This is a genomic window from Mesorhizobium sp. M0626, from assembly GCF_040320665.1.
Lineage (GTDB): Bacteria > Pseudomonadota > Alphaproteobacteria > Rhizobiales > Rhizobiaceae > Mesorhizobium.
This window is the reverse complement of sequence record NZ_JAMYQD010000009.1, coordinates 170,775-226,819: the sequence shown is the minus strand read 5'-3', so window position 1 is coordinate 226,819 and position 56,045 is coordinate 170,775. Positions and strand designations below refer to the sequence as shown.

At 63.2% G+C, this 56,045-nt stretch carries 58 protein-coding genes and 1 pseudogene (2 of these 59 cut by a window edge); 31 read left to right on the top strand and 28 right to left on the bottom strand.

Features of this window, described 5'->3' with window-relative positions; all coding sequences use genetic code 11:
- Together NKI37_RS13715 and NKI37_RS13710 are read right to left on the bottom strand one after the other, a co-directional pair.
- On the bottom strand, nt 1-291 hold the start of the coding sequence (locus tag NKI37_RS13715) for a sensor histidine kinase (protein WP_023672307.1). It extends 1,491 nt beyond the left edge of the window; the window shows 291 of its 1,782 coding nt (coding positions 1-291); the start codon lies at nt 289-291; its stop codon lies off the left edge, out of view.
- Between the two features lie 84 nt (nt 292-375).
- Complete coding sequence (locus NKI37_RS13710) at nt 376-1,077, bottom strand: response regulator transcription factor (protein WP_010912942.1); 702 nt, start codon at nt 1,075-1,077, stop codon at nt 376-378.
- Between the two features lie 346 nt (nt 1,078-1,423).
- Between NKI37_RS13710 and NKI37_RS13705 the strand changes: the two genes are divergently transcribed.
- The 3 genes from NKI37_RS13705 (at nt 1,424) to NKI37_RS13695 (ending at nt 4,341) form a co-directional block, all read left to right on the top strand.
- Nucleotides 1,424-3,034, top strand: coding sequence for a phosphoenolpyruvate carboxykinase (locus NKI37_RS13705; protein ID WP_023672308.1), 1,611 nt, complete (start codon nt 1,424-1,426; stop codon nt 3,032-3,034).
- A gap of 86 nt (nt 3,035-3,120) precedes the next feature.
- Nucleotides 3,121-3,555, top strand: coding sequence for an alternative ribosome rescue aminoacyl-tRNA hydrolase ArfB (arfB, locus tag NKI37_RS13700; RefSeq protein ID WP_023672309.1), 435 nt, complete (start codon nt 3,121-3,123; stop codon nt 3,553-3,555).
- A 153-nt stretch (nt 3,556-3,708) separates the two neighbouring features.
- Nucleotides 3,709-4,341 carry an alpha-ketoglutarate-dependent dioxygenase AlkB family protein gene (locus tag NKI37_RS13695; RefSeq protein ID WP_352789314.1) on the top strand — a complete coding sequence of 211 codons (633 nt, stop codon included), beginning with the start codon at nt 3,709-3,711 and terminating at the stop codon, nt 4,339-4,341.
- Here NKI37_RS13695 and NKI37_RS13690 read toward each other — a convergent pair.
- The 12 genes from NKI37_RS13690 to hisB form a co-directional block, all read right to left on the bottom strand.
- Complete coding sequence (locus tag NKI37_RS13690) at nt 4,304-5,878, bottom strand: hypothetical protein (protein ID WP_352789311.1); 1,575 nt, start codon at nt 5,876-5,878, stop codon at nt 4,304-4,306. The two genes, NKI37_RS13695 and NKI37_RS13690, sit on opposite strands and share 38 nt — an antisense overlap.
- On the bottom strand, nt 5,875-6,324 hold the full coding sequence (locus NKI37_RS13685; RefSeq protein ID WP_352789325.1) for a GtrA family protein: 450 nt from the start codon (nt 6,322-6,324) through the stop codon (nt 5,875-5,877). The genes NKI37_RS13690 and NKI37_RS13685 overlap by 4 nt, the downstream gene beginning before the upstream one ends.
- A 2-nt stretch (nt 6,325-6,326) precedes the next feature.
- Nucleotides 6,327-7,364: a glycosyltransferase family 2 protein gene (locus NKI37_RS13680; protein WP_352669697.1), complete on the bottom strand. Its 1,038-nt coding sequence runs from the start codon at nt 7,362-7,364 to the stop codon at nt 6,327-6,329.
- Between the two features lie 72 nt (nt 7,365-7,436).
- On the bottom strand, nt 7,437-8,396 hold the full coding sequence (gene coaA / locus NKI37_RS13675) for a type I pantothenate kinase (RefSeq protein WP_023672313.1): 960 nt from the start codon (nt 8,394-8,396) through the stop codon (nt 7,437-7,439).
- Between the two features lie 132 nt (nt 8,397-8,528).
- Entirely contained in the window at nt 8,529-8,852 is a 324-nt protein-coding gene (locus NKI37_RS13670; protein ID WP_023681408.1) for a phosphoribosyl-ATP diphosphatase, read from the bottom strand.
- An 8-nt stretch (nt 8,853-8,860) separates the two neighbouring features.
- Nucleotides 8,861-9,667 (bottom strand): imidazole glycerol phosphate synthase subunit HisF, encoded by an 807-nt coding sequence (hisF, locus tag NKI37_RS13665; protein WP_023687423.1) that lies wholly within the window; start codon nt 9,665-9,667, stop codon nt 8,861-8,863.
- Nucleotides 9,664-10,500 (bottom strand): arginase family protein, encoded by an 837-nt coding sequence (locus tag NKI37_RS13660; protein WP_352789310.1) that lies wholly within the window; start codon nt 10,498-10,500, stop codon nt 9,664-9,666. The genes hisF and NKI37_RS13660 overlap by 4 nt, the downstream gene beginning before the upstream one ends.
- Nucleotides 10,497-11,243 (bottom strand): 1-(5-phosphoribosyl)-5-[(5-phosphoribosylamino)methylideneamino]imidazole-4-carboxamide isomerase, encoded by a 747-nt coding sequence (gene hisA, locus NKI37_RS13655; RefSeq protein ID WP_023672317.1) that lies wholly within the window; start codon nt 11,241-11,243, stop codon nt 10,497-10,499. Before hisA ends, NKI37_RS13660 begins: the two co-directional genes overlap by 4 nt.
- Nucleotides 11,244-11,246: 3 nt before the next feature.
- Nucleotides 11,247-11,537 (bottom strand): DUF1330 domain-containing protein, encoded by a 291-nt coding sequence (locus NKI37_RS13650; protein WP_352789308.1) that lies wholly within the window; start codon nt 11,535-11,537, stop codon nt 11,247-11,249.
- 1 nt (nt 11,538) lies between these two features.
- A complete protein-coding gene (gene hisH, locus NKI37_RS13645; protein ID WP_023672319.1) occupies nt 11,539-12,189 on the bottom strand; it encodes an imidazole glycerol phosphate synthase subunit HisH in 651 nt (216 codons plus the stop codon).
- Nucleotide 12,190: 1 nt separating this feature from the next.
- Nucleotides 12,191-12,667, bottom strand: a complete 477-nt coding sequence (locus NKI37_RS13640) for a DUF2628 domain-containing protein (protein WP_352789305.1) — start codon at nt 12,665-12,667, stop codon at nt 12,191-12,193.
- Nucleotides 12,668-12,671: 4 nt separating this feature from the next.
- Entirely contained in the window at nt 12,672-13,271 is a 600-nt protein-coding gene (gene hisB, locus NKI37_RS13635; protein WP_023727853.1) for an imidazoleglycerol-phosphate dehydratase HisB, read from the bottom strand.
- 237 nt (nt 13,272-13,508) lie between these two features.
- On the opposite strand from hisB, the gene hslV reads away from it, so the two are divergent.
- The 5 genes from hslV (at nt 13,509) to NKI37_RS13610 (ending at nt 17,732) form a co-directional block, all read left to right on the top strand.
- On the top strand, nt 13,509-14,060 hold the full coding sequence (hslV, locus tag NKI37_RS13630; protein WP_023672322.1) for an ATP-dependent protease subunit HslV: 552 nt from the start codon (nt 13,509-13,511) through the stop codon (nt 14,058-14,060).
- Nucleotides 14,050-14,577 (top strand): GNAT family N-acetyltransferase, encoded by a 528-nt coding sequence (locus tag NKI37_RS13625; RefSeq protein ID WP_023727852.1) that lies wholly within the window; start codon nt 14,050-14,052, stop codon nt 14,575-14,577. Before hslV ends, NKI37_RS13625 begins: the two co-directional genes overlap by 11 nt.
- Nucleotides 14,578-14,581: 4 nt before the next feature.
- Entirely contained in the window at nt 14,582-15,184 is a 603-nt protein-coding gene (locus NKI37_RS13620; protein ID WP_023727851.1) for a DUF2585 domain-containing protein, read from the top strand.
- Nucleotide 15,185: 1 nt separating this feature from the next.
- Nucleotides 15,186-16,499: an ATP-dependent protease ATPase subunit HslU gene (gene hslU, locus NKI37_RS13615; protein ID WP_023672325.1), complete on the top strand. Its 1,314-nt coding sequence runs from the start codon at nt 15,186-15,188 to the stop codon at nt 16,497-16,499.
- Nucleotides 16,500-16,775: 276 nt separating this feature from the next.
- Nucleotides 16,776-17,732, top strand: a complete 957-nt coding sequence (locus NKI37_RS13610) for a DUF1402 family protein (RefSeq protein ID WP_352443589.1) — start codon at nt 16,776-16,778, stop codon at nt 17,730-17,732.
- A 127-nt stretch (nt 17,733-17,859) separates the two neighbouring features.
- On the opposite strand, the gene NKI37_RS13605 is transcribed toward NKI37_RS13610, so the two are convergent.
- From NKI37_RS13605 to NKI37_RS13595, 3 genes are all read right to left on the bottom strand, one after another.
- Nucleotides 17,860-19,077 (bottom strand): NAD(P)/FAD-dependent oxidoreductase, encoded by a 1,218-nt coding sequence (locus NKI37_RS13605; RefSeq protein ID WP_352625050.1) that lies wholly within the window; start codon nt 19,075-19,077, stop codon nt 17,860-17,862.
- 16 nt (nt 19,078-19,093) lie between these two features.
- The gene (locus NKI37_RS13600; RefSeq protein WP_023672328.1) at nt 19,094-19,408 is read right to left on the bottom strand and encodes a MocE family 2Fe-2S type ferredoxin; all 315 of its coding nucleotides are present in this window, start codon (nt 19,406-19,408) and stop codon (nt 19,094-19,096) included.
- 85 nt (nt 19,409-19,493) lie between these two features.
- On the bottom strand, nt 19,494-20,597 hold the full coding sequence (locus NKI37_RS13595) for a fatty acid desaturase family protein (protein ID WP_031209636.1): 1,104 nt from the start codon (nt 20,595-20,597) through the stop codon (nt 19,494-19,496).
- 174 nt (nt 20,598-20,771) lie between these two features.
- On the opposite strand from NKI37_RS13595, the gene NKI37_RS13590 reads away from it, so the two are divergent.
- The 11 genes and pseudogenes from NKI37_RS13590 (at nt 20,772) to NKI37_RS13540 (ending at nt 30,319) form a co-directional block, all read left to right on the top strand.
- A complete protein-coding gene (locus NKI37_RS13590; protein WP_023828813.1) occupies nt 20,772-21,803 on the top strand; it encodes a LacI family DNA-binding transcriptional regulator in 1,032 nt (343 codons plus the stop codon).
- A 372-nt stretch (nt 21,804-22,175) separates the two neighbouring features.
- Nucleotides 22,176-23,117 carry a sugar ABC transporter substrate-binding protein gene (locus NKI37_RS13585; RefSeq protein WP_023684065.1) on the top strand — a complete coding sequence of 314 codons (942 nt, stop codon included), beginning with the start codon at nt 22,176-22,178 and terminating at the stop codon, nt 23,115-23,117.
- A gap of 161 nt (nt 23,118-23,278) precedes the next feature.
- The gene (locus NKI37_RS13580) at nt 23,279-24,355 is read left to right on the top strand and encodes an ABC transporter permease (protein WP_023687413.1); all 1,077 of its coding nucleotides are present in this window, start codon (nt 23,279-23,281) and stop codon (nt 24,353-24,355) included.
- A gap of 2 nt (nt 24,356-24,357) precedes the next feature.
- Entirely contained in the window at nt 24,358-25,140 is a 783-nt protein-coding gene (locus tag NKI37_RS13575; RefSeq protein WP_027049093.1) for an ATP-binding cassette domain-containing protein, read from the top strand.
- A gap of 113 nt (nt 25,141-25,253) precedes the next feature.
- Entirely contained in the window at nt 25,254-26,249 is a 996-nt protein-coding gene (gene iolG / locus NKI37_RS13570; RefSeq protein WP_352638885.1) for an inositol 2-dehydrogenase, read from the top strand.
- 30 nt (nt 26,250-26,279) lie between these two features.
- Entirely contained in the window at nt 26,280-27,074 is a 795-nt protein-coding gene (locus NKI37_RS13565) for an SDR family oxidoreductase (RefSeq protein ID WP_023728857.1), read from the top strand.
- 72 nt (nt 27,075-27,146) lie between these two features.
- On the top strand, nt 27,147-27,410 hold the full coding sequence (locus tag NKI37_RS13560) for a type II toxin-antitoxin system Phd/YefM family antitoxin (protein ID WP_023702090.1): 264 nt from the start codon (nt 27,147-27,149) through the stop codon (nt 27,408-27,410).
- Nucleotides 27,407-27,827 (top strand): annotated as a pseudogene (locus NKI37_RS13555) (type II toxin-antitoxin system VapC family toxin). The gene NKI37_RS13560 and the pseudogene NKI37_RS13555 overlap by 4 nt, the downstream one beginning before the upstream one ends.
- 472 nt (nt 27,828-28,299) lie before the next feature.
- Nucleotides 28,300-29,391, top strand: coding sequence for a 3-deoxy-7-phosphoheptulonate synthase (locus tag NKI37_RS13550; RefSeq protein ID WP_023695981.1), 1,092 nt, complete (start codon nt 28,300-28,302; stop codon nt 29,389-29,391).
- Nucleotides 29,392-29,466: 75 nt separating this feature from the next.
- Entirely contained in the window at nt 29,467-29,826 is a 360-nt protein-coding gene (locus NKI37_RS13545; RefSeq protein ID WP_023672338.1) for an ArsR/SmtB family transcription factor, read from the top strand.
- On the top strand, nt 29,804-30,319 hold the full coding sequence (locus NKI37_RS13540) for an SRPBCC domain-containing protein (protein WP_023702091.1): 516 nt from the start codon (nt 29,804-29,806) through the stop codon (nt 30,317-30,319). Before NKI37_RS13545 ends, NKI37_RS13540 begins: the two co-directional genes overlap by 23 nt.
- Before the next feature lie 115 nt (nt 30,320-30,434).
- Here NKI37_RS13540 and NKI37_RS13535 read toward each other — a convergent pair whose 3' ends face one another.
- Entirely contained in the window at nt 30,435-31,070 is a 636-nt protein-coding gene (locus tag NKI37_RS13535; RefSeq protein ID WP_023672340.1) for a LysE family translocator, read from the bottom strand.
- 127 nt (nt 31,071-31,197) lie between these two features.
- Here NKI37_RS13535 and NKI37_RS13530 point away from each other — a divergent pair, with 127 nt between their 5' ends.
- Complete coding sequence (locus tag NKI37_RS13530) at nt 31,198-31,896, top strand: helix-turn-helix transcriptional regulator (RefSeq protein WP_352443581.1); 699 nt, start codon at nt 31,198-31,200, stop codon at nt 31,894-31,896.
- A gap of 11 nt (nt 31,897-31,907) precedes the next feature.
- Here the strand turns inward: NKI37_RS13530 and NKI37_RS13525 are convergent, their stop codons facing one another.
- Entirely contained in the window at nt 31,908-33,017 is a 1,110-nt protein-coding gene (locus NKI37_RS13525) for a Gfo/Idh/MocA family protein (RefSeq protein ID WP_023814498.1), read from the bottom strand.
- Nucleotides 33,018-33,334: 317 nt separating this feature from the next.
- Between NKI37_RS13525 and NKI37_RS13520 the strand changes: the two genes are divergently transcribed.
- From NKI37_RS13520 to phnN, 9 genes are all read left to right on the top strand, one after another.
- A complete protein-coding gene (locus NKI37_RS13520; protein WP_023823976.1) occupies nt 33,335-34,180 on the top strand; it encodes a MurR/RpiR family transcriptional regulator in 846 nt (281 codons plus the stop codon).
- A 153-nt stretch (nt 34,181-34,333) separates the two neighbouring features.
- Nucleotides 34,334-36,268 carry a bifunctional 5-dehydro-2-deoxygluconokinase/5-dehydro-2-deoxyphosphogluconate aldolase gene (locus tag NKI37_RS13515; RefSeq protein ID WP_352789299.1) on the top strand — a complete coding sequence of 645 codons (1,935 nt, stop codon included), beginning with the start codon at nt 34,334-34,336 and terminating at the stop codon, nt 36,266-36,268.
- A 33-nt stretch (nt 36,269-36,301) separates the two neighbouring features.
- Entirely contained in the window at nt 36,302-38,152 is a 1,851-nt protein-coding gene (gene iolD / locus NKI37_RS13510; protein ID WP_352789297.1) for a 3D-(3,5/4)-trihydroxycyclohexane-1,2-dione acylhydrolase (decyclizing), read from the top strand.
- A 144-nt stretch (nt 38,153-38,296) separates the two neighbouring features.
- Entirely contained in the window at nt 38,297-39,214 is a 918-nt protein-coding gene (gene iolE, locus NKI37_RS13505) for a myo-inosose-2 dehydratase (RefSeq protein WP_352789294.1), read from the top strand.
- Between the two features lie 9 nt (nt 39,215-39,223).
- Nucleotides 39,224-39,472, top strand: coding sequence for a hypothetical protein (locus NKI37_RS13500; RefSeq protein WP_023672345.1), 249 nt, complete (start codon nt 39,224-39,226; stop codon nt 39,470-39,472).
- Nucleotides 39,473-39,653: 181 nt separating this feature from the next.
- Entirely contained in the window at nt 39,654-40,466 is an 813-nt protein-coding gene (iolB, locus tag NKI37_RS13495; protein ID WP_023684054.1) for a 5-deoxy-glucuronate isomerase, read from the top strand.
- Between the two features lie 154 nt (nt 40,467-40,620).
- On the top strand, nt 40,621-41,328 hold the full coding sequence (locus NKI37_RS13490) for a DUF1045 domain-containing protein (protein WP_352794466.1): 708 nt from the start codon (nt 40,621-40,623) through the stop codon (nt 41,326-41,328).
- 34 nt (nt 41,329-41,362) lie between these two features.
- Nucleotides 41,363-42,517: an alpha-D-ribose 1-methylphosphonate 5-triphosphate diphosphatase gene (locus NKI37_RS13485; RefSeq protein ID WP_023752312.1), complete on the top strand. Its 1,155-nt coding sequence runs from the start codon at nt 41,363-41,365 to the stop codon at nt 42,515-42,517.
- A complete protein-coding gene (phnN, locus tag NKI37_RS13480) occupies nt 42,514-43,143 on the top strand; it encodes a phosphonate metabolism protein/1,5-bisphosphokinase (PRPP-forming) PhnN (protein ID WP_023752311.1) in 630 nt (209 codons plus the stop codon). Before NKI37_RS13485 ends, phnN begins: the two co-directional genes overlap by 4 nt.
- Nucleotides 43,144-43,145: 2 nt before the next feature.
- Here phnN and NKI37_RS13475 read toward each other — a convergent pair whose 3' ends face one another.
- The 3 genes from NKI37_RS13475 to NKI37_RS13465 form a co-directional block, all read right to left on the bottom strand.
- On the bottom strand, nt 43,146-44,132 hold the full coding sequence (locus NKI37_RS13475) for an ABC transporter permease (RefSeq protein ID WP_023684050.1): 987 nt from the start codon (nt 44,130-44,132) through the stop codon (nt 43,146-43,148).
- 44 nt (nt 44,133-44,176) lie between these two features.
- Complete coding sequence (locus NKI37_RS13470) at nt 44,177-45,715, bottom strand: sugar ABC transporter ATP-binding protein (RefSeq protein ID WP_023752310.1); 1,539 nt, start codon at nt 45,713-45,715, stop codon at nt 44,177-44,179.
- A gap of 122 nt (nt 45,716-45,837) precedes the next feature.
- Entirely contained in the window at nt 45,838-46,800 is a 963-nt protein-coding gene (locus tag NKI37_RS13465; RefSeq protein WP_023684049.1) for a sugar-binding protein, read from the bottom strand.
- A 582-nt stretch (nt 46,801-47,382) separates the two neighbouring features.
- Here NKI37_RS13465 and NKI37_RS13460 point away from each other — a divergent pair.
- Nucleotides 47,383-48,486 (top strand): LacI family DNA-binding transcriptional regulator, encoded by a 1,104-nt coding sequence (locus NKI37_RS13460; protein WP_352560035.1) that lies wholly within the window; start codon nt 47,383-47,385, stop codon nt 48,484-48,486.
- A 2-nt stretch (nt 48,487-48,488) separates the two neighbouring features.
- Entirely contained in the window at nt 48,489-48,887 is a 399-nt protein-coding gene (locus tag NKI37_RS13455) for a hypothetical protein (protein WP_352560037.1), read from the top strand.
- A gap of 356 nt (nt 48,888-49,243) precedes the next feature.
- Here the strand turns inward: NKI37_RS13455 and NKI37_RS13450 are convergent, their stop codons facing one another.
- From NKI37_RS13450 to NKI37_RS13425, 6 genes are all read right to left on the bottom strand, one after another.
- Nucleotides 49,244-49,831, bottom strand: a complete 588-nt coding sequence (locus NKI37_RS13450; RefSeq protein ID WP_352794464.1) for a hypothetical protein — start codon at nt 49,829-49,831, stop codon at nt 49,244-49,246.
- A gap of 544 nt (nt 49,832-50,375) precedes the next feature.
- Nucleotides 50,376-51,287, bottom strand: a complete 912-nt coding sequence (locus NKI37_RS13445; RefSeq protein ID WP_023727826.1) for an ABC transporter permease — start codon at nt 51,285-51,287, stop codon at nt 50,376-50,378.
- Nucleotides 51,284-52,384, bottom strand: coding sequence for an ABC transporter permease (locus NKI37_RS13440; protein ID WP_352560039.1), 1,101 nt, complete (start codon nt 52,382-52,384; stop codon nt 51,284-51,286). Before NKI37_RS13440 ends, NKI37_RS13445 begins: the two co-directional genes overlap by 4 nt.
- Entirely contained in the window at nt 52,381-53,904 is a 1,524-nt protein-coding gene (locus NKI37_RS13435) for an ABC transporter ATP-binding protein (RefSeq protein ID WP_352789281.1), read from the bottom strand. The genes NKI37_RS13440 and NKI37_RS13435 overlap by 4 nt, the downstream gene beginning before the upstream one ends.
- Nucleotides 53,905-53,907: 3 nt before the next feature.
- A complete protein-coding gene (locus NKI37_RS13430; RefSeq protein WP_196814915.1) occupies nt 53,908-55,005 on the bottom strand; it encodes a BMP family ABC transporter substrate-binding protein in 1,098 nt (365 codons plus the stop codon).
- Between the two features lie 26 nt (nt 55,006-55,031).
- Nucleotides 55,032-56,045: the 3' portion of an amidohydrolase gene (locus NKI37_RS13425; protein ID WP_352789278.1), read on the bottom strand. The gene runs 366 nt beyond the window's last position; 1,014 of the gene's 1,380 nt are visible here — the last part of the coding sequence; its start codon lies beyond the right edge, outside the window — the gene reads right to left on this strand; its stop codon occupies nt 55,032-55,034.

Sequence of the window (56,045 nt, the reverse complement as noted above, 5' to 3'; positions counted from 1 at the left end):
GACCGTTGCCGACGCGGCAATGGCGCCGGCGATGATCTCGCCCTGCGTCATCAGGCTTTCGACGCGGGCGTCGATCAGCCCGTCGCGGAAGGTGTTGAGATAGAGGATGCCGGTGACCAGCACGGCGAGGCCGGCCAGGTTGAGGAACAGGATGCGCCGGGTCAGGCTGGAAAAGATGTGGTGGCCGAGGAAGCGGCGCATCGGCACCGTCAACCTCGACAGGAATGCGGGCAGAATCCGCGACCGCCTGACAGCGCTCGTTCGTCTGCTCCGCTGTACATCCACTGCCATCGAATAGCAGCTCCCGCCTAGTCTTTGGTTTTATGCATGTCGTCGTCCCAAAAACGCGACCACTTTTGGGCGACATGCATCAACTCAAGCTTCGCGGAACCGGTATCCGACTCCGTAAAGGGTTTCGATCATTTCGAAGTCGTCATCGACGGCCTTGAACTTCTTGCGCAGCCGCTTGATGTGGCTATCGATGGTGCGGTCGTCGACATAGACCTGCTCATCATAGGCCGAATCCATCAGCGCATCACGGCTTTTTACCACGCCGGGGCGCTGCGCCAGCGAGTGCAGGATGAGAAATTCGGTGACCGTCAGCGTCACCGGCTCGCCCTTCCAGGTGCAGGTATGGCGTTCCTGGTCCATGACCAGCTGGCCGCGTTCCAGCGAACGGGCCTGCTGGCTGGGCGCCTTTGCCGCAGCTTCGCGGGCGCTGGCGCGGCGCAGCACGGCGCGCACCCGCTCGACCAGCAGGCGCTGCGAGAACGGTTTGCGGATGAAATCGTCGGCGCCCATCTTGAGGCCGAAAAGCTCATCGATCTCATCGTCCTTCGAGGTCAGGAAGATCACCGGTAGGTCGGACTTCTGCCGCATCCGGCGCAACAGCTCCATGCCGTCCATGCGCGGCATCTTGATGTCGAGGATGGCGAGATTCGGCGGCCGCGCCGCCAGGCCTTCCAGCGCCGACGCACCATCCGTGTAGGTCTCGACGCGATACCCCTCGGACTCGAGGGCGATCGACACCGATGTCAGAATGTTGCGGTCGTCATCGACAAGCGCGATTGTTGCCATTTCAAGCGGCTCCCTCATGAGCTGTCCCTTCTGTCTTAGAGAAGGGGCTTTTGCAGGACAAATTAGGTACAAAATGTGGCACAGGCTCCACCCGCTGTCGCGGACGGCTTGCCGGCGGCCCCATCGGAACCTCTACACGGGTTGGACGAACACTGTGTGCCAATCCTTTGGGCAACCACCGTGATTTTTTGCACATATAAACGATTTAAACAACTTTCAAAATTTTTAAATCGATTAATGATTTGATATCATTCGAGTTTTCTGGTTCTCACCGTCTCAGCCCCTAACGCGGGCTCGCCGGAAACGCGCCGGCAAAGTGCGGCGAATCCAGAAGAAGGGACCCTTGATGTCGGAAGTCGGCAAACGCAATTCTGCTTGCGCGATCGATCGTATCGGCCTGAAAACCACCGGCACGGTGCATTATAATTTTGGTGCGGCCGCCCTTTATGAGGCAGCGATCCGTCGTGGCGAGGCCCGGTTGACCGCCGGCGGCGCGCTGCTTGCCGAGACCGGCCAGCACACTGGCCGCTCGCCCAAGGACAAGTTTGTCGTCCGCGATGGCGCCACCGAGCCCCATGTCTGGTGGGACAACAACAAGGCGATTTCGGCGGGCCAGTTCGAAATGCTGCTCGCCGATTTCCTTGTCCACGCCGCGAATAGCGATCTCTATGTGCAGGACCTCGTCGGCGGCGCCGATGCCGAGCTGAAGCTGCCGACGCGGGTCATCACCGAATTCGCCTGGCACTCGCTGTTCATCCGCAATCTTTTGATCCGCCCGCAGGCCGCCGAGCTCGAGGATTTCGTGCCGGAGATGACGATCATCGACCTGCCGTCCTTCCGCGCCGATCCGGCCCGTCACGGCAGCCGCACCGAAACGGTGATTGCGGTCGATCTCACCCGCAAGATCGTGCTCATCGGCGGCACTTCCTATGCCGGCGAGATGAAGAAGTCGGTGTTCACCATGCTCAACTATCTGCTGCCGGAAAAGGGCGTCATGCCGATGCACTGCTCGGCCAATGAGGGCCCGGGCGGCGACGCAGCGATCTTCTTCGGGCTTTCCGGGACGGGCAAGACGACGCTGTCGGCCGATCCGTCACGTACGCTCATCGGCGACGACGAGCACGGCTGGGGACCGCACGGCATCTTCAACTTCGAAGGCGGCTGCTACGCCAAGACGATCCGGCTGTCGGCCGAGGCCGAGCCGGAGATTTTCGCCACCACGCAGCGTTTCGGCACGGTGCTGGAAAATGTCGTGCTCGACGCCGACCGCGTGCCGGACTTCAACGACGGCCGGCTCACCGAAAACACGCGCTGCGCCTATCCGCTGGATTTCATCCCCAATGCCTCGAAGAGCGGACGGGCCAGCCACCCGAAAAACATCATCATGCTGACCGCCGATGCCTTCGGCATCATGCCGCCGATCGCCCGGCTGACCCCGGCGCAGGCGATGTACCACTTCCTCTCCGGCTACACCGCCAAGGTGGCCGGCACCGAGAAGGGCGTTACCGAGCCGGAAGCGACTTTCTCGACCTGCTTCGGCGCCCCGTTCATGCCGCGCCACCCCAAGGAATACGGCAATCTGCTGCGCGAGCTGATCGCCCGCCACGGCGCCGATTGCTGGCTGGTCAACACCGGCTGGACCGGCGGCGCCTACGGCACCGGCAAGCGCATGCCGATCAAGGCGACGCGCGCCTTGCTGGCCGCAGCGCTTGACGGTTCGTTGAAGGCGTCCGGTTTCCGCACCGACGCCAATTTCGGCTTCGAGGTGCCGGTTGCTGTGCCTGGCGTCGACAGCGCCATTCTCGACCCGCGTTCGACCTGGGCCGACAAGGCAGCCTATGACCGGCAGGCAGCGCGATTGGTCGGCATGTTCGCCGTCAACTTCGAGAAATTCGAGAGCCATGTCGATGCCGTCGTGCTCGGCGCAGCACCCCGCCTGCAGGAAGCTGCGGAATAGTCGAGGCGTCTTCACCGAAGCATCCTTGAAAGGCGCGATCTCGATCGGGCCTTTTCTTTTTTGGTCCGCCGCGCCATGACTGCGGCATGCCTATCGACGACATCATCATATCAGACGAAGCCGTAATCCATCCGGGCGACCTGCACGAGGATTTCATCCGCTCGTCGGGTCCCGGCGGCCAGAACGTCAACAAGGTGGCGACCGCCGTCCAATTGCGCTTCGACGCCGCCAATGCGGCTGGCCTGTCCGAACGCGTGCGCGCGCGCACGATCAAGCTCGCCGGCCAGCGCGCCACCAAGGACGGCGTCATCGTCATCGAGGCCGGCCGCTTCCGCACCCAGGAGCAGAACCGGGCCGATGCCCGGGCAAGGCTGACGGCGCTGGTCGCCAAGGCCGCGGAACCGCCGCCGCCGCCGCGCAAGAAGACCAGGCCGTCGAAAGGCTCGGTGGAGCGGCGGCTGCAAAGCAAGGCAGGGCGCGGCACGATCAAAAAGCTGCGCGGCCGGGTAGAGAACGACTAAGGACCGCGCCGACTGCGTGCATAAAGCGGCCTCCCCTGCCGCAGCCGCAAGGTTTCACCATTGCCACAGAAAGGGAGGCCGACAACGGTGGCTTTCGGGTCGCCGTTTCTGATTGGCGGTGGCATGGTTTCAGTATCAACCGGAGGCGAAGTCATGCTCGTTCTGCCCAAAGGCGTCCGCCACATGCCTGGTTATCTGTCCCGCGCGGCGCAGGAAGCGCTGGTCGAAGAGGTGAGGACCATTGTACAGCGGGCGCCGCTGTACGTGCCGGCGATGCCGCGGACCGGCAAGGAGATGAGCGTGCGCATGACCAATTGCGGCACGCTCGGCTGGGTCACCGACAAGGAGCTGGGCTATCGCTACCAGCCAACGCACCCACTCACCGGAGAGCCATGGCCGCCGATCCCGGACGCGCTGCTGCAATTGTGGCGGGAGGTCGCCGCCTATCCGAATCCGCCGGAGGCCTGCCTGGTCAATTTCTATACGCAGGACGCCAAAATGGGTCTGCACCAGGATCGCGACGAAGCCGATTTCTCGGCCCCAGTGGTCTCGGTGTCACTTGGCGACGATTGCCTGTTCCGGGTCGGCCAAGTGACGGGCAGGGGGGCCACACGCGACGGCGGTACCAAATCGTTCCGCCTGAAAAGCGGCGACGTCGTCGTGCTCGGCGGCGAAGGCCGGCTCTGCTTCCACGGCGTCGACCGCATCTATCCGTGGACCTCGGCGCTGCTGAAAAATGGCGGCCGGATCAATCTGACGCTGCGGCGGGTGACGGAGCCCGGCTAAAGTCGTCGCGAACAAGGACCCTCAACGTATCGTCCTCCGCGATCTGGCGATAGTGTTGCATGAAGCGGACGAAATCCTGCCGGCCGGAAAGCTCGGTCAGCCACAAGATGTCCTCCTTCTGCACAATGACCAGCGATGGCTGGTTGGTTTCGAGTTGGGCAAGCTTGTCATCGATGTAGCGATCGGTGATCCGCTTGTAGTGTTCGGCCCCCGCCTCGTTGCCGCTTTGCGCCTCGACCTTCGCGAAATAGGTAGCAAATCCCCCGAGCCAATCGCTGCAGTACGTCGAGATCCAGCTCCCGCCGACCATTCGCGTCAGCGGATGGCCCGCCGCAATGTCCGAACCTATGAGCGCGACCTTCGGATGGTCTACCGCGGCATTTATCGTCGCGACGAAATCGGCGCTGGGCTTCTGGCTGGGCCAGAAGGGGACAGCATTGGCCAAAATGGTGGCGGCAAGCAAAAGCATCCGCGCCAGCCCCATGCCCGATAGCGATTGCCTCGCCGGGTCAATCTGGATGGCTCTGAGTAGCAACGCCGCCGCTATCAGGCTGATCGCCGGGAATGCATGATAGGGCCAGCCCTTGGCCTGGTAGACGAGAGGCACGGTGGCGGCCAATGACGCCAGGACGAACACCACGATCATCGGCGACAGGGCGAGGCCCGGCCGAAGCGAGCGCAACATGTAGAGAGCGATGAGATAGGCTGGTGCATACTTGACCAACAGCGCTTGCACCACCCGCAGCCGCATATAGGTGTCGGTCAGCACCGGATAGATGGTGTTGAGGAACTCTGGATAAAAGTACAGCACGGCGACGAGATAGGCGACGCAGACCAAGCCGATTACCCAGTATTCGATGCGGAAGAGCGACCAGATCGACCGGCGCTGAAAGGCCACGTACAGCGCCGGAACCAGCACCATCAGCGCATAATAGGGTTTCACCAGCACCAGGACGCTGCCACAAAGGCCGGCCAATGCCGCTATCGACAAGCTCGGCGTGCGCCCTTCCGTCGGCGCGGCGCGCCAAGCCATCAACACCAGCAACGGCAGAAACAGGGCGATGCCCAGATGTTCCCGCTCGCTGAAAGCGTTGCCCGGAAGAATGATCAGCAGTGCCAGAAACAGCGGCAGCATCGAGAACAGCACATGGTTCTCGGCAAAGCCGGCCAATCTAGCGATCCGCGCGGCAATGCCGAGACCCAGCAGGCAGATCGTATAGGCATAGAGATGAATGACGACTTCCGGCGAAATGCCGAGAGCGTGCGCCAAGGCCACGGCCGGCATGAACATCCACGGCGTGAACGGCGGATTGACCTCGAAGAGATCCACATAGAGCCGTGAGCCGGCAAGCACCTTCTCGGACATGGTGATTGCCCAACTGGTGTCGGGTATGACGCCCCAGCGCATCTGCCAGGGCACGGCCGCCACCAGCACGAGCAGGCAGATGACCCTGGTCGGTGGCAGCGTTCGCGAGCTGCCCTGGGCCGAAGTCAGGGCGGATCTCTCGATGAGCGAAGTGCGGATCTCCGTACTCATCGGGCCGCCACGAAGACGAATTTGCGCAGGATAATGAAGTTCAGGATCGGAACCAGGATGGAAGCGATTGCCACTGGCACCAATGGCGGCAGTCCAGCTACGTCGGTAAGGATCATGGCCAGCCCGACCGAGAGCAGAAACCCGATCGCCGTGGCGCAGGCGAAGCGGACGATCTCGAAGCCAATCGAGCCGTCCGACATGAACGTCACGAAGCGATGCCCGCAATAGGAGAACACCGCGCCGGCGCCATAGCCAGCGACCGAGGCGATTGTCGCAGGCCTGCCAAAGCCATGCAGAGCCGAAAGGGCCAAGGTCAGCACGGCGTAGATCAGGGTCGATACGCCGCCGATTGCAGCAAACCGCAGGATTCGCGCCGGCTCCGAACGGCGCATGGCCCATGAACAGAACCGGTAGCCGGGCAAAGGATCGTTGACCGCCTGGCGCACAGTCAACCGAACCGGCGTTCGTGCGTCGCGGGCGGCGTCTTTTTCGACGCCTGGGAATTGCTGATGGCGGCGATCGCTTCCTCGAAGCCGGTCAGCCGGTCGACGACGTAAAGCGGCCGCCGTTTCACCTCGGCATGAATGCCGCCAACATAAAGGCCGATGACGCCGGTCATCAGCAGATTGATGCCTGACAGGAAGGAAATGATCACCACCGTCGATGTCCAGCCATGGACGACGCCGCTGACAAAAAGCCAGGAAAACACCGCGTAGAGCCCAAGCAGGGCGGCGAGGCCGGAAATGGCCAGACCCGCCCACAGCGCCAGCCGCAGCGGCTTGTCGGAAAAGCTGATGATACCGTGCACGGCCAGCCGCACCATCTTCCAGAACGGATATTTGGTTTCGCCTGCTGCCCGCGTCGGCCTCTCGAACGGCACGGCGGTCTGCTTGAAACCCATCCAGCCGAACATGCCGCGCACGAAGCGGTCACGCTCGGGCATGCGTTTGAAAGTCTCGAGCGCCTTGCGGCCGACGAGGCGGAAATCGCCGACATCGCGCGGAATGCTGACGGAGGTCATCTGCTCGAGCGCGCGATAGAACAGATTGGCGCTGACCCGCTTGAACCAGGTTTCGCCCTCGCGCCGGATGCGCCGCGCATAGACGATTTCGTAGCCTTCTTTCCACTTGGCGACGAGATCGAGCACCACCTCCGGCGGGTCCTGCAGGTCGGCATCCATGACGATGACGGCGTCCCCGGCGGCAGCATCCATGCCGGCCGTGATGGCGATCTGGTGGCCGAAATTGCGCGACAGCTCGATCAGCCGGAAGCGGTCGTCCTCGGCAACCATGCCGCGCAGGAAGATGAGGCTGGTGTCGCGGCTGCCATCGTCGATGAAAATCGCTTCGGCACGGCCGTCCAGCGCGTCCAGCAGCATGCGGATCCGCCGCACCAGCAGCGGTAGCACCGCTTCCTCGTTAAAGATCGGAATGACCAGGGAATAGACCGGGGCTTGGCGGCCCCCGGCATCGCTCGCATTGATCACCGCTTGCTCCCGACCCGCTGGAATTGCAGCAAAAACTAGCCGGGATTGCCTAAGGCGCCGTTAACCCAGTCGTCACAGTTTCCTGAGCGCCACTTCCTCGACCAGATGATTGGCGCCCTTGCGCAGGATGAGGTCGGCCCGCGCTCGTGTCGGCACGATGTTCTCGCGCAGGTTTTTCAGGTTGATGTTGGCCCACAAGCCTTCCGCAATGGCACGCGCGGCGTCTTCCGAAAGCTGCGAATAGCGGTGGAAGAAGGAGTCCGGATTGCGGAAGGCCGTCTCGCGCAGGCGCATGAAGCGGGCGATGTACCATTGGTGGATCAGCTTTTCGTCGGCGTCGATATAAATGGCGAAATCGAAGAAATCCGACAGGAACGGCACTATCTTGCCGTCCTTCGGCAATTTGCCGGGTTGCAGAACGTTGATGCCTTCGAAGATCAGAATGTCTGGCCGGTCGATGGTGACGAACTCGCCGGGAATGACGTCATAGGTCAAATGCGAATAGACGGGCGCGCGGACATTGCGCTGCGCCGACTTGATGCCCGAGAGGAAACGCAGCAGCGCACCGACATCGTAGCTGTCGGGAAAGCCCTTGCGCTCCATCAGATTGTCTCGTCGCAACACCTTGTTGGGCAGCAGGAACCCGTCGGTAGTGATGAGATCGACCTTGGGGCTCGACGGCCAGCGCGCCAGAAGCTCCTTCAGCACGCGCGCCGTGGTCGATTTGCCGACCGCAACCGAACCGGCAATGCCGATGATGAACGGTGTCTTGACCACATCCAGCGCGTTGAAGAAGGCCTGGCGCTGGCGAAACAGCAACTGGCTGGCCTCGACATGCGCCGAAAGCAGCCGCGAGAGCGACAGATAGATGCGCTTGACTTCTTCCAGGTCGACCGGATCGTTCAACGAGCGCAGACGGTTGATCTCGTCTTCGCCCAGCGTCATCGGCGTGTCGGCGCGGAAGTTCGACCATTGCTCGGCCGAGAAGAAACGATAGGGGGAATATTTCTCGGTCGGAGCGAGCTGGTCCATCGAGTTTCCTGCCCTCTAGAGCATGATGCCGAAAAGTGTGAAGCGGTTTTCGAGCGACATCATGCTCCCTCTATCAATTGAGAGACGGATTCAGATTTAAGGCCTCGGCCCGAAATCATCCGGCTCTAGCGGTCAGCCTTTCGGCCGGGATGCCTTTTCAGTGACGCCCGAACGGCCGGTGCGGCCCTCAAGCTCCTTCAGCACCTCGCCCAGCGAAACGCCGGCCATGCCAAGCACGACGAGCCAATGATATATGAGATCGGCACTTTCGGAAACGAGGGCTTTCTCGTCGCCCTTGACGGCGGCAATGACGGTCTCGACTGCCTCTTCACCAAGCTTCTGCGCCGCCTTGTCGATGCCTTTGGCGAACAGTTTTGCCGTCCACGAGTCCGGGTCCCCGGAACGGGCGCGTTCGCCAATGATCGTTTCCAGATCGGACAGCGAAAATTCAGCCATGGCGCAGCCTACAGCCTTTGTGGAGTGGATTGAACCGGATAGTCCAGCCGCATCGGCAGCCCGGCCTCGGCCATATGCGCCTTGGCTTCCGTAATCGTGTAAGTGCCGAAATGGAAGATCGAGGCGGCGAGCACGGCGCCGGCATGGCCGTCGCGAATGCCCTCGACCAGATGATCGAGCGTGCCGACGCCGCCCGACGCGATCACCGGCGCGCGCACCGCATCCGCTATCGCGCGGGTCAGCGCAATGTCGTAACCGGCCTTGGTGCCGTCACGGTCCATCGAGGTCAAAAGAATCTCGCCGGCGCCGCGATCGACCATTTTTCGCGCAAACTCGACCGCATCGATGCCGGTCTTTTCACGGCCGCCATGGGTGAAGATCTCCCAGCGGTCGGCTTCATTGGGTGCCGACACCTTCTTGGCGTCGATGGCGACGACAATGCACTGGTTGCCGAACTTGTCGGCGGCTTCCGCGACGAAATCGGGGTTCTTCACCGCCGCAGTGTTGATCGACACCTTGTCGGCGCCGGCCAGCAACAGTTTGCGAATATCGGCCACCTGGCGCACGCCGCCGCCGACGGTCAGCGGCATGAAGCATTGTTCGGCGGTGCGGGCGACGACGTCGAAGATGGTTTCACGGTTGTCGGACGACGCGGTGATATCGAGAAAGCAAAGCTCGTCAGCGCCGGCCGCGTCATAGGCTTTGGCCGCCTCGACCGGATCACCGGCATCGATGAGGTCGACGAAATTGACGCCCTTGACGACGCGGCCGTTCTTGACGTCGAGGCAAGGGATGACTCGGGCCTTCAGCATCAGCCCTTCTCCATCGTCGCCAGCAACTCGCTGAGCAGTTCGCCGACCAGCGGCGGAACCTCGGCCTGCGCATCGAACGCCGGATCGTAGGCGGAAATGGTGATGCCGGAAATCGGCAGCAGGCCGGCCATGCCGCAGACAGCCTGGCGCAGCTGTTTCGGCTCCGGGCCGCCGGGCGTGGTGTAACGGTTGGCCTGCAGCGCCCCGGGGTCGTGCACGTCGAGATCGAGATGCAGGTGCACCCGCTTCGCATCCGGCGCCTTCAGCCTGCCGCACGCCGTGGCCCAGTCCGGGCATTCGGTGCGGATGACCGGCAACGTCTTCAACAGCTCCGTTTCGGCCGGATCGAGATCGCGTGCGTTGACCAGCACGCAGCGCGCCGGATCGATCGGCCTGAAGCCGGGGATGGCCAAGGCCATCGGCTTCCAGCACAGGCCGAGAACCGTGGCCAGCGCCATGCCATCGAGAAAGCCGAAGATGGACGTCTCCGGGGTGTTGAGATCGCCATGCTGGTCGGCCCAGATGATCGCATCGGCATCCTCGCCGGCAACCGCACCGGCCGATGTCAGGCAATTGCCGGCCAGCACGATGGGAAACCGGCCGCGGTCTATGGCGATGCGGACCTCGCCGGAGAGGGCACCGCACACGGCAAAGCCGGTGGCGATCTCGCGCTGCTGTTCGTCGCCAACCCTGCCGATATCGGTGACGACGACGTCATGCCCGGAGAGCGTCAGCGCGTCGACAAGCCCGCCGGCGACGAGTGCATCCGGGCCTCGGCCCATGCCGCCGTGATAGTGGCCACTGTCATAGGATGCCAGGATGATGGAGATTTTCACGGCCGGGTCTCCATCGCCTTGCCCTGCAGCACCGCAAGCGCCTCGGCCGGGTCGATACGCCCGTCATAGAGCGCGCGGCCGGAGATGGCGCCTTCCAGTTTCTTCGCGTCGGGCATGGTCATGCGCACGATGTCGGCGATCGAAGCCAGCCCGCCCGAGGCGATGACCGGGATCGAGACCGCGTCGGCGAGATCGATCGTGGCATCCCAGTTGATGCCGGTCAGAACGCCGTCTCGGTCGATGTCGGTGTAGATGATGGCGGCAACGCCGGCGCCTTCGAATTTCTGCGCCAGTTCGATGACGCCGAGGCTGGAAGCCTCGGCCCAGCCTTCGACCGCCACCTTGCCGCCCTTGGCGTCGATGCCCACGGCGATCTTTCCAGGAAATTCCTTGCAGGCTTCCCGGACCAGGTCGGGATCGCGCACCGCCACCGTGCCGAGGATGACGCGGGCCAGCCCGCGGTCGAGCCAGTCCTCGATCTGCGCCAGCGTGCGGATGCCGCCGCCGAGCTGCACCGGGTTTTTCGTCGCCTTGAGGATGGCGCCGACCGCCGCGCTGTTGACGCTCTGGCCCTTGAAGGCGCCGTTGAGGTCGACGACATGCAGCCATTCAAACCCTTGCTCTTCGAAGGCCTTGGCCTGGGCCGCAGGGTCGTCATTGTAGATGGTCGCGGTCGCCATATCGCCGTGCTTCAGCCGCACGCACTTGCCGTCCTTGAGGTCGATGGCCGGAAACAGGATCACCGTTCAGACCCCTTCCACAATGGCGAAATGCGAGGTCGAATAAGCGCGCCGGAATTTCAGCGCTGCCTGGTATTCGGGAGAATGGAAGCAAGCCAGCGCGACCTCGTAGCTTTCGAACTCGACGATCACATGGCGATTGCCGGATGGCCCTTCCGGGCTTGACGACTGACCGCCTCGCGTCAGGAATTTCGCGCCGTATTTGTCGAACGCCGCTTTGTTGGCGGCGATGTATTTCGGATAGTTTTCCGGATCGGTCACATCGACCATCGCCATCCGGTAGCCCTTCTTGCTCATCTCAAGGCCTCCAGCGCAGGAAGTTGGTGATCAGTGCCAGGCCGAGCGCCTGGCTCTTTTCCGGATGGAATTGCGTGCCGGCAAGGTTACCGCGCGCGACCGCCGCCGTTACCGGGCCGCCATAATCGGCGACGGCCAGCACTTCGTCCGGCCTTGTCGCGTCGAGATGGTAGGAATGAACGAAATAGGCGTGCAGACCCTTAGGCCCGGTCGCAATACCCGAAAACAGCGGGTGCTTGCGCTCCAGATCGATGGTGTTCCAGCCGATTTGCGGGATCTTCAGTGCCGGATCGGCGGGCGTGATCTCCTTGACGTCGCCGGCAATCCAGCCGAAGCCCTTGGTCACGGTCTTTTCCAGGCCGCGCTGCGACATCAGCTGCATGCCGACGCAGATGCCGAGGAACGGCCGCGCCTTGGCGATCGCTACCTCTTCCACCGCTTCCCACATGCCGGCGACGCCGCGCAGGCCCGCCGCGCAATCGGCATAGGCGCCGACGCCGGGCAAAACGATTCGGTCGGCGCTGCGCACCCGCTCGGCGTCGGCGGTTAGCTCAATGGCAGCGGCAATGCCGGCTTCATGCGCGGCGCGCTCGAAGGCCTTGGTGGCCGAGCGCAGATTGCCCGACCCGTAATCGATGATGGCAACCCGCATCTCAGGCTTTTCCCGGCGTATGGCTCAGGCCCAGCGTCAGCCCGGTCTGCGTCGGCCGGGCCAGGCTGGCGTCCGGCACGATGCGCGGCAGCGGCGCCGGCTCGTCGGCAAGCGCCTGGGCGTCCAGTGTCTGGCGGATGTCGGCATCGTCAGGATTGTCGGCTTCGACGACGCCCCATTCATGCCAGCCGCGGCGGCGCAGCGCTGCGATCCGCAGCCCTTGGCCTTCCAGCCCGATATAGAGCGAGACCAGTAAAGACATTGCGGAGCCGGCCCAGTCCAGTCCCAGCCATTGGCCGAGCACCGAGATGAGCCCCATGGCGACGAAGGCGAGCGCCGCCTCGATCCACAGCCTGTGCCAGGCGAGCCACAGCGGCGCCACCAGGAAAGCCAGCCAGGAAAAACCGTCGCGGACCAAAACGGTTGCGTCGGCCGCCTCGGTGCGGCCTGGCGGTTCCATCACGACATAGATGGCCATCAGCCTACCCTTTCAGAGATCCCTTGGTGGAGGGAACCGCTTCCGGCTGGCGCGGGTCGCGCTCCAGTGCGAAACGCAGCGCGCGCGCCACCGCCTTGAAGCAGGTCTCGGCAATATGGTGATTGTTGGCGCCATAATGATTGGTGACATGCAGCGTGATACCGGCATTCTGCGCCAGCGCCTGGAAGAATTCACGCACCAGTTCGGTGTCGAACGTGCCGATCTTGGGCGACGAGAAGGCGACATTCCAGACCAGGAACGGACGGCCCGACACGTCGATCGCGGCCCGCGTCAGCGTCTCGTCCATGGCAAGGTCGACAGAGGCGTAGCGCATGATGCCGCGCCGCTCGCCCAGCGCCTTGGCCAGCGCCTGGCCGATCGCAATGCCGGTGTCCTCGACCGTGTGGTGGTCGTCAATGTGCAGGTCGCCCTTCGCCTTCACCGTCATGTCGATCAGCGAGTGGCGCGACAGCTGGTCCAGCATATGGTCGAAGAAGCCGACGCCGCTCGACATGTCGGATTTTCCGGTGCCGTCGACATGGACCGAGACACTGATCTCGGTTTCCTTGGTCTTGCGGCTGACTTCGGCGGAACGGGACGCCATGACCTTGTCCTTGGCTGAGGGGTTCGAAACTCAAGACGGGGTTCCAAGCTGTCATTTGCTTGAAAACGAAAGCCTTCTAGCAGCATGATCCGGCGATTGCCAGTTGCGATGCGGACAGCCACCGGCCATGGCGGACGCCGTTTGCAATCACCCGCCCCATGCATACATATGGCCGATCGAAATCACTCGTACCGCGCGCCAATCGCCTTATCGGGATCGCGCGAATCGGAGCTAAAAATGTCGAATGAACTGAGCATGCACGCCACGACCATCGTGACGGTGCGCAAGGGCAACAAGGTGGTGATCGCCGGCGACGGCCAGGTCAGCCTTGGCCAGACCATCATGAAAGGCAACGCCAAAAAGGTGCGCCGCATCGGCAAAGGCGGCAATGTCATTGCGGGTTTCGCCGGCGCCACGGCGGATGCTTTCACCCTTCTGGAGCGGCTGGAAGCCAAGCTCGAACAATATCCCGACCAGTTGACGCGCGCCTGCGTCGAGCTCGCCAAGGACTGGCGCACCGACCGTTATCTGCGCCGGCTGGAAGCAATGATGCTGGTGGCCGACAAGTCGGTTTCGCTGGCGCTCACCGGCACCGGCGACGTGCTGGAGCCCGAATTCGGCGTCATGGCCATCGGTTCCGGCGGCAACTATGCGCTGGCCGCTGCCCGCGCGCTGATGGACAGCGACAAGGATGCCGAGGAGATCGCCCGCAAGGCGATGCAGATCGCCTCCGACATTTGCGTCTACACCAACAACAACTTCGTTGTCGAAACGCTCGATGCCGGCTAACCCGCCGGTGCTCTATGATTTTCGACCGGTTACCGAAAAAGACCTGCCGATGATCGCCGGCTGGCTGGCCGAGCCGCATGTCGCCGAATGGTGGGACGATCCGGAGACGGAAATCGCCGAAATCCGGGAGCACATTGACTCTATTTCTGTAGAGCCGCTGATCGTCGAGCTCGACGGCAGGCCGATCGCCTATCTGCAGAGCTACGATCCGCATCTGGAAGAGGACCATCCCTATGCCGACCAGCCGTTCGGCACGCTCGGCATCGACCTGTCGATCGGCGTGCCTGACCTGGTTGGCAAAGGTCATGGCTCGGCGATCGTCAGGCAATTCGTCGAGCAACTGTTCGAGGAAGGCGCGCCGCGCGTCATAATCGATCCGCATCCCGGCAATGGCCGTGCCATCCGCGCCTATGAAAAGGCCGGATTCCGCGTCATTGATCGCAGGCACTCTAGATATGGCGACGCCGTGCTGATGGCTGTCGATGGCAAAGAGAGCGACGTGGAAGAAGGGGAATGAGTTGATGGCGACACCGGGCACTGCCAAAAATTACTCGGCCTACGAAGACAGCTGGCGCATGGGGCTTCTGCTCGTGCTCGCTCTGCTCATCTTCCAGGCCGGTGCGCTTTACGGCATGGGCCGCACGCCGATCTGCACCTGCGGTTACGTCAAACTCTGGCACGGTGTGGTGAACAGTTCGGAGAATTCCCAGCATATTTCCGACTGGTACACCTTCTCGCACATCATCCACGGCTTCCTGTTCTACGCCTTGGCCTGGTTCCTGTTCCCGCGCTCGCCAATCGGTCTGCGCCTGGCTTTCGCCGTCGTCATCGAGAGCGGCTGGGAACTCCTGGAAAACAGCCCGTTCATCATCGAGCGCTACCGCGCCGGCACCATTTCGCTGGATTACTATGGCGATAGCATCATCAATTCGGTGTCCGACACGCTGGCCATGGTGCTGGGGTTTGTGATGGCCAGAAAGCTACCTATATGGGTGGTCGTCGGCCTCGCCCTCATCTTCGAACTGGGTGTCGGCTACCTCATCCGGGACAATCTGACGCTCAACGTGATCATGCTGCTGCATCCGTTCGAGTCCATCAAGCAGTGGCAAAGTGGAATTCAGTGATATGACCACCTTCTCTCCCCGTGAAATCGTTTCGGAACTCGACCGCTTCATCATCGGCCAGAAGGACGCCAAGCGCGCCGTGGCCATTGCCTTGCGCAACCGCTGGCGCCGCCAGCAGCTGGAAGGCCAGATGCGCGAAGAGGTGATGCCGAAGAACATCCTGATGATCGGCCCGACCGGCGTCGGCAAGACCGAGATCTCGCGCCGCCTGGCGCGGCTCGCCGGTGCGCCTTTCGTCAAGGTCGAGGCCACCAAGTTCACCGAAGTCGGCTATGTCGGCCGCGATGTCGAGCAGATCATCCGCGACCTGGTCGAGATCGCCATCGGCCTGGTGCGCGAGAAGATGCGCGAGGACGTGAAGGCGCGCGCGCACCTCAATGCCGAGGAGCGCGTGCTGGAAGCCCTGGTCGGCAAGACGGCGAGCCCGGCGACCCGCGATTCCTTCCGCAAGAAGCTGCGCGACGGCGAGCTCGATGACAAGGAGATCGAGATCGAGGTTGCCGACACCGGCACCGGCGGCATGCCCGGCTTCGAGATCCCCGGCATGCCGGGCGCTAATATCGGCGTGCTCAACATCAACGACATGCTGTCGAAGGCGATGGGTGGCAAGAAGACCAAGGCGCGCAAGACGACGGTCAAGGAGTCCTACGCGCTGTTGGTCAACGACGAGTCCGACAAGCTGCTCGACCAGGACGAGGTGGTGCGCCGGGCGCTCGACGCGACCGAAAATGACGGCATCGTCTTCCTCGACGAGATCGACAAGATCGCCTCGCGCGAAGGCGGCATGGGCGCCGGCGTCTCGCGCGAAGGCGTGCAGCGCGACCTGCTGCCGCTGATCGAAGGCACGACGGTGGCGACCAAATACGGACCGTTGAAGACCGACCACATACTGTTCATCGCCTCGGGCGCCTTCCATGTCTCGAAGCCCTCCGACCTGTTGCCGGAATTGCAGGGCCGCCTGCCGATCCGTGTCGAGTTGCGGGCGCTGGAGAAGGACGATTTCATTCGCATCCTAACCGAGACCGAGGCCAGCCTCATCAAGCAGTATATCGCGCTGATGAAGACCGAAGGCGTCGACCTCACCTTCACCGACGATGCCATCGATTCGCTGGCCGGCATCGCTGTCGACCTCAACGCCAGCGTCGAAAACATCGGAGCGAGACGCCTGCAGACGGTGATGGAGCGCGTGCTAGACGAGATCTCCTACGACGCGCCCGACCGCAACGGCACCAGCGTCGCCATCGATGCCGCCTATGTGGAAAAGCATGTCGGCGACCTCTCGCGAAACACAGATTTGTCGCGATTCATCCTTTAAACGAGGGCGCCGGTTCATCCGGCGCCGGCATTAGAGCGCCGCGCGTCCTTTGGACGCGCAAAGGTCGCTCTAACAGTATTGAATCGACGCATCGGACTTTCCAAAAATCGGTTTCGATTTTTGGGCCGATGCTTAGGCAACAGTTTCCGGCAAACATCATCGTGTGTGGCCGGATGGTATCATGCGGCCACCTTTCGTCTTGCCGGCTGCAAGGGCGCTCTCGACTCGACCGGGAGCTTTACCTAGTTTGCGCGGCAATTCTCTAGGCGGCGGCGCATGAAAAAACTGATCCTTGTCATTCTCGGCTTGACGCTGGCGGCGACGCTGTTCGCGGCTGACGCGGCGACATTGGTGCCGGCGGGCAACCGCAATGTCGTGCAGCCTGACATACCGGGCGCCTCCAGCCGCCGCACCCAGGCCACCAACACCACCTTCCAGGCCAAATACCGCAAGGTCTACGCTCTGTTGCAGAACGACGCCGAATTGCGCGCCAAGATCAGGAAGGCGGCTGCCGCTTACGGCATCAACCCCTTGCACATCGTCGGCGCCATCGTCGGCGAGCACACCTACAATGTCGATGCCTACGACCGGCTGCAGACCTACTACGTCAAGGCGATCTCCTACCTCTCCAGCAAGCTGTCCTTCGCCTATGACGGCGAGGACATCACCGATTTCGTGCAGCGGCCGGAATTCAAGAAGTGCACAATGTCGGACAGCTACGACCTGTGGGAATGCCGCGAGCAGGTGTGGAACCGCTCCTTCCGCGGCAAGACCGTCGGCGGCACCAGCTTTCCCAACGACCGCTTCGGCGCCACCTTCTTCCAGCCCTATTATGCCGGCCAGACCTTTGGCCTCGGCCAGCTCAACCCGCTGACCGCGCTGCAGATGAGCGATCTCGTGCACAAGGTGTCGGGGCTGCCCGAACTCGATGTCGGCGATCCCAATGGGGTCTACAAGACCATCATGGATCCGGATCTGACATTGCCCTATGTGGCGGCGACGATCAGGAAATCGATCGACGCCTACAAAAACATTGCCGGCTTTGACATCTCAGGCAATCCGGGGCTGACCGCCACGCTCTACAATGTCGGCAATCCCGAGCAGCGCGCCTATGCGCTGAAGGTTGAAAACGACAGACGTCGCGCAGCGGGTGAGGCGGTCAAACTGCCCGAGGAGAATTATTACGGCTGGCTGGTCAACGACAAGCTGGACGAGCTGAAGGCGCTGTTTTAGCGGGCTTAGCTCAGCCGTCTACCTCCCCCTTGGTGGGGAGGTCGGACCGCAGGTCCGGGTGGGGGCCGGTGCCGCACCCCCGCCCCGCTGCTTCGCAGCGACCCTCCCACAAGGGGAAGGGTAAAACTTACGCTGCCAGCAACGACTTCAGCTTCACATCCGGCGACCCCAACGCCTCCGGCGCCGGCCTAGCCCGCTTGGCGATCAGCATCTCGGCCAGCCTGATGTCGCGCGCCACGGCATTGCCCGTACCGAGGCCGCTCGCCGCCACCAGCCTGCCATCCTCGGCCAGATGAAACAGAATAAAAGCACCGTCGCCGAGATCGCGGCGGACCGTGCTTTTGCCCTCGTCCGAAAGGCCGGCGATCTGCAGCGACAAACCATACTGATCCGACCAGAACCATGGCACCGCGGCATGCGCTTCGCGGGCGCCCAACATGTTCTTCGCGGCCAGCGCACCCTGTTCCTGCGCATTGCGCCAGGCTTCCAGCCGCACCCGCCGGCCAGCATAGACAGCGAGCGGAAACGAGCAGCAATCGCCGGCGGCGAAGATGTCGGGATCGATTGTTTGGAGTTCGCCATTGACGGCGATGCCGTTATCGACGGTCAGGCCCGCTTCCGCGGCAAGCCCGGTCACCGGCACGGCGCCGATGCCGATGACGGTGAGATCGGCGACGATGTCCTGCCCATCGGCGAGCATGATGTGCACCTCAGCGCCGTCGTCGGCGATATCAGCGATGCCCTGACCGGTGAGCACGGTGACGCCTTCGGCCTCATGCGCCTGATGGATGATTTCAGCGATCTCCGCCGGCACGCCACGCATGAGGATGCGCGGCTGCGCCTCAATGACCGTGACGCTGGCCCCGAGCTTGCGCGCCGAAGCGGCGAGCTCCAGGCCGATAAAGCCACCACCAATGATGGCGATGCGGTTTGCCGGGCTGAGGTGGGCGCGAATGGCCAGCGCGTCGGCAAAGGTGCGGAGGTAGACGCAGCGAGACCCCAATCCCGGCATCGGCAGCTTGCGCGGTGTCGAGCCGGTCGCCAGCAGCAGCTTGTCGTAGGGCAGGGCCGAACCGTCCGACAGCCGCACCATATGCGCCGGGCGGTCGATCGCCACCGCTTGAACGGAATGGATATGCCGGATCGATTTCTCGGCCAGAATTTCGTCGCTGGCGATCGTCTTGATCTCGGCCGCGTCGCTCGTCATTGCGTCCTTGGACAGGGGCGGCCGCTCATAGGGCAGATGGGGTTCGTCACCCACCAGCGTCACCGGCCCGTCATAGCCCAGTTCGCGCAGAGCAAGGGCTGCCCGCCCGCCGCACTCGCCGGCGCCAATGATGACCATTCCCGCCTGCATGGTCCTACCCGATCTGGATCAGCACTTTGCCGGCCTCGACCTTTACCGGATAGGTGGCGAGATTGACGCAAACCGGCGCGCCGCGTGCCGCCCCCGTCTTGTAATTGAAGCGGCCATTGTGCTTGGGGCACTCGATGATGTCATCCATCACCAGCCCGTCGGCCAGATGCACCTTTTCGTGCGTGCACAGGCCATCGGTGGCGAAATAATCGTCGTCAGGGCTGCGATAGATGGCGAAGGTGCGGCCGCCATGGTCGAAGCGCATCACATCTTCTTCGTCGATGTCGCCGGCGGCGCAGGCCTCGATCCAGTCGCTCATATGTTCCTCCCAAAAGCAATTCCAGGAAAAGTGCGTTGCGGTTTTCCGTTCGGAGTTGCGACAAAACAAAAGCTTAATCGCGCGATCATTCCGCCGCGGCGGCGACGGCGTCGTTGTGGAGTTCCTCGCGATAGGGCCGCGCCGTCGGCGGCAGTTCGCGCTTGAGGAAATAGTCCTCGTTGCGCAGCTGGCGCAAAAAGGCCGGGATCATCTCGCGGTAGCCGGCCAGGATCGACGGCGTCGGCGCCGGCAGATCGTGCTTGATCAGCGCATGCAGTTTAGGCAGTGCATGATAGGGCACCATCGGGAACATGTGGTGTTCGACGTGATAGTTCATGTTCCAGTAGATGAAGCGGCTGACCGGGTTCATGTAGACGGTGCGGCTGTTCAGCCGGTGGTCGATGACATTTTCCGCCAGCCCGCCATGCTGCAGCAGGCCAACCATGACATGATGCCAGGCGCCGTAGAGCCGGGGCAGCCCGACCAGCATCAGCGGCAGCCATGAACCGAAATAAAGCGCCAGCGCGATCGTCACGGCATAGATCGCCGTCCAGATGCGGGCGATGCGAATGGCCTTAGGCTGCTCCTGTTCGGGGATAAAAGTCTTTTCCGCCGCGCTGATATTGCCGGCGGCATTGCGCAGCATGTCCGACATCGCATGCCAGGCATCCAGCACGCCGATAAAGCCAAGCGCGACCCGGAACAGATCCGGCGGCCGCATGACGGAGATTTCCGGGTCGCGGCCGACGATGATGGTGTCGGTGTGGTGGCGGGTGTGGCTCCAGCGCCAGGTCACCGGATTGCGCATGATCATGAAGCAGGCGATCTGGTAAACCGCATCGTTCATCCACTGGGTGCGGAAGGCGGTGCCGTGGCCGCATTCGTGCCAGCGTGAGTCGGTGGAGGAGCCGTAGAGCACGCCATAGACGAAGAAGAACGGCACGCACCACCAGCTGCCCCAGAACCAGGCGCCGCCGGCGGCACTCAGGATCAGCGCGGCCAGCCAGATCGCGGTGTCGCGGATCGCCGGCCCGTCGGAGCGCTGCATCAGCTCCTTCATCTGCTTGCGCGGAATATCGGTGTGATACCACTCGGCCGCCGCCAGCCCGGTCTCGACGGCGAGCTTGGAATCGCGGCCCATCAGGCTGTAGTCGCGCCGAAACGGTAGTGTGGATAGTGTCGCTTCCATAGGGGCTGCCTCCGTCGGCCACAGCATCCGTCAGGACGGATATGTCCATTACAGGCGCTTGTGTCCGAGCGCAAAATAGCGCCATGCGGTGATAGTCTCAATATCACAAAGATAGTTTCTATCATTTTCCATCAGAACGATGTAAGCAGTTGCAGGCACTCATGCGGGACAGTCATGGCAAAACGGCCAACCATCACCGATCTGGCGCGCATCTCCGGCGTTAGCGTCGCCACTGTCGACAGGGTGCTGAACAACCGGCTGCCGGTGCGCGAGGAAACCGCGCGCCGCGTCTATGAGGCGGCGACCGGCATCGGCTACCACGCCGCCGGGCTGATCAAGCGGCGCATGCGCCAGGAATTGCCGGAATACCGCCTCGGCTTTCTGCTGCTGCGGGGCAATGATGTTTTTTACGGCGATTTCGCGAGGGAGCTAGAAATGGCGGTCTCGCAATCGCAGCGCTTCCGCGGCGTCGCCACCATCGATTTCGCCAACTCGCTAGCCGCCGACGAGATCGCCGCCCAGATGCGCAAGCTGGCAGCGAAATCCAGAGCAATCGCCGTTGTCGGTCCGGACCATCCGACGCTGACGGCGGTCGTGGAGTCGCTGAAAGCGAGGGGGCAACCTGTCTTCTCGCTGCTGTCCGACTTTGCCGCTGGCATCCGTGAGGGATATGTCGGCCTCGACAATCGCAAGGTCGGTCGCACCGCGGCCTGGATGATCGCCAGGGCGGCAAAGAACCCCGGCAAGGTCGCCCTTTTCGTCGGCAGTCATCGCTTCCACGGTCATGAACTGCGCGAGATCGGATTTCGCTCCTTCTTCCGCGAACATGCGCCGGACTTCACGGTGATGGAAACGCTGGTCAATCTGGAAGCCAACCAGGTCACCCACGATGCGATGATCGATCTCCTGGTGCGGTATCCGGATCTTGCCGGCTGCTATGTCGCCGGCGGCGGCATGGAAGGCGCGGTCTCGGCGCTCCGCGCAGCGAAGCCCGCAAACATGCCGGTGGTCGTCTGCAACGAGATCAACGCCGAATCGCGCGCGGCACTCGCCGACAACATCCTGACCATGGTGATCTCGACGCCGCTCGCCGCCTTGTGCCGCGAGCTTGTCGACCTGATGGCGCATTCCATCGAGGCCGGCGCCGCCAACGCGCCGGGCCAGACCTTCCTGCCCTTCGACATCTATCTGCCGGAAAATATCTAACGCGTTGCCGCGCCGACCCATTCGGCGCGGGCTCTCCGGCGATGATAGAATCTATCAGATTCTGCCTTCAGACTCGGCCTGGGCCGCTGTCGGCCTTGATTCGACGTGAAATTGCGGCGCGGCGACCGAAAATCCGCTTTCCGACTTAGGAATCGCTCTTGACGTCTCGCGAAAAAATGGAATAAATATTTCATCAGATTGGTATTTTGGTTCTTTCGTTCCGGAACATCTGTTTCAAACTGGGAGCCTGGCGTTCCATCCCTTGGACAAAACGCCATACGGAACAGGAAGGCATCAGGGAGAGATTCCTCGGGCTATCGGGGATTCCGGGTAGATCGGTGCAGCCGGACACCAATGTGGAGGAGAAACACAATGAAGAAACTGATTTTGGGCGTCGCCTTTGCGGCGCTGATGAGTTCGTCCGCTTTTGCCGCCAAGGTCGGCGTGTCGATGGCCAAGTTCGACGACAACTTCCTCACCGTGCTGCGCAACGGCATGATCGAGCAGGCCAAGGGCATGAGCGGCGTGGAACTGCAGGTCGAGGACGCGCAGAACGACGTCGCCAAGCAGCTCGACCAGATCAAGAACTTCGCCGCCTCGGGCGTCGACGCCATTATCGTCAACCCGGTCGACACCTCGGCCACGCAGGCGATGTCGGACGCCGCCGCAGCCGCCAAGATCCCGTTGGTCTATGTCAACCGCCAGCCGGTCAATGTCGACACGCTGCCGGACAACCAGGCCTTCGTCGCGTCGAACGAGGCCGATTCCGGCACGCTCGAGACCAAGGAAGTCTGCCGCCTGTTCACCGAGGCCGGCAAGAAGGAAGCCAATGTCTATGTCATCATGGGCGAGCTTTCCAACCAGGCCGCCGTGCAGCGCACCAAGGACATCGAAGAGGTGATCGCCACGCCGGAGTGCAGCTTCATCAAGATCATCGATAAGCAGACTTCGAACTGGAACCGCGACGAAGCGCAGAACCTGATGACCAACTGGCTGTCAACCGGCAAGCCGTTCGACGGCGTCATCGCCAACAATGACGAAAGCGCCATCGGCGCCATCCAGGCGATGAAGGCCGCCAACATCGACATGAAGACGGTCGTCGTCGGCGGTGTCGACGCCACGCAGGACGCGCTTGCCGCCATGCAGGCCGGCGACCTCGATGCCACCGTGTTCCAGGATGCGGCCGGCCAGGGCGCCGGCGCGCTCGACGCGGCACTGAAGCTCGCCAAGGGCGAGAAGGTCGAGCACAAGGTCTACGTGCCCTTCCAGCTGGTTACGCCGGCCAACATCGACAAGTTCCTGAAGAAGAACTGAGCCGGCAACCCACGCGTAAGCAATTCCAGGAAAAAGTGTGAAGCGGTTTTCCGTCCGGAATTGCGACAAACAAACAAGAGAGCGGCGCAACCGCGCCGCTCCCGCTTCCCCCACCGCCCTGAGGGGCGGAAGGGCAAATGCGGCCTCACGGAGGACAAGGCATGTCACAGACATCTCATGGCGTCGGCGGGGTCAGCTATGACGCGAAGAGGCGGACATGGCCGGCCGAATTCAACGTCTTCCTGGCGCTGGTCATTCTGGTCGTCATCTTCGAAATGATCGGCCGCATCTTTCTTGGCGACAGCTTCCTGTTCAACACGCGCGACAACGTCGCCGGGATCTTCAATGAGGCCCGCCTGCAGATCATCATCCTGCAGGTGTCGATCGTCGGCATCATCGCCATCGGCGTCACGCAGGTGATCATTTGCGGTGGCATCGACTTGTCCTCGGGCTCGATCGTCGGCGCCACCGCCATGATCGCCATGAGTTTTGCCCAGGTGGCGACGGTCAACGGTAACCCCAACCCCAAGGCGATGTTCCTGGCGCAAGGCTGGACCGACCTGCCGGTCATCGTGCCGGTGCTGGTCGCCATCGGCTGCGGTCTGCTCGCCGGTCTCGTCAACGGCTCCTTGATTGCATACACGCGCATTCCGCCGTTCATCGCCACGCTCGGCATGATGGTGACCGCGCGCGGCATTGCCAAATGGTGGTCCAAGGGTCAGCCGATCTCGTTTCCGACCGAAAGTTTCGCTGGTATCGGCAAGGGCCTGATGCCGGTCATCATCTTCCTGTCGCTGGCGGTGTTGTTCCAGCTGATCATGACCTACACACGCTACGGCAAGCACTGCTACGCCATCGGCTCCAACGAGGATGCCGCGCGCATGTCGGGCATCAAGATCGCCAACCACAAGATCCTCGTCTATGTCATTGCCGGCATCCTCGCCGCGCTGGCCGCCGTCGTGCTATCCTCCAAGAACCTGACGGCACAGTCCGGCATGGGCGTCATGTACGAGCTCGACGCCATCGCCATGGCGGTCATCGGCGGCGTCTCTTTGTCGGGCGGCCGCGGCTCGATCGTCGGCACCGTGATCGGCTCGCTGATCTTCGGCGTCATCATTTCCGGCTTCACCTTCCTGCGCCTCGACGCCTACTATCAGGAGATGGTCAAGGGCGTGATCATCGTCGGCGCGGTCGTTCTCGACCAATGGCGCCAGCGCATGCGGGCATTGAGGGCTTGACCATGCCAGATATCTCCACGACAGACATCGTCCTGAAGACCGAAAACCTGACCAAACGCTATGGCGGCGTCCATGCGCTGGAAGGCGCGAATTTCGAGCTGCGCAAGGGCGAGCATGTCGCCATCATGGGCGACAATGGCGCCGGCAAATCCACCTTCGTGCGCCAGATCACCGCCGTCGAGCAGCGCACCAGCGGCCAGATCTGGTTCGACGGCAGGGAAGTGAATTTTGCCGGGCCGATCGAAGCGCGCACGGCGGGCATCGAGACCGTGTTCCAGAATCTGGCGCTGGCCGACGATCTCGACGTGCCGTCGAACCTGTTCCTCGGCCGCGAAAAGGTGCTGTTCAATCTCGGGCCGTTCTCGATCCTCGACCGCAAATACATGCGCAAGGCGACCGAGGCGGCGCTGATCCGCACGGCAGTGAAAATCCCCAACCTCTCCAACACCATCCGCCACATGTCGGGCGGCCAGCGCCAGTGCGTTGCCATCGCCCGGACGGCGACCTTCGCCTCCAAGCTGATCATCATGGACGAGCCGACGGCAGCCCTTGGCGTGCAGGAGACCGCGCAGGTCGAAAACATCATCCGCACGCTGAAGGACAATGGCGAACCGCTGATCCTGATCAGCCACAACATGCGCCAGGTGTTCGACCTATGCGACCGCATCGTCGTCTTCCGGCGCGGCCGCATCGTCGCCAACCTGCGCAAGGAAAACACCGACGGCAACGACATCGTCTCCTACATCACCGGCGCCAAGACCGGGGAGGCGGAACTCGCGGCCTGAACAGGATGGTCATCCTGTTTTCTGGCGTGCTCGAAAAATTATCTTGCCACCTTTCTCAAAAGGAAGGTGGAGACACAACTCTCTCGAACCCATCCCCCTAGAGGAAATACCCCATGACTGTTCGTTTCGCCCTCCTCGGTGCCGGCCGCATCGGCAAGGTCCATGCCCGCGCCGTCGGCTCCAACCCGCAGGCCAGACTGGTGGCCGTTGCCGACGCTTTTGAAAAGGCGGCGACCGAGTTGGCAACCGCCTATGGCGCCGAAGTGCGCACCATCGACGCGATCGAGAAGGCCAAGGACGTCGACGCCGTGGTCATCTGCACGCCGACCGACACCCATGCCGATCTGATCGAGCGTTTCGCCAAGGCCGGCAAGGCGATCTTCTGCGAGAAGCCGATCGACCTCGACGTCAAGCGCGTCGAGAAATGCCTGGCCGTGGTCGACAAGGCCAAGGCGACGCTGATGGTCGGTTTCAACCGCCGCTTCGATCCGCACTTCGCCGCCGTGCGCAAGGCGATCGACGACGGCGCCATCGGCAAGGTCGAGATGGTCACCATCACCTCGCGCGATCCAGGTGCGCCGCCCGTCGACTACATCAAGCGCTCGGGCGGCATCTTTCGCGACATGACAATCCACGATTTCGACATGGCGCGCTTCCTGCTCGGCGAAGAGGTGGTCGCGGTCAGCGCCCATGCCTCGGTTCTGGTCGACGAGAAGATCGGCGAAGCGGGCGATTTCGACTCTGTCAGCGTCATCCTCGAAACCGCGTCCGGCAAGCAGGCCGTCATCTCCAATTCGCGCCGCGCCACCTATGGCTACGACCAACGCATAGAGGTGCATGGTTCCAAGGGCATGGTCGCCGCCGAAAACCAGCGGCCGGTGTCGATAGAGGTCGCCAACGAGAAGGGCTATACCCGCCCGCCGCTGCACGATTTCTTCATGACCCGCTATCTCGACGCCTACGCCATCGAGATCGCCGCCTTCATCGCCGCCGCGACGTCGGGCAAAAAGGCATCGCCGAGCGGCGCCGACGGCCTCGTTGCGCTGAAACTGGCCGATGCCGCGCTGAAGTCGGCGACATCGGGCAAGACCGTCCGCCTCGACAAGTAAGAACCGGAACCAGGGCACAGGAGCAGAGCGATGAGCACATCCGCCGATCGCAATTCGAACACGCGCGCCATCGTCACCGGCGGTGCGCAAGGCATCGGCTTTGCCGTCGCCGAAGCGCTGGCCGACGAGGGCTGCAAGGCGCTGGCGCTCATCGGCCGCTCGCAGGAGAAGGGCGACAAGGCGGTCGCCCACTTCAAGAAGGCCGGCGTCGATGCGATCTTCATCAGCGCCGACGTCTCGAAAGTGGCCGACTGCAAGCGTGCGGTGGCAACCGCGATCTCGCATTTCGGCACCATCAACGCGCTGGTCAACGCCGCCGCCACGTCCGCGCGTGGTTCACTTGTCGAAACTTCGGAAGAGGTGTTCGACCAGATTTTCCAGACCAACGTGCGCGGCCCGTTCTTCCTGATGCAGGGCGTGGTGGCGCATCTGCTGGACAAGAAGGCGCCGGGCTCGATCGTCAACGTGCTCTCTATGTCGGCGCATTGCGGCCAGTCGTTCCTGGCGCCCTATTCATCGAGCAAGGGTGCACTGGCGACACTGACCAAGAACGTCGCCAACGCCTATCGCTCCAACCGCATCCGCTGCAACGCCGTTCTGCCGGGCTGGATGGACACCGAGGGCGAGGACATCGTGCAGAAGAAATGGCACGGCGCCTCCGACGACTGGCTGGCAAAGGCAGAGGCCGGCCAGCCGATGGGCCAACTGGTCAAGCCCGACCAACTGGCGCGGCTGATCAGCTACATGGCCAGCCCGCAATCCGGCGTCATGACCGGCTCGCTGGTCGACTATGACCAGAACGTCGCGGGGACCTCGCCGGAGTAGCTTCAAACCCTGTTGCAGCAACATCGCCATTCCCAGATAGTCATGATAGTCATGATAGTCGCGAGGGATGCGATGCTAACGTCATCCAAAGGCACCAACTGGACGGTTGCCGGGGCAAAAGCCCGGCTCTCCGAGGTCATCGAGCGCGCGCAGTCCTCGCCGCAGACGATCACCAAGAACGGCAAACCAAGCGTGGTTGTCGTCTCGGCCGAGGAATGGCAGCGCAAGATCGCACGCAAGGGTACGCTTGCCGAGTTCCTGCTGGACTCGCCGCTGCGCGGCGCCGATCTCGACCTTGAACGTCAGCGCGACGAACCGCGTGACCTGCCGCGGTGAGACTGCTGCTCGACACGAATGTCCTGTCCGAGGTGACGAGGCCAGCGCCTGTCGCACGTGTCCTGGGCTGGCTGGACGAGCTTGATGAGGACCGCTCCTTCATCAGCGTAGTGTCGACGCCGAGATCCGGCGCGGCGTCTCTCTGATGGATGAGGGCCGCAAACGCGAGGCGCTGGCCGAATGGCTCGCCCGGGACCTGCCCCAGCGCTTCGAATAGCGGGTTTTGCCGGTGGACGATGCGGTTGCCGTGGCCTGGGGCGACCTGATGGGTTTTGGCAAGCGCCGCGGTCGTGGTCTATCGTCGATGGACGGCCTGATCGCAGCCACTGCGATTGCGCACGAGCTCACCTTGGCAACGCGCAATACGAACATTTCGAAGGCTTTGGGCTTGAACTCTTCGATCCCTGGACCGCATGAGCCGCTCCGCGTTATACGTGTTGGCGATTGGCGAACCGCCGGCACTTCGTCATCCACGGGCGGAGCAAGGAGCGTGGCGACGCAGCGCAGACCCGAGGATCCATGCCGCGACTTCAGAGCGCTGCTACGGTCCAGAATTCTGCTCCGCCGCACTCCACGGCCCAGGTCACGGAATGGATCCCAGGGTCTCCGCGACGGAGCTTCGCTCCTGCTCCGCCCAGGGATGACGAAATCGCGAGGATTCGGCCCATCCCGAATTGTCTCCGCATACCCCACGTGACAAGCGCCTCCGCATCGACTATATGAGCCTCATGATCAACCTGACCGCCTCGTATTGGTACTTTAGCAGCTCGCTGGCGGCGGGAGGATTGCGCTCGATCTGAAGATTGCAGCAACAAGTCCGAACAGCCGCCAGACCTGGCGGCTTTTTTGTATCAGCCGGCAGGTCTCCTAAAAACAGGAGCAGAAAGCCGTGTTGACCACCACAGACGATCTTCGGGTCAAGGAAATCCGAGAATTGAGTACGCCGGACGAGGTGATGCGGGAGATCCCGCGCACGCTGACGGCAACGCGCACCGTGAGCGCATCACGCAACGCCACCCATGCCATCTTGAACGGCACCGACGACCGGCTGCTTGTCATCGTTGGCCCGTGTTCGATCCACGACCCGGTCGCGGCCGTTGACTATGCCAGCCGGCTAGTGGCGCTGCGCGAGACCCTGTCCGACCGGTTGGAGATCGTCATGCGGGTCTATTTCGAAAAGCCGCGCACGACTGTCGGCTGGAAGGGCCTTATCAACGATCCCGATCTCGACGGCAGCTTCAACATCGACAAGGGGCTGCGGATGGCGCGCAACGTGCTGTCGGCGGTCAACAATCTCGGCCTGCCCTCGGCCACCGAATTTCTCGACATGACGACGCCGCAATACATTGCCGACCTCGTCGCCTGGGGCGCCATCGGCGCGCGCACCACCGAGAGCCAGATCCACCGCGAACTGGCTTCCGGCCTGTCCTGCCCGGTCGGCTTCAAGAACGGCACCGACGGCAATCTCAGGATCGCCGCCGAGGCGGTGAAATCCGCCGCCCAGCCGCATCATTTCATGGCGGTGACCAAGGGCGGACGCAGCGGCATTGCGACTACTACCGGCAATGAGGACTGCCACGTCATCCTGCGCGGCGGCGTTCAGCCGAATTACGATGCGGCGAGCGTCGAGGCGGCCTCGGTCGAACTTGCCCGCATCGGCGTCGCCCCCCGTCTGATGATCGATGTCAGCCACGCCAACTCGAGCAAGAAGCCGGAGAACCAGCCGAAGGTGGCGGCCGATGTCGCCGGCCAGGTGGCAGCAGGGGACGAGCGTATCATCGGCGTCATGATCGAGAGCAATCTCGTCGCCGGCCGGCAGGACGTGGTATCAGGCAAGCCGCTCGTCTATGGCCAGAGCATCACGGATGGCTGCATCGACTGGGCGACCACAGAGACGGTGCTGCACGGCCTCGCCGGCGCCGTAGAATGGCGCCGCTCAGCCCGCCGCGCCATGATGGAGAACCGGCCGGGCGCCGCCTGATACGAGGCGATGCGCGGGAAGGACGCTGCGGCTCCCCTTGCACCCCGGCAACCGGTCTGCTAAATACTGAACCATATGGTTCAGTATACCGACTTGGATTCCTCGTTCGCCGCGCTCTCGGACGCCACCCGGCGTGGCGTTCTGGAGCAGCTCGGACGCGCAGACGCTTCGATCACCGAGCTTGCCGGAAAGTTCCACATGACCCTCACGGGCATGAAGAAGCACGTCGGCGTCCTGGAGCAGGCGGGGCTCGTCACCACGCAGAAGGTTGGCCGCGTGCGGACCTGCAAGCTCGGCCTGCGCGGACTGGAGGAAGAGGCGGCCTGGATCGAGCGGCACCGCCTGCTCTGGGACGCACGCTTCAACGAGTTGGACAAGGTTGTCGAGGAATTGAAACGGAAGGAGAAAGCCGATGCGCCAAAGAACCGAGAGTGAGCCCACGAACAGCCGCACCACGGTCGAACGGAAGTCCGAGCGCGAGCTGGTCGTCACGCGAACAGTCAACGGTCCGGCGCGCATCGTGTTCGAGGCGTGGACCAAGCCCGAGCTGTTCAAGCAGTGGTGGGTGCCGAAGTCGATGGGCATGTTCCTGCGTTCCTGCGAGATGGATGCTCGTACCGGAGGCACGTACCGCCTGGTGTTCGGCCACGACGCCTCGGACCTTCACGAATTCTTCGGCAGGTATATCGAAGTGACACCCCACTCACGCCTCGTCTGGACCAATGACGAAGGTGGTGACGGTGGACCCGTCACCACGCTGACCTTCGAGGAAAAGGGTGGCAAGACGCTGCTGGTCATGCACGAACTCTATCCCTCGAAGGAGGCTCTCGACGCGGCCGGTACCGGGGCGGCGGATGCGATGGGCGAGACGTTCGAGCAATTGGACGAGCTTCTCGTCGTCTTGGGCGAGGGCGTGAGGCGGTCATGACGTCATCGGTCTCGCGGACGGGGTAGCTGCCGCCCTCGACGACGAAAAGACCGGGACAGTGATCCGCAAGCGCCGCGCCGAGGCGAAGAAACGCGGCGTCATCGCTTGATCGGGATCACGCTGCCCTCAACCCTTCCCATGCCGTAAACACCGAGACCGCAAACAGCAGCAGTCCGGCCGCCCGGCCCGCAAAAGCGGTCGCCCGCGGATTGGCCACCAGCAGATTGCGGCTGCGGCCGGCGGTGATGGCGAGCCCGCCATAGATGGCGGCCTGCGTCAGCATCGTCAGCAAGCCCATGACCGTCGCCTGCATCCAGATCGGGCCGTAATCCGGCTTCAGGAACTGCGGATAGACGGCAAATATGAAGAGATAGGCCTTCGGGTTGATCAGGCAGGTCACCAGTCCCTGGCGAAAGGCCTTCCAGGCCGTACGGCTGCCGGCGGGCCCGTCATGGCCGACGGTGATGGAACTGCGCATCAGCGAGATGCCGATGAAGGCCATGTAGGCGGCGCCGGCTATCAGCAGCGGCTTGTACAGGATTGGTACGAAATGCATCAGCAGGCCGACGCCGATGGCGCCGTTCAGCGTGTGCACGATGCCGCCGACCATGATGCCGCCCGTGGCGGCGAGGCCCCGGTCGCGGCCGCCGGTGAGCGCATTGGCCAGCACGAACAGCATGTCCATGCCGGGCACGATGATGATGCCGGACAGCAGGATAAAGAACAGCCAGAGATTTTCCGCGTAACTCATGTCAGTTGCTTGTCGCTTCCTGCTGGGGTGCCGTTAAGGAATTTGTTGATTTTCAAGCTGATAGGCAGTCCAATAAATCACCCCAACTGACGGGGATGTGTCAGTAGCGTTTCATCAGGGAGAGGAAATGCGCAAGGCGTCGCGCCTGTTCGAGATCATCCAGATCCTGCGGCTGGCGCGGCAGCCGGTGACGGCGGCGATGATCGCCGGGCAGCTGGAAGTCACGGTGCGTTCGATCTATCGCGACATCGCCGCACTGCAGGCGATGCGCGTGCCGATCGAAGGCGGGCGTGGCATCGGCTATATATTGCGGCCCGGCTTCGACCTGCCACCGCTGATGTTCTCAATCGAGGAGATGGAGGCGATCGTCCTGTCGCTCGCCCTGCTGGAGCGCACGGGAGACAGCGAACTCAAGCAGGCGGCCAAGCGCGTCAGCGCCAAGATCGCCGGCGCCGTGCCGCCGCCACTACGCCAGGCGTTCGACGCCAACGCACTGCATGTCTGGGGGTTCGCTGCACCGGCAATCGGCACCATCGATCTGGCGCTTGTGCGCCGCGCCATCCGCGACGAGGAAAAGCTCGACCTGTCCTATCGCGACGAAATCGGCCGCGCCTCCGAGCGGCTGATCCGTCCAATCGCGCTGATCTACTATTCAGAAACCGCCAACATCGTCGCCTGGTGCGAATTGCGCCAGGCGATCCGCAATTTCCGCAGCGACCGCATCGCCGATTGCCGAGCGACCGGGCTGCGCTTCAAAGGCGAAGGCGATCGCCTGCGCCAGGTCTGGGTCAGTGGCTGGGAGGCGAACGCTGTCGCTGGCGGCTGAAGCGAGCGGGTTTACCGCACATCCACCCAGCGCTTTTCCTCGAACGACCTCGCCATCGCGTGCACGGTGCGCTCGATCTCCAGCCCTTCGGCAAATTCGATGACCCGTGCCGGCTTGCCGGCAAGCCGCGTCAGCAATTCGTGGCACTCGATGATCTTGAGGTCGTTGAAACCGAGCCCATGGCCCGGCGCCGGGAGGAAGGCGTCGTAAGGCTTGTGGTGCGGCGCCACCAATATGGTGCGGTAGCCCTGTTCGGTCGGGCGATCGGCGGTGACGTAGAGCTGGATTTCGTTCATCCGCTCCTGGTCGAACAGGATCGATCCCTTGGAGCCGAAAATCTGTATGGCGATGCGGCCCTTGCGGCCCCAGGCCGAGCGGTTGACCAGCAGCGTGCCGGCAATGCCGTTTTCCAGATGCATCAAAACGCTGGCGATGTCGTAGGTCTCCACCGCACGGCGGCCGCCGCCGGCCAGCTTGCGGTCGGCATAGGGCTTGGCCATGTCGCAGATGACTTTTGCGACGCGGCCGAACAGTGTCGAGACCAGCGACAGCGGATGCACGGCGAAATCGTCGAGCGCGCCATAGCCGGATGCGGCCTCATGCTTCCAGAAGAACAGCGCTTCGGGGTCGGCCATGAAGTCCTCGTCCATCTCGATGCGCAGATGGTTGACCTCGCCGATGATCTTTTCCTCGAGCAGCGCGCCGATGTGGCGGATGGCCGGGCTCTGTATGTAGTTGTAGCCAAGCGCTGCGACCTTGCCGGACTTCTTCGCCGCGGCCGCCATCGCCGCTGCTTCGGCAAAGCTCGGCGCCATCGGCTTCTCGCACCACAGATGCTTGCCGGCTTCGAGAATAGCGATGGCCATCTCCGGATGGAACTGATTGGGCGTGGTCAGCGAGACGATATCGACCTCGGGGTCGTTGACGACGGCACGCCAGTCGCCCGACGCCTTGGCGAAGCCGAACTCACCGGCCTTGCGCTTGGCCAGCTCCTCGTTGACCTCGCCGAGATGGACCAGCTTCGGCTTGGCGACATCGGGAAAGACGGCGCCGACGGCGCTCCACGCAATGGCGTGGCATTTGCCCATGAAACCCGTGCCGATAAGACCAACGCCGACCATTTCTTTCTCCCAATAACTGAAGCGATCGATGGATGAATTAGTCCATTTCTTCTCCGAATGGAATGTCTGCCTCATTTTTTATGGCCTTCTTGCGCAGGCTCGCTATGATGGGGCAGAGAGGACGTCACTTGAGTTAAAGAGAGCATGATGTCGTCCGAAAACCGCTGCACACTTTTCGGCATCATGCTCTAATGCATGTCGCCCAGAAGTGTGCCGCGGTTCTGGGACAACGGCATGCATCAAAACAAAGACTTAAAGCGCATCGCACGAATCCGTTTCACCGCGACGCGCTTTAAGTGAGCTTGGACGGGGCGACGATGGACGAACGGGTACCTCGCGACTTCGAGACGCTGCGCGCCACGATCCTCGATCGCCGTGAAACCTTGCCCAAGCGCATCGCCCAGATCGCCGCCTATGCGCTCGACAATCCCGATGACATCGCCTTCGGCACCGCCGCCAGCATCGCCGCTTCGGCGGGCGTGCAGCCGTCCACCTTGATCCGCTTTGCCCAGCAACTAGGCTTTGACGGCTTCACCAGCCTGCAGCAGGTGTTTCGCGAGCGGCTGCGCGAGCGCAATTCCTCTTATGACGAACGCCTGCAGGCGCTGCGCGCCAAGGCCGATGCGGGTGCTGGACACCGAGCCATCTTCGACGGCTTCGTCGCCGCCGCCAGCACTTCGCTCAACGATATTTCGCGAACGCTGGACGAGGCGCATCTGGAAGACGCGATCTCGCTGCTGGCCAAGGCCGAGACCATCTATGTCCTGGCCAAGCGCCGCTCCTACCCGGTGGCGAGCTACATTGCCTATGCCTTGGGCAAGCTGAAGATCCGCAACCAGCTGATCGAATCCGCCGCCGGCCTCAATGCCGAGATGGTCGCCTTCGCCACCCCGGCGGACGCCGTCATTGCCATCAGTTTCTCGCCCTATGCGCCGGCCACCATCGAGGAGGCCCGCACCATTTCCGAACAGGGCGTGCCGATCATCGCCATCACCGACAGTTCGTTTTCGCCACTAGCGCAGTTCGCCAAGGTCTGGTTCGAGGTTGCCGAGGCCGATTTTGCCGGCTTCCGCTCGCTGTCGGCCACCATGGCGCTGGCCATGGCGCTCACCGTCGGCGTCGGCGAGAAGCGGCGCAGCACGGGCAAGAAGCGCAAAGCCTAGGCCGGCGCCGGGCGCTCGAATTCCCGGAAGGAATGCTCATTCCATATTGACTATAGATTGGAATTATTATTTCATATTCCCGGCGCCACGCTGCCGCTCGCGCGTGTCCCCCAACTACGTTGCTCAAGACAACAAGACCGACGGGAGGTTCCAATGAGCGAAGCCATGGACGCCAAACAGGCGACGCTCGATGTCATCACCATCGGTCGCGCTTCCGTCGACCTTTACGGCCAGCAGATCGGCTCGCGACTGGAGGACATCGGCTCCTTTGCCAAATCGGTCGGCGGCTGCCCGGCCAATATCTCCGTCGGTACGGCCAGGCTCGGCCTGCGCTCGGCGCTGCTCACCCGCGTCGGTGACGAGCAGATGGGCCGCTTCATCCGCGAACAGCTCAGCCGCGAAGGCGTCAATGTCGACGGGCTGAAGACCGACAAGGAACGGCTGACGGCTCTGGTGCTGCTTTCGGTCGAGAGCGAAGGCGTCTCGCCGATGATCTTTTATCGCAGCGACTGCGCCGACATGGCGCTCGCCGAAGAAGATATCGATGAAGCCTTCATCGCCTCGGCCCGTTCCATCGTCGTCACCGGCACGCATTTTTCCCGACCCAACAGCGACGCCGCCCAGCGCAAGGCGATCCGCATCATCAAGGCCAGGGGCGGCAAGGTGGTGTTCGACATCGACTACCGCCCCAACCTCTGGGGGCTCGCCGGCCATGCCGAGGGTTTTGAGCGCTATGTCAAATCCGACCGCGTCTCGGCCCAGCTGAAGACGGTGCTGCCCGATTGCGACCTCATCGTCGGCACCGAGGAAGAGATCATGATCGCCTCGGGCGCCGACGATTGCCTGAGCGCGCTGAAGACGATCCGCGCGCTGTCCAAGGCAACCATCGTACTGAAGCGCGGCGCCATGGGCTGCATCGTCTATGACGGGCCGATCAGCGACGATCTGGAAGACGGTATCGTCGGCAAGGGCTTTCCGATCGAGATCTATAATGTGCTGGGCGCGGGCGATGCCTTCATGTCCGGTTTCCTGCGCGGCTGGCTGGGTGGCGAAGATCATGCGACAGCGGCGACCTGGGCCAATGCCTGCGGCGCCTTCGCCGTGTCGCGGCTGCTCTGCGCGCCGGAATATCCGACCTTCGAGGAATTGCAGTTCTTCCTCAAGAACGGCAGCAAGCATCTCGCTCTGCGCAAGGACGAGGCGATCAACCACATCCATTGGGCGACGACCCGCCGCCGCGATATCCCCTCGATGATGGCGCTCGCCTGCGACCACCGTGTGCAGCTCGAGGACGTCGCGGCAAAGACCGGCGCCGATCCGGCGCGCATCCGCGATTTCAAGGTGCTGGCGGTCAAGGCCGCGGCGAAAGTCGCCGCCGGCCGCGACGGCTATGGCATGCTGATCGACGAGAAGCACGGTCGCGAGGCGATGTTCGAGTTCGCCCGCCACCCCTTTGCCTGGCTCGGCCGTCCCGTCGAACTGCCGGGCTCCCGGCCGCTGCGCTTCGAGTTCTCGCAGGACATCGGCTCGCAACTGGTGGAATGGCCGGTCGACCACTGCATCAAATGCCTGTGCTTCTATCACCCCGACGATCCGGCAGCGCTCAAGGAAGAGCAGCAGCAGAAGCTGCGCTCGCTGTTCGAAGCCGCGCGGAAGGTCGGCCGGGAGCTTCTGGTCGAGATCATCGCCGGCAAGCACGGCAAGCTCGATGACACGACGATCCCGCGCGCCCTGGAAGAACTCTATGCGCTTGGCATCAAGCCGGACTGGTGGAAGCTCGAACCGCAGGCGTCGGCCGGCGCCTGGGCCAAGATCGAAGCGGTGATCCTGAAGCATGATCCGTGGTGCCGCGGCGTCGTGCTGCTGGGTCTCGAAGCGCCGCAGGACGAACTGGAAGCGGCCTTTGCCGCCACCGCCAAGGCGCCGATCGTCAAGGGCTTTGCCGTCGGCCGCACCATCTTCGTCCACGCCGCGGAACAATGGCTGGCCGGCAAGATGACGGATGACGAGGCTATCGCCGACATGGCCGCGCGCTTCGAACAGTTGACCGAAGCGTGGCTTGCCGCGCGTGGCCGTAAAGCAGCATAAAGGCGCGGCAAGAGGACTGCGGAGGAAAACACCATGAGCAAGACAATCCGCCTGACGATGGCGCAGGCGCTGACCCGCTTTCTCAGCAAGCAGATGACCGAGATCGACGGCAGACGAGTGCCCATCTTCGGCGGTGTCTGGGCGATCTTCGGTCACGGCAATGTCGCCGGCATCGGCGAGGCGCTGTACCAGCTGCGCGACGAATTGCCGACCTTCCGCGCCCACAATGAGCAGGCGATGGCGCATGCGGCGATCGCCTATGGCAAGGCCAATTTCCGCCGCCGCTTCATGGCCGCGACCTCTTCGATCGGCCCCGGTGCGCTCAACATGGTGACGGCGGCGGCGCTCGCCCACGTAAACAGGTTGCCCGTCCTGTTTTTGCCGGGCGATGTCTTCGCCAACCGCATCCCCGATCCGGTGCTGCAGCAGGCCGAGGACTTTTCCGACGGCACCGCGACGGTCAATGACTGCTTCCGTCCGGTGTCGCGCTATTTCGACCGCATCACCCGTCCCGAGCAGATCATCCCGGCATTGGCGCGGACCATGCAGGTGCTGACCGATCCCGCGGAATGCGGCCCGGTGACGCTGTCGCTCTGCCAGGACGTGCAGGCCGAGGCCTATGACTATCCCGAGAGCTTTTTCGCCGAGCGCGTCTGGCACCAGCGCCGGCCGCGTCCGGACCGGAACGAGCTTGCCGCTGCGGTTGCGGCGCTGAAGGGCGCGAAGAAGCCGCTGATCATCGCCGGCGGCGGCGTGCTGTATTCGCAGGCTTCGGATGAACTGGCGAAATTCGCCGAGAGCGCCGGCATTCCGGTCTGCGAGACGCAGGGCGGCAAGTCCTCGCTGCCCGACACGCATCCGCTCAACATGGCGGCGGTCGGCGTTACCGGCACCTCGGCCGCCAACCGGCTGGCCGAGGAAGCCGATGTCGTGCTCGCCATCGGCACGCGCCTGCAGGATTTCACCACCGGCTCGTGGGCGCTGTTCAAGAATTTCGGCAAGACCATTATCGGGCTCAACGTCCAGCCTTTCGACGCCGGCAAGCACCGCGCGCTGCCGCTGGTCGCCGATGCGGCCGAAGGGCTCGCCGAACTCGGTGCTGCGCTGGGGAACTGGAAAGCACCGGCGACATGGACCGACAATGCGACCCAAGGCAAGAAGGCTTGGCAGGCCGAAGCCTCCAAGGTGACGGCGTCGACCAACGCCGCCTTCCCGTCGGACGCGCAGGTGATCGGCGCCGTGCAGCGCGCGCTGGGGTCCGGCGTGACCTTGCTGAACGCGTCGGGCGGCCTGCCGGGCGAGTTGCACAAGCTCTGGCAGGCAGGCGCGCCCGGCTCGTACCATGGCGAATATGGTTTCTCGACCATGGGCTACGAGATTGCCGGCGGGCTCGGCGCCAAGATGGCCAAGCCCGACCAGGAAATCGTCGTCATGGTCGGCGACGGCTCCTACCTCATGATGAATTCCGAAATCGCCACGTCGGTGATGCTTGGCCTGAAGCTGACCATCGTGGTGCTCGACAACAGGGGTTATGGCTGCATCAACCGGCTGCAGATGGCCACCGGCGGCGCCAACTTCAACAACCTCTTGAAGGACGCGCGCCACGAGATCCTGCCCGACATCGACTTCGCCGCGCATGCGGCCAGCATGGGCGCTATTGCCGAGAAGGTGCCGTCGATCACCGGCCTGGAGACCGCGCTGCAAAAGTCGAAAACCAACGACCGCACCACCGTGCTGGTCATCGACACCGACCCGCTGATTTCCACCGATGCCGGCGGCCATTGGTGGGATGTCGCGGTGCCGGAAGTCTCCGCACGGCCGCAGGTCAACGCAGCCCGCAAGGCCTATGACGAAAAGCGGCAGATGCAGACTATTGGCGATTGATGCTAAGTCAGCGCTGCCCCTACCTCCCCCTTGTTGGGAGGTCGGACCGAAGGTCCGGGTGGGGGTCTGGCGCCGCACCCCACCCGCTGCTTCGCAGCGACCCTCCCCACAACGGGAGGGTGAACAAGAAACCGGAGCTAAAACTTGAAAGCCAAACTGGGCATGTCCCCCATTGCGTGGTGGAACGATGATCTTGCCGACCTCAGCGACGACGTCTCGCTGGAAGAGTGCCTGCGCCAGTCGCGCTCTGCCGGCTTCACCGGCATGGAAATGGGCCGGCGTTTTCCAAACGACCCCGAAATCATGCTGCCGATCCTGAAGCAGGCCGACGTGACGCTGTGCGGCGGCTGGTTCTCCGGCACGCTGGTCGATGAGGACATGGGCAAGAACAGGGATCGCATCCAGCCGATGATCGACCTGTTCAAGGCAGTGAATGCGCCTTGCATCGTCTATGGCGAGGTCGGCCGCTCGATCCAGGGTGATCGCTCCAGGCCTCTCGCCACCAAGCCGAAATTGTCGAACGACGAGATGAGGGCCTATGCCAGGCGCCTCACCGAGTTCGGCGAATGGTGCGCCGAGCAAGGCATGCCGCTGTCCTATCACCATCACATGGCGGCGGTGGTCGAGACCGAGCCGGAGCTCGATGCCTTCATGCGCCATTCCGGCGAAGGCATTCCGTTGCTGCTCGATGCAGGGCATCTCGCCTTTGCCGGTGGCGACGTGCTGCGCGCCATCGACAACCACCACAAGCGCATCAGCCATGTCCATGTGAAGGATGTGCGCATGGGCGTGATCGACGGGCTCGACCGCACAAAGCAGTCCTTTCTCGACGCCGTGGCGCTCGGTGCCTTCACGGTGCCTGGCGACGGTTCGCTCGATTTCGGCGCCATCGTGCAGCGCTTCGCCGACCATGGCTATGAAGGCTGGTTCGTCGTCGAGGCCGAGCAGGACCCGAAAAAGAACCCGCCGCTGAAGATGGCCCACGTGGGTTACAAGGAGCTGATGCGGGTGATGACGGCGGCCGGCTACACGGTCGAGACGCAAGGCTTTCCCAATGCGTAAGCCGGTCCGATGAAGGATTACGAGCACCCGTTCTTCCGGCCGCTGTGGCGGCGCGTTGCCGTCGTCGCCGTCTGCGTGATCTGGGCCGGAATAGAATTCGCCTCCGGCACCCCATTCTGGGGCATCATTGCGCTCGGCTTTGCCGCCTACGCGGTGTGGCAGTTCTTCTATCTTTACAAGCCGGTGGAGGAGAGCAAGGCTGCGCCTGATCGACCGAAGACCGGCGAAGCGAAGGCGGACGCCGAACCGAAGGAATGAAGCGGCCGTGGCTCGGAAGGGCTTGCGGGTCGGACACTCGACACCTGGCGTATCGCCTACGTCGGTGATTGGCCGGAACGTCCCTCGCTTCGTCATCCTAGGGTCTTCGCGACGGAGCTTCGCGCTAGGATGACGAAGTTGAGAGGCCGACCTCGAAGACTTGCGATAGGAGAGACAAAACATGTCGAAACTGCTCGTCAAAGCCGACAAGGGCCATGGCCGCGTCGCCTATGTCACGCCCAACAGCGCCGGATGGACCTATGTCGGCTTCGACCTGCACCGCCTGAAGCCGGGCGAGACCGCATCCGGCAAGACGCAGGATCGCGAAGTCTGCCTGGTGTTCGTCACCGGCAAGGGCACGGCAAGGGCCGGCGGCCAGGAACTCGGCCTGCTCGGCGAGCGCATGTCGCCCTTCGAGGGCAAGCCGTGGTCGGTCTATATTCCGGAGGGTTCGGACTGGTCGGTCACCGCCGACACCGATCTCGAACTCGCGGTCTGCTCGGCGCCGGGCCTGGGCGGCGGCTTGCCCGTTCGCGTCATCGCACCCGACGACCTCGGCCAGGAGACTCGGGGCAAAGGCACCAACACGCGCTACGTCACCAACATATTGCCCGAGGGCAAGCCCGCCGACTCGCTGCTGGTGGTCGAGGTCATCACGCCCGGTGGCCACACATCGAGCTACCCGCCGCACAAGCACGATCAGGACAACCTGCCGGCCGAATCCTATCTTGAGGAAACCTACTACCACCGCCTCAACCCGCCGCAGGGTTTTGCCTTCCAGCGCGTCTACACCGACGCCGACAAGACCGGCGCCCGCGAGCTGGACGAAGCCATGGCGATCGAGGACGGCGATGTTGTGCTGGTGCCCAAGGGCTATCACCCCTGCGCCGCCTGCCACGGCTACGACCTCTATTACCTTAACGTCATGGCCGGGCCGAAGCGGACGTGGAAGTTCCACAACGCGCCCGAGCACGAATGGCTCATGAAGGCCTGATCGGCCTTCGCTTGCGCCAGAAGCTGTTGGTCCAGCAGCGAAAAATCGTCGGCTAACGATCCACGGGGTCGATTTGCCTTCGAAAACCCGCATAAGCTTCGTCAATCCGTCATGGAAATCACCTATGGCAGCGGGCTGACGAGGATTTTTTTCGATGCGCTACGCCATCTATTTCACCCCGAGGCAGGACGAACCGCTGGCGCGGCTCGCCGCCAACTGGCTGGGCCGCGACCCCTTTGGCGCCGCCACCAGGCCGGTCGAGGCGGTGGGCGAGCTGTCGGCGGCCGAAGTCGCCTTTCACACCGCATCGGCGCGGCGCTACGGTTTCCATGCGACGCTGAAAGCGCCCTTCCGGTTGGCCGCCAACGAAACCGAAAGCTCGCTGCGCGCGGCGCTGGACGCCTTTGCCGAAGCAACGCCGACGGTCACCATCCCGCGCCTGGTCGTCAGCCAGATCGATGGTTTCTTCGCTTTGGTGCCGGAAGGCCCGCTGCCGCCGCTCCACCGTTTCGCCGACGATGTCGTGCTTAGCTTCGACCGTTTTCGCGCGCCGCTCACCGAGGCCGAGATCGAGCGGCGCAGCCCGGATTCGCTGAAGCCGGCCGAGTTCCGCAATCTCTGCCAGTGGGGCTATCCCTATGTGTTTGAGACCTTTCGCTTCCACATGACACTGTCCGGCCGGGCCGGGCCGCAGGAAAGCCAACGTCTGCGCGCGGCAATTGACAGCCTGTTCGCCGATGTGCTGCAGCAGCCGGTGCTGGTGGATGCGCTGACGCTGTTCGTCGAAACCGAACCGGGCGCTCCGTTCATGGTGCTTTCGCATCATGCGCTCGTCCGCCGCGCTGCCCGAAAAACCGCCTGACCGCAATTCGTCCGAGTAAGCAAGGACTGCCTGAATGACCGCCGAAACTGTTCTCCACAACGCCCGCATCGTGCTTGCCGACGAGATCGTCGAAGGGTCGCTCGTGCTGCGCGACGGTTTTATCTCCGGCGTCGACGCCGGCACCGGCCACACCGGCGGGAGCATGGGCGGCGAGGACATGGGCGGCGACTACATCATTCCCGGCCTGGTCGAGCTGCACACTGACCATCTCGAAGGCCACTATGCGCCGCGCCCGAAAGTGCGCTGGAACCCGATCGCCGCCGTCCTTGCCCATGACGCGCAGGTGGCCACCGCCGGCATCACCACCGTGCTCGACGCTTTGCGTGTCGGCATGGACGAGGACGCGGATATTACCTCCGACGACATCCGCAAGCTCGCCGGCGCGATCGAGGACAGCGTCGCGAAAGACCGGTTGCGGGCCGACCATTTCCTGCACCTGCGCTGCGAGGTCTCGGCGCCGGATTGCTTGCGGGCTTTCGCCAATTTCGATGGCGACGAGCGGGTCAAGCTGGCCTCGCTGATGGACCATGCGCCGGGACAGCGTCAGTTCGTCAATCTCGAGACCTACGCCCATTACTATCAGCGCAAGCTGAAATTGACCGATCGCGACTTCCAATTGTTCTGCGAAAAGCGGATGTCGGAATCGGCGAAGAATTCGGGACCGAACCGGGTGGCGATATCAGCCGCCTGCAACGAGCGGGGCATTGTGCTGGCGAGCCATGACGACGCCACATCAGGCCATGTCAACGAGGCGATCGAGCAGGGCGTGCGCGTCGCGGAATTCCCGACCACGCTGGAAGCCGCCAAGGCCTCGAAGGATGCCGGGCTCGGCGTACTGATGGGCGCGCCCAACGTCATGCGCGGCTCCTCGCATTCGGGCAATGTCTCGGCCCGCACGCTGGCCGGCGACGGCCTGCTCGACATACTGTCGTCCGACTACATTCCCTTCAGCCTGATCCAGTCGGCCTTCTTCCTCGGCGACGTCGTCGAGGGCATTTCCCTGCCGCAGGCGGTTGCGATGGTGTCGAAGAATCCGGCCGAGGCGATCGGCCTCAACGACCGCGGCGTCATCGAACAGGGCCGCCGCGCCGATCTGGTGCGTGTGCGCGTCGACGACCATGTGCCGGTCGTGCGCACTGTCTGGCGCCAAGGGCGCCGGGTCGCCTGATGGTCTCGGCGTCGATCGAGCGCGAACTCAGCAGCGAGGCCTTTCCGCTCCGCAACGGCGTGTTTGTCGCCGTCGTCGGCCCGAGCGGCGCCGGCAAGGACACGGTAATCGGCTATGCCCGCACCTTGTTTGCCGACGAGACGAGGCTGGAGTTCGTCCGCCGGGTCATCACCAGGCCGAGCGATGCGGCAAGCGAGGATCACGACACGCTGGCTGACGCGGCCTTTGCCGAGGCCCAGGCCGACGGCGCTTTCGCCATTTCCTGGGAGGCGCACGGCCTGCGCTACGGCATTCCGGCCGATGTCGACTGGTCCATCGCCAATGGCCATGTCGCGGTGGCCAATGTCTCGCGCGCAGTCATCCCGGTGCTGCGGGAGCGCTATGCCAATCTGGCTGTCGTCGAGATCACCGCCTCGCCGGAAATCCTCGCCGTGCGTCTCGCCCAGCGCGGCCGCGAATCGCGCGGCGAAGTGCTGGCTCGGCTCGCCCGCAGCGCCAATATCGCTTTGTCCGGCTCCGGCGTCACCTCGATCGACAATGGCGGCCGGCGCGAAGCCGCCGGAGAACGCTTCGCCGAGGTGCTGCGCAAGGCGATGGCCTTCTCGGATATATCCGGCGTGATGTAGCGCTACTCGGCCGCGACAGTCTTGCGGCTGGCATCGAGCATCAGCCGCCTTGCGCGGAACACGCCCCATTGCTGGTCGACCAGCACGCCGATCAGGATCACGCCGCCCATCACCGCGAAGTTGAGCGAGGACGGGATGCCGAGCAGATTGACCAGGTTCTGCAACTCCTGCAGCAGCACGGTGCCCAGGATGACGCCGACCAGCGAGCCTTCGCCGCCGCGCAGCGAGAAGCCGCCGAGAACGGCGGCGGCAATGGCGTAGAGTTCGTAGAACTGGCCGTGGCTGGCCGGCGAGATCGAGCGCGTGTACATGGCGAAATAGATCGCCGACAGCGCCGTCAGCACGCCGCAGATGACATAGGCGGCCATGACGACACGGCCGGTGCGAATTCCTGAATATTTCGCCGCCTCTTCGTTCTTGCCGATGGCATAGAGGTAGCGTCCGAACACCGAGCGGTGCAGCACCACCCACATGACGATCGAAATGACGATCAGTGCGATGAAGCTGTTGGGCACGCCATAGCTGCGGCCCGCAGTGAGGAATTCGAGCTCGGGAAAATTCTGGCCGAAGGCGAAGCCGGCGGTGCCGTCGGCGGTATAGAAACGGGCGACCCCGCGATAGATCAAAAGGCCGCACAGCGTCACCACGAAGGGCTGCAATTTCAGCCTTGTGATCAGCCAGCCATGCGCCAGCCCGATGATGCCGCCCAGCACCAGGATCAGCGGCAGCGCCACCGGCCATGGCATGTCGCGCACGGCGATGAAATCGATGAACAGCGTGCCGAGCAGCGCCACCAGCGATCCCACCGACAATTCGATGCCGCCGGTGATGATGACGAAGGCCTGGCCGATGGCGAGGATCCCGAACAGGCCGATCAGGTTCGAGGTGTTGGCGAGGTTGATCGGTAAAAGGAAGCGCGGGTTGATGGCGGTCACCACGGCGCCGACCACCAGGATCAGGATCAGCAGGCCGAGATCTTTTTTGCTCATCGTCTTCTCCCCAATGCGCCGGACCGGCAATCGCCTGAAGCCCGCTAGTTTGCCGGCTTGCCGACCGCCAGCAACAGCACGTTTTCCTGGCTGAATTGTTCCTTGTCGAGAATGCCCGAGATCTGGCCCTCATGCATGACGGCGATGCGGTCGGACACGCCGATCACCTCTTCCATGTCGCTGGAGATCATCAGCACGGCGACGCCGGCATCGGCCAAGGCTCGCATCAGCCCGTAAATCTCGGCCTTGGCGCCGATATCGATGCCGCGCGTAGGCTCATCGAGGATCATCACCTTCGGGTTCATCGCCAGCCATTTGCCCAGCACCACCTTTTGCTGGTTGCCGCCCGACAGCGTACCGGTGCGCGTCTGCACCGACGGCGCTTTGATGCCGAGATTCGCCTTCTGCTTCTCTGCGGTGGCGGCCTCGGAGCTTGCCGACACCAGCTTACGCTTAGCATGCCCCGGCAGGTTGGGCAGCGAGATGTTCTGCGCGATCGACAGGTCAAGCAAAATGCCGGTCAGCTTGCGGTCTTCCGGGACGAGAAAAATGCCATGCGCGACCGCATCGGCCGCCGAACCCAGCACGAGCGGCTTGCCGTCGAGTTCGAGCCCACCGCCAAGCGTGCTGTCGATGCCGAAGAACACCCGCGCCAGTTCGGTGCGGCCGGAACCGACAAGACCGGCAAGGCCGAGGATTTCACCGCGCCTGATGTCGAGGTCGACCGGCCGGGCAGGGTAGGCGGGGGTGCGGATGGCTTTGGCCGAGAGAGCCGTGGCGCCCGGCGCCCGAGCCGCCTCGGAGGCCTTCTCGCGCTCCTTCAGCATGCGGCCGATCATCAGCTTGACCATCTGGTCGTGGTTGATGGCGCTCTTCGGCAAGGTGCCGGCCAGCATGCCGTCGCGCAGCACCACGACGCGGTCGGCGACGCGCTCGACCTCATGCAGCCGGTGCGAAATGAAGATGACGCTGATGCCATCGGCCTTCAGCGCCTTGATGACGTCGAGCAGCTTGTCGGTTTCGGCAAGCGGCAGGCTCGATGTCGGCTCGTCGAGGATGACCAGCCGGGCCTTGATCGACAGCGCCTTGGCGATCTCGACCATCTGCTGCTGGGCAAGCGACAGCGAGGCAACCGGCGTATCGGCGGAAAAGTTGGCGCCGACACGCTTCAGCAGCGGCGCCACCATTTCGCGCAGCTTGGCGCGGTCGACCAATCTCAGCGGCCCGCCGCGCAACGGCTCGCGGCCGAAGAAGATATTGGCGGCAACATCGAGGTTTTCGAACAGATTGAGTTCCTGGTGGACGAAGGCGATGCCCGACCCCAGGCTGCCTTCGACGGTGAGCCCGTCATGCGCAACGCCGTCGACGGTGATGGCGCCGCTGTCCGGCCTGGTGACGCCGCCGAGGATCTTCATCAAGGTCGACTTGCCGGCGCCGTTTTCGCCGACCAGGCCGATCACCTCGCCCGGCCTGACTTCCATGGAAAAGCCGTCCAGCGCCACCACGCCCGGATAGGTCTTGCGCACGTTCTCGAGGCCGAGGAACGGGGTGGTTGCGACGATGGATGGGTCGGAATAATTCATCACGCCATATTTGATCAGGCTTGCCAGCAGCCGGTGGGCTACAGACTGACGGGCCTTGGCCGGCCCGTCAACACGATCGCCGGCTCAAGGCGAACCCTGAGCCGGCGCAACTGCTCGTGGTCTCAGTTTCCGGACATCGCCTTCAGATTGGCGGCATAGGCGTCGACATCGTCCTTACCGATGATCTTGGTCGGGATGATGATCAGGCCGCCTTCCGGAATGCCTGATTTGTCGCCCTTGAGATAGGCGGCCATCAGCTTCATGCCCTGATAGGCCCATTCGAAGGGCTGCTGCACGACGGTCGCCGCCACGGTGCCTTCCTTGACGCCGCCCAGCGTGATCGGATCGTCATCGAAGCCGACGACGGTGATCGAGCCGAGCTTGCCGGCGTCGCGCAGCGCTTCATAGATGCGCGGCGTGTTGTAGGAGTAGAAGCCGACCATGCAGGTGATGTCGGGGCTGGCGACCAGCGCGTCCTCGACATTCTTCTTGGCGCGCGCCTGGTCGATGTCGTCGCCGCGCACGTCCACCAGTTCGATCTTGCTGCCGGCGAGGCCGTCCTTCATGCCCTGGATGCGCTCCTTGGCATTGTCGGCGCCGAGCAGGCCGACGAAGCCGAGGCATTTGCCGCCGTCCGGCATCGCCTTCTTGGCGATCTCGGCCGCCTGCTTGCCGGCGTCGACATTGGACGAGCCGATATAGGCGACGCGCTTGGTCTGCGGGGCATCGGAGTCGGTGGTGAACAGCGCCGTTTCCGACGCGATCTTGTTCAGGCCGTCGGTCGAGGTCTTGGGGTCGACGGCCGAGACCATGATGCCCTTGACGCCGGCGGTCACCAGATCGTCCATCAGCCGCTGCTGGATGGCGACCGAGGACTGCTCGGGATATTTGAGTTCGAGATTGTAGTCGGGCAATTCGGCCTGCGCCTTCTTGACGCCGGCTTCGGCGGCCTTCCAGAAATCGGAAGCGCCGTTGACGACGAAGGCCAGCGTCGGTTTGTCGTCGGCGCGCGCAATGGCTGTCGCGGTCAGGCCGAGCAGCAGGGCTGCGGTGGCCACGGATGCATGTCGTATCAAGGATTTCATGTTCAACCTCCCGTTTTGGCTCAGTCGTCGGACTGAACCGATCTTGCATTCACTGACTTGCCGCTCGCGATTTGGACGCCCTCCTCCTCAGGGGTTCCCGGCGCTGAAGAATGGCGTCGTCGGTCGCGATCACGGACTTTAGAGACTCATCCCGTGCTCGTAAATAGTCTGATTTGTCTGACATATCACATGTCCGAGACCAGGCTTGCGGAGGCAAACCCCGCTCGCCATCGGGCCATTCACGTGCACTTCTCGCCGCACGGGGTCCCACCTGACCGGACACGGCGGATTGACGTTACAGCGTCGTTTTGTATTAGTAAACACTATTAGCAGAGGTCTCGCGCGGACACTCGGCGGTGGCCCCTAGTTCTAGTTTGCCCGAACAGGTGCAGCACGGCTTCGCGCAAGCAGATGCCTTGCAGTCCTCGAATTTCACGCGGCCCGAAGCGGCATGGCGGCGAACTTCAAAGCTGCTAATAAAGATAAACGCCTTCGACTATTTCCATTGGTCGACGGCGCGACACCATCTTGTCGGTGTGGCAGGCTTGCGACTAAACAGGCTGGGGATTGGGACGCAGTACCATGAGCGAGACGAGGGATCCGGACGACACGGCGAAGCGGCGCAAGGCGCCGGCGAGAGCCGCCAAGGGCGGCCGCGTCACCATGACCGACATCGCCAGGGCAGCCGGTTGCTCGCAGGCGACCGTCTCTTTCGTGCTCAACGATTCGCCCGGCATCCGGCTGTCGCAGCAGACGCGCGAGCGGGTGATCGACGCCGCGCGTGCGCTCGGCTACGCAGCACCCGCCTTCTCGGCGCTGCGCAAACCTGTTCCCGCCTTCGATGGACTTGACGGTGTCATCGGTTTCGCTGTCGACCAGCTGGCGACAAGCCCGGAAGCCGTTGTCGCCATCGAGGGCGCGCGCCAGGCGTCGTGGAACGCCGGCAATGTGTTGCTCGTGGCGCAGACGATGAGCGACGCCGTCATGGAGCCGCGCGCCATTGCGGCGCTCACCAGGCGCGGCATCTCGGCGCTGATCTACATGACCATCTTCACCCGCGAGATCACGGCGCCGGACTTCCTCTACGGCCTCGACATCCCGGTCATCCTGCTCAACTGCTACACGGCCGATTATGCCTTCGCGGCCGTGGTGCCGTCCGAGATCGCCGGCGGCCAGAACTCGACCCGGCATCTGATCGGCCACGGCCACCGCCGCATCGCCACCATCACCGGCGAGCCGTGGATGCAGGCCGCGCAGGACCGGCTGAAAGGCTACCGCAGGGCGCTCGCCACCGCCGACATCCCGTTCGATCCCGAACTGGTGGTCGAGGGCGACTGGTCGGCGAGCGCCGGCTATGCCGCGACCGTGAAGCTTTTGGCGCTGAAAGAGCGCCCGACCGCCATCTTCTGCCAGAACGACCGCACGGCCATCGGCTGCTACGAAGCGCTGAAGGAGGCGGGCCTGCACATCCCGCAGGACATCTCCGTCGTCGGCTATGACGACGAGGAGATCGCCCGCCATCTGTTCCCGCCGCTGACGACATCGATCCTGCCGCACATGGCGATGGGCCAATGGGCGATCGAACAGCTCGAAGTGCCGCCGCCTGCCGGCCGCGGCCGCTATCCCATCACCAAGCTGGAATGCCCGCTGGTGCAGCGGGATTCGGTGGCAGCGGTGGCTGGATAAAGTTGAACCAGCCCATCCCGATGCAAATCGGGATGGGTCTGTTTGGTGTTTGCGCCTCAGGGCAGGGTCTATCCGGGAACGTGCCGCGGTTAGAACCGCAAGACGACAAAGGAGCGCCTGCGATAGCAGCGCCGGCGCAACCGGCCATGCCGCCAGAACGTGCGGCAGTGCCGTCTCCAGACATGCCGCCTGTGGTGGCGACGATGGTGCCATCGCCGATGCGATATCTGCTCGACATCGCCCGGGCCTTCGTCGTCATCAAACGAATTGGCATCCTGCTTGTCGATTTCATCGAGAATGCCGTTACCGACATTGGGAACCCCGGCCACGGCCTCGAGAGGCCGAACCGCGGTAGCAAGCGCCGCGGCCCCCGCAACGCCGAACAATGCTGTCAAGAATGATCGCCGATCCATCAAAACCTCCATCAGCAAGACAAGGCTAACATGACGAGCCTAACACAAAGCAGCTAGAGCGGGCGATACAAAAGGCCAGAGGCGAATCTTCGAGCCGGCCCAAACGGGTGACCGGACGGACGGCAGAGGTCAGATTAAGGCCGCAACCGGGCGGCGCTTCCTTCGGCTCGGCGACCAAGCCATGCGGAATGCCGCCGATGAAAGCGCACAGCCTGAGCGGTTCCGCCTTTCCGCGAAACGCTGAACCGCTCGGCAAAGCTCTCTCCCTAAGAATGCCCGCCACCTTGCGGCATTGGGGCTGGCTGAGAGACTGACGCCCCACGGCAGATGCGATGTTGCGGTACTCAGCGCCGCGCCAATATCCGGCAGAGCTCCTTCAGGTCCCGGTCGTAGGTGCCCTTGCCGCTGAGCACGCTGGCGCAGCGTTTCTTCATCTTGGCGATCTGGCCGGCCGACATGGCGCTGATGGCAACCACCGCCGGTCGCGTCGGCACCGCCGGCGTGTTGGGATCCCTAGGGCTGGTGGACGTTGTCTGTGTGCCAATGCCGACGCCGACCCCGGCCGTCACTCCACTGCCCACCCCGACCCCGGCGCCGACCCCGACACTGCTGCCGACGGTTGCGCCGACCCCGACCCCGACGCCCGTGCAGACCGATACGCCGGCGCCGGCGGTAACGCCGCTGCCAACCGAGGCGCCGACACTGGCGGTGGTGCCGCTGGTGCCTCCGACCGTCGCTCCGGCATTGACGCCCTTGCTCCCGCCGACCGAGACACCGACGCCAAGCCCGCCGCCACTGCCGCCGACCGAAACACCCACCCCACCGCTGCCGCCGATGCCCACACTGAGCCCGCCCGCGCCAGCCGGAAAGCACAAAGCCACGGTAACCGCGCCGCCGGCCAAGACCTTTGTTAAACTTTTAAAGAAATCCATAACGCCGCTCCCTGTGTTGGTTGCCTGGACGCAGGTTGAACAGCATCCGTTACCAATATGATTACGCGAGTGTAGCGTTTTTAGTTTCTGCAAGAATAGGTAGTATTGGAAATCGTTGTTATGGCTTCTTGCGGAGACCGGAATATATATTTTGGAATTGGCGGAAAAAATCGAGGATTTGCGGTTAGACTCGGAACCTTAGACAGGCAGGACGAGTGCTCGCATGCGGGAATTTACCGGGCGCATGCCTCAGGCCATCTTGCGAAGCCGCTTCCCTAGGCTGCGGTGGAGGATGGACCCTCGAGAATGGGCTCGTGCTGAGGAAACGGGACGATCCAAGAACCCGCGACGATCTCCACCGGTGTCGGGCGCGTTGAGCGCCACATCGTTCCCCTGCTCGCAGTCGACGGCGTCAGCGCTACCCTCGCGGAAATACCTTCGCCCCGTTTGGCGTTTCTGCCCTTTGGATCGGATGCCGATCGTCCGCTGGCGTTTCGATCTCTTCAACTTACGTCGAGTTTCGCAAATCCGCTTTGCATCCCGGCTAACGTTCGAAGGGTTCGCCAAGCGAGGCGACACCGTTCAGCCTGAGCAAGCGGCGGTCCGCCGAGATGACACCGAGCACGACGATCGTAACGAGATAGGGAAGGCTGGAAAGCAGTTGCGATGGCAAGTCCAGACCGGTCGCCTGGGCGGCGAGGCTCATCAGCGAAACCGCGCCGAAGAGGCAGGCACCCAGGAAGATGCGGCCAGCGAGCCACGTACCAAAGACAACCAGTGCGATCGCGATCCAGCCACGTCCGGCAATCATACCGTCCGCCCAAAGGGGCGTGTACACCGCCGCCGCATAGGCGCCGGCAAAACCCGCCATCATGCCACCAAAAGCTATGGCCGCGACACGGATAGCGATGACCGGATAGCCGATGGCGTGGGCTGCCTTGGGATTCTCGCCGATTGCCCTCACGACAAGGCCGGCTCTCGTATAGGCAAACATCGCCCAGATCGCAAACGTCACGGCAAGGGAAAGCCATACGACGACGTCCTGGACAAACAGCCTGCCGACTACCGGGATTTCCGAGAGGCCGGGAAAGGCAAGTTTCGGGAGCCCCTTGACCGTCAAGCTCTCGTAGCTTTTGCCGAACAGCGCCGAAAGGCCTTGGCCGAGAATGCCGATCGCAAGGCCTGTCGCGACCTGGTTTGCCCGGAATCCGAGTGCCAGCACTGCAAAGACGAGGGACAGGACGGCGCTACCGAGGCCGGCGGCAACGAACCCCAGCAGGTGTCCACCGCCGTGGTAGACGACGATGAACGCGAGCACCGCGCCGAGGGCCATCAGGCCCTCTACGCCGAGGTTAAGAACACCGGCGCGCTCGACCACCAACTCGCCGAGCGCGGCAAGGAGAAAGGGGGTTGCCGCTGCGAGCATGCCCGAAATAATGAACTCGACGGCGTTCATGGCGGGCTCAGGTGATGGGGTCGGCGCCACTCGATGCGGTAGCGCACGAAGGCCACAGCGCCGAGATAGGCGAGCAGCAAGCTGCCTTGGAAGACGCGGACGGCGGCGATCGGCAGGTTTGCCGACACCATCGCATTGTCGCCGCCGATATAGAGGACAGCCATGAAGAGCGCGGAAAAGATGATGCCGACTGGATGCAACCCGCCGAGATAGGCGACAATGATGGCCGCATATCCGTAGCCGGTCGAGATCGAGCGCTGCAACTGGCCGAGCGGACCCGCGACCTCCGCCGCGCCTGCCAGTCCCGCCGCCAAGCCACCGATCAGAAGCGATAGCCAAATCGCACGCCCTTCGCTGAAGCCGGCGTAACCGGCCGCGCGCGGGGCAAGGCCGCCGACCTTGAGCTTATACCCCATGAAGCTTCGCTGCATGAAAACCCAGGCCACCAGCGAGAGCGCAAGTGTGATGAGCAGCGAGACGTTGACACGGGTACCGGTGATCAGGGTCGGCACCATCGCGTCGTTCTGAAACATGACGGATTGTGGGAAATTGAAGCCGGCCGGGTCCTTCCATGGGCCGAGCAGCAAGTAGTTGAGGACTTGCGCCGCAACGAGGCTCAGCATCAGAGAGACCAGGATCTCGTTCGCATTGAGCCTGACGCGCCAGAAGGCGGTGATAGATGCCCAAAGTGCACCGCCGAGGGCACCGAGAAGCAGCATCAGCGGCCAGATCCACTGCCCGGTCGCCTGCGGAAACCAGACGGGGATCGCCGAGGCGAAAATAGCGCCCAGGATAAACTGGCCCTCCGCGCCGATGTTGAACACTTTTGCGCGGAAACCGATCGCCAGCCCCTGAGCAATGAGGAGAAGAGGCCCCGCCTTCAGCAGCACCTCCGCGAACGATGCCCAGGAGAGGAACGGCTCGAGAAGCATCGCGTACAGGACGGCCGCCGGATCTCGGCCTATCAGCACATAAAGGCCCAGATTGAGGATGATCGCCATGCCAAGCGCGACAGCCGGGGCCAGCATGGCCGCGACGAGCGAGGCATGCTCCCGGCGGACGAGCGCGGGGAGGAACGGCGCGGCACGAACGCTCATGCAGGAACCTTCTCTGGCGAGGCATGTGCTCCGATCATGTATCTGCCGATGTCTTCGGGGCGCGCGTCCCGCGTGACCAGAGGCGGACTCAGCATTCCATGATGGAGCACCTGGATGAAATCGCAGAGTTCGAAAAGTTCCTCGAGTTCCTCGGAAATTACGAGGATCGCCACGCCCAGGTTGCGCAACGCGATGAGCCGCCTTCTGATGGCGGATGCAGCGCCAATGTCTACACCCCAGGTCGGTTGCGCCACGAAAAGCAGTTTTGGCGACAGCATCATCTCGCGACCGACGATGAATTTCTGCAAGTTGCCGCCGGACAGCGAGCCCGCTTCGGCATCCGGGCCGGAGGCGCGGACGTCGTACTGACGGATGCATTCGCTGGCGAAAGCCGTCGCTGCGGCGCTGTTGATGAGGCCGCGCCTCACGAGATCGAAAGGATGGGCGGTAAGAACGGTGTTGAGCACGAGCGACATTTCAGGGACCGCGCCGCGTCCCAGCCGGTCTTCGGGCACGAAGGCGAAGCCAAATCTCCTGCGCGCGGCCGCATCGAGTGTGCCTACGTCGCGGCCCATCATGTAGATCCGGTCGCGTTGTTCCTTCGGCAGCATCGCTTCGCCCGAGATGAGTGCGGCAAGTTCGCCTTGGCCATTGCCCGATATTCCGGCTATGCCAAGGATCTCGCCTGATCGTACCGTGAGGCTGATGCCGGAGAGCGGCGTGGCAAAGGGGTCGTCCGGCGTGTAGTCCATGCCGATTATTTCCAGCCGCTTCTCCCCCTCGGGCATGGCCAACGCGGGCATCACCTCCGGCATGTCGCGGCCGATCATCATGCGGGCGAGGTCGTGCGCATCATAGTCGCGCGGGTCGACGGTGCCGATAACGCGCCCTCCACGCAAGACCGTCGCCTGGTCACAGATCGTGCGAATTTCCTCCAGTTTGTGGGAGATGAACAGGATGGACACGCCGCGGTCGCGAAGGCGCCTGAGCGTGTCGAACAGCTTCTTCACCGCCTGCGGCGGCAAGACCGAGGTCGGCTCGTCGAGAATGAGCAGCTTCGGGTCCGTCATCAGGCAGCGGATGATCTCCACCCGCTGCCGTTCGCCGACCGAGAGCGCGTGCACATCGGCGAGAGGATCTACTTCAAGGCCAAAATCCTGGCCGAGGCTGCGGATGCGCCCCGCCAGCTCCGCCTTGCCGCCGGGGACGACGAGCTGGATGTTCTCGACGACAGTCAGCGTCTCGAACAGCGAGAAATGCTGAAAGACCATGCCGATGCCCCTGCGCCGTGCCTCAGCCGGCGAGGCAAGGCGCAGAGGCTCTCCGTTCCAGACGACGGTGCCTTCGTCCGGCTGTTCAACGCCATAGATGAGCTTCATCAGCGTCGATTTGCCCGCCCCATTCTCCCCGAGAATCGCATGGATCGATTGGGGCGCCACGTCCAGATCGATGGCTTGGTTGGCCCGGATCTGGCCGTAGCTCTTCGAGATGCCGCGGAGCGACAGAAGGGGCGGGGTCATGACTTACTTCGGCAGTGGTGTGGTGACACCCTTGACGTGCCAGTCCATCGCGACGATCTCGGGATCCGCTATCGTCGCACCGGCGGCGGCGGCTTCGCTGCCGTCGGCCTTGGTGATTGGACCTGTGAAGGGCGAGAAGCTGCCGTCGGCGATCTTCGCCGCCACTTCCTTGATCTTCGTCATCGTGTCGGCTGGGATATCTGAGTTCCAGTCCACGACCTCCACCACCTTTTCCGCGACGCCGAGGAAGGTGTTGGCGCCCTTGAAAGTTCCGGCGAGATGGGCATCCACGGAAGCCTTGAAGAAGGGCGACCAGTCCGTCGCGATGCAGCCGAGATATTTCTTCGGTGCATATTTCTTCATCGACGAATTGAGGTTGAACGCATAGACGCCAGCCTCCTCGCAGGCCGAGATCACGGAGGGTGTGTCCTGCGCGTTCGAGAAGATCACGTCGCAGTTCTGTGCCATCAGCGCCTTGGCGGCTTCCTGTTCCTTGGCCGGGTCGAACCAGGAGTTCACCCAGACGACCGATACCTCGATATCGGGATTTACAGTCTGTGCGCCGAGCGTGAATGCGTTGATCGAGGTGATCAGCTCCGGAATGGCGAAGGCCGAGACGGAGCCGACCTTGCCGGTCTTGGAAAGAGCCGCGGCGGCTATGCCGAGCAGGTAAGTGCCCTGGAAATACTTCGCCGCGAAGGGCGAGAAATTCGGCGCGGTCTGGAAGCCGGAGGCATGCAGCACGGTGACCCCAGGATCGCGGCGGGCGATCTGTAGTGCACCATTCTGGTAGCCGAATGAGCCGGCGATCAGGAACTTGTTACCGTCGGCGACGGTCTTGTTCATGATCCGGTCGGCGTCCGGCCCTTCGGCGATGTTCTCGATGACGGTGATCTTCACCTTGTCGCCGTACGCGGCCTTGACCGGCTCGAGCCCGGCGGCGAGCGCATGGCCCCAGCCGACATCGCCGACCGGCGACGGGAGCACGAGCGTGATACCGAGCGGCTCGTCGGCCGCAAAGGCGGGACGGCTGCCAAGCGCGCCGGCAAGCCCTGTCGCGGCAAGGCCCTTCATCAGAGTTCTGCGGGTCAGATAGTTCAGCATGTCAGTTCCCCTGTCTTAAGTTGTTAGAATTCCACCGCGGCAAAAGCAGCTTCCGCGTCCGCAGCAAGCCGGGCCTCGTTCAGCCCGGTAAACGCACCCTTCTCCCAGACGATGCGGCCGTTGATCATGGTCATGTCGGTGGGCATGCCGATGCCCACCTTGGCGATCAGGCTCAATGGATCGTGGCGCGTGCCGACATAATCCATGCGGCGCGTGTCGATCGCGAAGAGGTCGGCGGCCATGCCGGGCGACAGTCGGCCGATGTCATTGCGGCCCAGAAGCGCGGCCCCGCCCGTTGTCGCATAGCCGAGGAAATCGGCCGGCGCAGGCACGGGATGAGCGCGCGTCGAGGCCGCCAGGCATTGCAGCATGTAGGCGGAATGGATGCAGTGCATGAGGTTGGAATTGTCGTTCGAGGCAGCACCGTCGCAGCCGAGACCGACGCGCAGGCCAAAGGCGGACATGGCGGGAATATCAGTCACCTCCGCGCCCACCAGATAGACCGGCTCAGGGCAATGCGAGACACCGGTGCCGCTCGCCGCCATCAGCCGCAGTTCGTCATGCGTCAGCTCCCAGCAATGGGCATAGAAAGTGTCTCGGCCGGCAAATCCGAGGTCCTCGAGATAGTCCACCGTACGCATGCCATGGCGGGCCTCGATGATCGGGCTTTCGCCCTCGCCGACATGGGTGTGCATCCGCACCCCGCGATCACGCGCCAGCGAAACCGATTCCACGAAGGTCTCGCGGTAGCAGTTGACCGGCTGGCAGGGAGCGACCACGACCTGACGCATGCTGAAGGGACTGGTGTCGTGATAAGTGTCGATGAGGCGTGCGCAGTCGGCAATGAATTCGTCCGTGGTCTCCAGCATCTCGTCTGGAATGGTCGAGCCTTCCGATTTTGGCAGCGTGTTGCCGCCGCGGCCGGCATGGAAACGCATGCCGAGAAGATCGGCCGCTTCGAACTGCCGGTCGATGAGCCGTTTTCCGGCATGGCGCGGAAAATTGTACTGGTGGTCGAAGGCCGTCGTGCAACCGTG

What these genes read in the sequence shown, in the direction of transcription:
- NKI37_RS13445 (WP_023727826.1), bottom strand. Translation starts at nt 51,287, where the DNA reads ATGAACGCCGTCGAGTTCATTATTTCGGGCATGCTCGCAGCGGCAACC.
- arfB (WP_023672309.1), top strand. Translation starts at nt 3,121, where the DNA reads ATGCCTATCGACGACATCATCATATCAGACGAAGCCGTAATCCATCCG.
- NKI37_RS13540 (WP_023702091.1), top strand. Translation starts at nt 29,804, where the DNA reads ATGCGCCAAAGAACCGAGAGTGAGCCCACGAACAGCCGCACCACGGTC.
- NKI37_RS13465 (WP_023684049.1), bottom strand. Translation starts at nt 46,800, where the DNA reads ATGAAATCCTTGATACGACATGCATCCGTGGCCACCGCAGCCCTGCTG.
- NKI37_RS13535 (WP_023672340.1), bottom strand. Translation starts at nt 31,070, where the DNA reads ATGAGTTACGCGGAAAATCTCTGGCTGTTCTTTATCCTGCTGTCCGGC.
- hisH (WP_023672319.1), bottom strand. Translation starts at nt 12,189, where the DNA reads ATGCGGGTTGCCATCATCGATTACGGGTCGGGCAATCTGCGCTCGGCC.
- hisB (WP_023727853.1), bottom strand. Translation starts at nt 13,271, where the DNA reads ATGGCGTCCCGTTCCGCCGAAGTCAGCCGCAAGACCAAGGAAACCGAG.
- NKI37_RS13435 (WP_352789281.1), bottom strand. Translation starts at nt 53,904, where the DNA reads ATGACCCCGCCCCTTCTGTCGCTCCGCGGCATCTCGAAGAGCTACGGC.
- NKI37_RS13590 (WP_023828813.1), top strand. Translation starts at nt 20,772, where the DNA reads ATGGCAAAACGGCCAACCATCACCGATCTGGCGCGCATCTCCGGCGTT.
- NKI37_RS13565 (WP_023728857.1), top strand. Translation starts at nt 26,280, where the DNA reads ATGAGCACATCCGCCGATCGCAATTCGAACACGCGCGCCATCGTCACC.
- NKI37_RS13670 (WP_023681408.1), bottom strand. Translation starts at nt 8,852, where the DNA reads ATGGCTGAATTTTCGCTGTCCGATCTGGAAACGATCATTGGCGAACGC.
- NKI37_RS13650 (WP_352789308.1), bottom strand. Translation starts at nt 11,537, where the DNA reads ATGAGCAAGAAGGGCTACCGGATGGCGATGGTCGATGTGACCGATCCG.
- NKI37_RS13690 (WP_352789311.1), bottom strand. Translation starts at nt 5,878, where the DNA reads ATGAGTACGGAGATCCGCACTTCGCTCATCGAGAGATCCGCCCTGACT.
- NKI37_RS13530 (WP_352443581.1), top strand. Translation starts at nt 31,198, where the DNA reads ATGCGCAAGGCGTCGCGCCTGTTCGAGATCATCCAGATCCTGCGGCTG.
- NKI37_RS13485 (WP_023752312.1), top strand. Translation starts at nt 41,363, where the DNA reads ATGACCGCCGAAACTGTTCTCCACAACGCCCGCATCGTGCTTGCCGAC.
- NKI37_RS13490 (WP_352794466.1), top strand. Translation starts at nt 40,621, where the DNA reads ATGCGCTACGCCATCTATTTCACCCCGAGGCAGGACGAACCGCTGGCG.
- NKI37_RS13460 (WP_352560035.1), top strand. Translation starts at nt 47,383, where the DNA reads ATGAGCGAGACGAGGGATCCGGACGACACGGCGAAGCGGCGCAAGGCG.
- NKI37_RS13525 (WP_023814498.1), bottom strand. Translation starts at nt 33,017, where the DNA reads ATGGTCGGCGTTGGTCTTATCGGCACGGGTTTCATGGGCAAATGCCAC.
- NKI37_RS13515 (WP_352789299.1), top strand. Translation starts at nt 34,334, where the DNA reads ATGAGCGAAGCCATGGACGCCAAACAGGCGACGCTCGATGTCATCACC.
- hslV (WP_023672322.1), top strand. Translation starts at nt 13,509, where the DNA reads ATGTCGAATGAACTGAGCATGCACGCCACGACCATCGTGACGGTGCGC.
- iolD (WP_352789297.1), top strand. Translation starts at nt 36,302, where the DNA reads ATGAGCAAGACAATCCGCCTGACGATGGCGCAGGCGCTGACCCGCTTT.
- NKI37_RS13520 (WP_023823976.1), top strand. Translation starts at nt 33,335, where the DNA reads ATGGACGAACGGGTACCTCGCGACTTCGAGACGCTGCGCGCCACGATC.
- NKI37_RS13580 (WP_023687413.1), top strand. Translation starts at nt 23,279, where the DNA reads ATGTCACAGACATCTCATGGCGTCGGCGGGGTCAGCTATGACGCGAAG.
- NKI37_RS13440 (WP_352560039.1), bottom strand. Translation starts at nt 52,384, where the DNA reads ATGAGCGTTCGTGCCGCGCCGTTCCTCCCCGCGCTCGTCCGCCGGGAG.
- NKI37_RS13610 (WP_352443589.1), top strand. Translation starts at nt 16,776, where the DNA reads ATGAAAAAACTGATCCTTGTCATTCTCGGCTTGACGCTGGCGGCGACG.
- NKI37_RS13605 (WP_352625050.1), bottom strand. Translation starts at nt 19,077, where the DNA reads ATGGTCATCATTGGCGCCGGCGAGTGCGGCGGGCGGGCAGCCCTTGCT.
- NKI37_RS13595 (WP_031209636.1), bottom strand. Translation starts at nt 20,597, where the DNA reads ATGGAAGCGACACTATCCACACTACCGTTTCGGCGCGACTACAGCCTG.
- iolG (WP_352638885.1), top strand. Translation starts at nt 25,254, where the DNA reads ATGACTGTTCGTTTCGCCCTCCTCGGTGCCGGCCGCATCGGCAAGGTC.
- NKI37_RS13710 (WP_010912942.1), bottom strand. Translation starts at nt 1,077, where the DNA reads ATGGCAACAATCGCGCTTGTCGATGACGACCGCAACATTCTGACATCG.
- NKI37_RS13600 (WP_023672328.1), bottom strand. Translation starts at nt 19,408, where the DNA reads ATGAGCGACTGGATCGAGGCCTGCGCCGCCGGCGACATCGACGAAGAA.
- NKI37_RS13620 (WP_023727851.1), top strand. Translation starts at nt 14,582, where the DNA reads ATGGCGACACCGGGCACTGCCAAAAATTACTCGGCCTACGAAGACAGC.
- NKI37_RS13470 (WP_023752310.1), bottom strand. Translation starts at nt 45,715, where the DNA reads ATGAATTATTCCGACCCATCCATCGTCGCAACCACCCCGTTCCTCGGC.
- NKI37_RS13500 (WP_023672345.1), top strand. Translation starts at nt 39,224, where the DNA reads ATGAAGGATTACGAGCACCCGTTCTTCCGGCCGCTGTGGCGGCGCGTT.
- NKI37_RS13695 (WP_352789314.1), top strand. Translation starts at nt 3,709, where the DNA reads ATGCTCGTTCTGCCCAAAGGCGTCCGCCACATGCCTGGTTATCTGTCC.
- NKI37_RS13475 (WP_023684050.1), bottom strand. Translation starts at nt 44,132, where the DNA reads ATGAGCAAAAAAGATCTCGGCCTGCTGATCCTGATCCTGGTGGTCGGC.
- NKI37_RS13560 (WP_023702090.1), top strand. Translation starts at nt 27,147, where the DNA reads ATGCTAACGTCATCCAAAGGCACCAACTGGACGGTTGCCGGGGCAAAA.
- iolB (WP_023684054.1), top strand. Translation starts at nt 39,654, where the DNA reads ATGTCGAAACTGCTCGTCAAAGCCGACAAGGGCCATGGCCGCGTCGCC.
- NKI37_RS13640 (WP_352789305.1), bottom strand. Translation starts at nt 12,667, where the DNA reads ATGGCCATCTATGTCGTGATGGAACCGCCAGGCCGCACCGAGGCGGCC.
- NKI37_RS13705 (WP_023672308.1), top strand. Translation starts at nt 1,424, where the DNA reads ATGTCGGAAGTCGGCAAACGCAATTCTGCTTGCGCGATCGATCGTATC.
- NKI37_RS13585 (WP_023684065.1), top strand. Translation starts at nt 22,176, where the DNA reads ATGAAGAAACTGATTTTGGGCGTCGCCTTTGCGGCGCTGATGAGTTCG.
- hslU (WP_023672325.1), top strand. Translation starts at nt 15,186, where the DNA reads ATGACCACCTTCTCTCCCCGTGAAATCGTTTCGGAACTCGACCGCTTC.
- NKI37_RS13450 (WP_352794464.1), bottom strand. Translation starts at nt 49,831, where the DNA reads ATGGATTTCTTTAAAAGTTTAACAAAGGTCTTGGCCGGCGGCGCGGTT.
- NKI37_RS13545 (WP_023672338.1), top strand. Translation starts at nt 29,467, where the DNA reads ATGGTTCAGTATACCGACTTGGATTCCTCGTTCGCCGCGCTCTCGGAC.
- NKI37_RS13625 (WP_023727852.1), top strand. Translation starts at nt 14,050, where the DNA reads ATGCCGGCTAACCCGCCGGTGCTCTATGATTTTCGACCGGTTACCGAA.
- NKI37_RS13575 (WP_027049093.1), top strand. Translation starts at nt 24,358, where the DNA reads ATGCCAGATATCTCCACGACAGACATCGTCCTGAAGACCGAAAACCTG.
- coaA (WP_023672313.1), bottom strand. Translation starts at nt 8,396, where the DNA reads ATGGACCAGCTCGCTCCGACCGAGAAATATTCCCCCTATCGTTTCTTC.